This is a genomic window from Aquimarina atlantica (assembly GCF_000626715.1).
Lineage (GTDB): Bacteria > Bacteroidota > Bacteroidia > Flavobacteriales > Flavobacteriaceae > Aquimarina > Aquimarina atlantica.
Map to the genome: position 1 here is coordinate 288,358 of NZ_AQRA01000002.1, position 56,997 is coordinate 345,354.

64 protein-coding genes and 1 tRNA gene (2 of these 65 cut by a window edge) are annotated in these 56,997 nt (G+C 33.4%); 36 read left to right on the forward strand and 29 right to left on the reverse strand.

Annotated features, from left to right (window positions below):
* The 3 genes from ATO12_RS05715 to ATO12_RS05725 form a co-directional block, all read left to right on the forward strand.
* Positions 1-2,133: the 3' portion of a TonB-dependent receptor gene (locus ATO12_RS05715; RefSeq protein WP_034239978.1), read on the forward strand. 1,122 nt of this gene lie to the left of the window's left edge; only the last 2,133 of its 3,255 coding nucleotides appear in the window; its start codon lies beyond the left edge, outside the window; the stop codon is at positions 2,131-2,133.
* Positions 2,134-2,402: 269 nt separating this feature from the next.
* Complete coding sequence (locus ATO12_RS05720) at positions 2,403-3,455, forward strand: cytochrome-c peroxidase (protein WP_051575638.1); 1,053 nt, start codon at positions 2,403-2,405, stop codon at positions 3,453-3,455.
* Between the two features lie 158 nt (positions 3,456-3,613).
* On the forward strand, positions 3,614-4,054 hold the full coding sequence (locus ATO12_RS05725; RefSeq protein ID WP_034239981.1) for a hypothetical protein: 441 nt from the start codon (positions 3,614-3,616) through the stop codon (positions 4,052-4,054).
* A gap of 107 nt (positions 4,055-4,161) precedes the next feature.
* Here the strand turns inward: ATO12_RS05725 and ATO12_RS05730 are convergent, their stop codons facing one another.
* Positions 4,162-4,584 (reverse strand): secondary thiamine-phosphate synthase enzyme YjbQ, encoded by a 423-nt coding sequence (locus ATO12_RS05730; RefSeq protein WP_034239984.1) that lies wholly within the window; start codon positions 4,582-4,584, stop codon positions 4,162-4,164.
* A 178-nt stretch (positions 4,585-4,762) separates the two neighbouring features.
* On the opposite strand from ATO12_RS05730, the gene ATO12_RS05735 reads away from it, so the two are divergent.
* Positions 4,763-5,575: a Cof-type HAD-IIB family hydrolase gene (locus ATO12_RS05735; protein ID WP_034239986.1), complete on the forward strand. Its 813-nt coding sequence runs from the start codon at positions 4,763-4,765 to the stop codon at positions 5,573-5,575.
* Between the two features lie 6 nt (positions 5,576-5,581).
* Here the strand turns inward: ATO12_RS05735 and ATO12_RS05740 are convergent, their stop codons facing one another.
* Together ATO12_RS05740 and lepA are read right to left on the reverse strand one after the other, a co-directional pair.
* Positions 5,582-6,655, reverse strand: a complete 1,074-nt coding sequence (locus ATO12_RS05740) for a hypothetical protein (protein WP_034239987.1) — start codon at positions 6,653-6,655, stop codon at positions 5,582-5,584.
* Between the two features lie 106 nt (positions 6,656-6,761).
* A complete protein-coding gene (gene lepA / locus ATO12_RS05745; RefSeq protein ID WP_034239989.1) occupies positions 6,762-8,558 on the reverse strand; it encodes a translation elongation factor 4 in 1,797 nt (598 codons plus the stop codon).
* 262 nt (positions 8,559-8,820) lie between these two features.
* Here lepA and dusB point away from each other — a divergent pair, with 262 nt between their 5' ends.
* Complete coding sequence (gene dusB / locus ATO12_RS05750) at positions 8,821-9,813, forward strand: tRNA dihydrouridine synthase DusB (protein ID WP_034240456.1); 993 nt, start codon at positions 8,821-8,823, stop codon at positions 9,811-9,813.
* Between the two features lie 100 nt (positions 9,814-9,913).
* Here the strand turns inward: dusB and ATO12_RS05755 are convergent, their stop codons facing one another.
* Both ATO12_RS05755 and rbfA read right to left on the reverse strand, forming a co-directional pair.
* Positions 9,914-11,116, reverse strand: a complete 1,203-nt coding sequence (locus ATO12_RS05755) for an ABC transporter permease (protein ID WP_034239992.1) — start codon at positions 11,114-11,116, stop codon at positions 9,914-9,916.
* Between the two features lie 120 nt (positions 11,117-11,236).
* Positions 11,237-11,629 carry a 30S ribosome-binding factor RbfA gene (gene rbfA, locus ATO12_RS05760; protein WP_034239993.1) on the reverse strand — a complete coding sequence of 131 codons (393 nt, stop codon included), beginning with the start codon at positions 11,627-11,629 and terminating at the stop codon, positions 11,237-11,239.
* Positions 11,630-11,683: 54 nt separating this feature from the next.
* Here rbfA and mce point away from each other — a divergent pair, with 54 nt between their 5' ends.
* From mce to ATO12_RS05775, 4 genes are all read left to right on the forward strand, one after another.
* Positions 11,684-12,115 carry a methylmalonyl-CoA epimerase gene (gene mce, locus ATO12_RS05765; protein WP_034239996.1) on the forward strand — a complete coding sequence of 144 codons (432 nt, stop codon included), beginning with the start codon at positions 11,684-11,686 and terminating at the stop codon, positions 12,113-12,115.
* 143 nt (positions 12,116-12,258) lie between these two features.
* Positions 12,259-12,332 (forward strand) — tRNA-Ile (locus tag ATO12_RS05770).
* 557 nt (positions 12,333-12,889) lie between these two features.
* Complete coding sequence (locus ATO12_RS26585) at positions 12,890-13,021, forward strand: hypothetical protein (RefSeq protein WP_262482570.1); 132 nt, start codon at positions 12,890-12,892, stop codon at positions 13,019-13,021.
* A gap of 65 nt (positions 13,022-13,086) precedes the next feature.
* Positions 13,087-14,298 carry a lanthionine synthetase C family protein gene (locus tag ATO12_RS05775; protein ID WP_034239998.1) on the forward strand — a complete coding sequence of 404 codons (1,212 nt, stop codon included), beginning with the start codon at positions 13,087-13,089 and terminating at the stop codon, positions 14,296-14,298.
* A gap of 26 nt (positions 14,299-14,324) precedes the next feature.
* Here the strand turns inward: ATO12_RS05775 and ATO12_RS05780 are convergent, their stop codons facing one another.
* Entirely contained in the window at positions 14,325-15,218 is an 894-nt protein-coding gene (locus tag ATO12_RS05780; RefSeq protein WP_081801978.1) for a DMT family transporter, read from the reverse strand.
* A 66-nt stretch (positions 15,219-15,284) separates the two neighbouring features.
* The gene (locus ATO12_RS05785; RefSeq protein ID WP_034240001.1) at positions 15,285-15,605 is read right to left on the reverse strand and encodes a hypothetical protein; all 321 of its coding nucleotides are present in this window, start codon (positions 15,603-15,605) and stop codon (positions 15,285-15,287) included.
* A gap of 92 nt (positions 15,606-15,697) precedes the next feature.
* Between ATO12_RS05785 and ATO12_RS05790 the strand changes: the two genes are divergently transcribed.
* From ATO12_RS05790 to ATO12_RS05820, 8 genes are all read left to right on the forward strand, one after another.
* Positions 15,698-16,288: a CGNR zinc finger domain-containing protein gene (locus ATO12_RS05790; protein WP_034240003.1), complete on the forward strand. Its 591-nt coding sequence runs from the start codon at positions 15,698-15,700 to the stop codon at positions 16,286-16,288.
* Between the two features lie 12 nt (positions 16,289-16,300).
* Complete coding sequence (locus tag ATO12_RS05795; RefSeq protein WP_034240005.1) at positions 16,301-16,690, forward strand: RidA family protein; 390 nt, start codon at positions 16,301-16,303, stop codon at positions 16,688-16,690.
* 50 nt (positions 16,691-16,740) lie between these two features.
* Complete coding sequence (locus tag ATO12_RS25960; RefSeq protein ID WP_165583340.1) at positions 16,741-16,884, forward strand: hypothetical protein; 144 nt, start codon at positions 16,741-16,743, stop codon at positions 16,882-16,884.
* A gap of 161 nt (positions 16,885-17,045) precedes the next feature.
* Entirely contained in the window at positions 17,046-17,807 is a 762-nt protein-coding gene (locus ATO12_RS24640) for a 2-keto-4-pentenoate hydratase (protein ID WP_131248780.1), read from the forward strand.
* Between the two features lie 82 nt (positions 17,808-17,889).
* Complete coding sequence (locus tag ATO12_RS05805) at positions 17,890-18,792, forward strand: PhzF family isomerase (RefSeq protein ID WP_034240008.1); 903 nt, start codon at positions 17,890-17,892, stop codon at positions 18,790-18,792.
* Positions 18,789-19,631: a PhzF family phenazine biosynthesis protein gene (locus ATO12_RS05810; RefSeq protein ID WP_034240009.1), complete on the forward strand. Its 843-nt coding sequence runs from the start codon at positions 18,789-18,791 to the stop codon at positions 19,629-19,631. The genes ATO12_RS05805 and ATO12_RS05810 overlap by 4 nt, the downstream gene beginning before the upstream one ends.
* 34 nt (positions 19,632-19,665) lie before the next feature.
* Entirely contained in the window at positions 19,666-20,043 is a 378-nt protein-coding gene (locus ATO12_RS05815; RefSeq protein WP_034240011.1) for a RidA family protein, read from the forward strand.
* Positions 20,044-20,056: 13 nt separating this feature from the next.
* A complete protein-coding gene (locus ATO12_RS05820) occupies positions 20,057-21,157 on the forward strand; it encodes an aminopeptidase (RefSeq protein ID WP_034240013.1) in 1,101 nt (366 codons plus the stop codon).
* A gap of 169 nt (positions 21,158-21,326) precedes the next feature.
* Here the strand turns inward: ATO12_RS05820 and ATO12_RS05825 are convergent, their stop codons facing one another.
* Positions 21,327-21,665 (reverse strand): hypothetical protein, encoded by a 339-nt coding sequence (locus ATO12_RS05825; protein WP_034240015.1) that lies wholly within the window; start codon positions 21,663-21,665, stop codon positions 21,327-21,329.
* A gap of 481 nt (positions 21,666-22,146) precedes the next feature.
* Between ATO12_RS05825 and ATO12_RS25965 the strand changes: the two genes are divergently transcribed.
* The gene (locus ATO12_RS25965; RefSeq protein ID WP_159099330.1) at positions 22,147-22,302 is read left to right on the forward strand and encodes a hypothetical protein; all 156 of its coding nucleotides are present in this window, start codon (positions 22,147-22,149) and stop codon (positions 22,300-22,302) included.
* Between the two features lie 64 nt (positions 22,303-22,366).
* Here ATO12_RS25965 and ATO12_RS05830 read toward each other — a convergent pair whose 3' ends face one another.
* Positions 22,367-22,954: a riboflavin synthase gene (locus tag ATO12_RS05830; RefSeq protein WP_034240018.1), complete on the reverse strand. Its 588-nt coding sequence runs from the start codon at positions 22,952-22,954 to the stop codon at positions 22,367-22,369.
* An 80-nt stretch (positions 22,955-23,034) separates the two neighbouring features.
* Here ATO12_RS05830 and pdxA point away from each other — a divergent pair, with 80 nt between their 5' ends.
* The 6 genes from pdxA to accC all read left to right on the forward strand — a co-directional run bounded on the left by pdxA (position 23,035) and on the right by accC (position 28,142).
* A complete protein-coding gene (pdxA, locus tag ATO12_RS05835; protein ID WP_034240021.1) occupies positions 23,035-24,093 on the forward strand; it encodes a 4-hydroxythreonine-4-phosphate dehydrogenase PdxA in 1,059 nt (352 codons plus the stop codon).
* A gap of 175 nt (positions 24,094-24,268) precedes the next feature.
* Complete coding sequence (locus ATO12_RS05840; RefSeq protein WP_034240023.1) at positions 24,269-24,811, forward strand: YceD family protein; 543 nt, start codon at positions 24,269-24,271, stop codon at positions 24,809-24,811.
* A gap of 7 nt (positions 24,812-24,818) precedes the next feature.
* Positions 24,819-25,016: a 50S ribosomal protein L32 gene (rpmF, locus tag ATO12_RS05845; RefSeq protein ID WP_024768393.1), complete on the forward strand. Its 198-nt coding sequence runs from the start codon at positions 24,819-24,821 to the stop codon at positions 25,014-25,016.
* Between the two features lie 173 nt (positions 25,017-25,189).
* Positions 25,190-26,185, forward strand: a complete 996-nt coding sequence (locus ATO12_RS05850) for a beta-ketoacyl-ACP synthase III (protein WP_034240026.1) — start codon at positions 25,190-25,192, stop codon at positions 26,183-26,185.
* 27 nt (positions 26,186-26,212) lie between these two features.
* Positions 26,213-26,704, forward strand: a complete 492-nt coding sequence (accB, locus tag ATO12_RS05855; RefSeq protein ID WP_034240029.1) for an acetyl-CoA carboxylase biotin carboxyl carrier protein — start codon at positions 26,213-26,215, stop codon at positions 26,702-26,704.
* Between the two features lie 88 nt (positions 26,705-26,792).
* On the forward strand, positions 26,793-28,142 hold the full coding sequence (gene accC, locus ATO12_RS05860) for an acetyl-CoA carboxylase biotin carboxylase subunit (protein ID WP_034240032.1): 1,350 nt from the start codon (positions 26,793-26,795) through the stop codon (positions 28,140-28,142).
* 134 nt (positions 28,143-28,276) lie between these two features.
* On the opposite strand, the gene ATO12_RS05865 is transcribed toward accC, so the two are convergent.
* Positions 28,277-29,848: a pectate lyase family protein gene (locus ATO12_RS05865; RefSeq protein WP_034240034.1), complete on the reverse strand. Its 1,572-nt coding sequence runs from the start codon at positions 29,846-29,848 to the stop codon at positions 28,277-28,279.
* A gap of 171 nt (positions 29,849-30,019) precedes the next feature.
* Between ATO12_RS05865 and ATO12_RS05870 the strand changes: the two genes are divergently transcribed.
* The 3 genes from ATO12_RS05870 to ATO12_RS05880 are packed head-to-tail and all read left to right on the forward strand — an operon-like array spanning position 30,020 to position 32,288.
* Complete coding sequence (locus ATO12_RS05870; protein ID WP_034240037.1) at positions 30,020-31,132, forward strand: NAD(P)/FAD-dependent oxidoreductase; 1,113 nt, start codon at positions 30,020-30,022, stop codon at positions 31,130-31,132.
* 18 nt (positions 31,133-31,150) lie between these two features.
* Positions 31,151-31,828 (forward strand): monofunctional biosynthetic peptidoglycan transglycosylase, encoded by a 678-nt coding sequence (gene mtgA, locus ATO12_RS05875; RefSeq protein ID WP_034240041.1) that lies wholly within the window; start codon positions 31,151-31,153, stop codon positions 31,826-31,828.
* 4 nt (positions 31,829-31,832) lie between these two features.
* Positions 31,833-32,288 carry a 3-oxoacyl-ACP synthase gene (locus tag ATO12_RS05880; RefSeq protein WP_034240460.1) on the forward strand — a complete coding sequence of 152 codons (456 nt, stop codon included), beginning with the start codon at positions 31,833-31,835 and terminating at the stop codon, positions 32,286-32,288.
* 39 nt (positions 32,289-32,327) lie between these two features.
* On the opposite strand, the gene gwsS is transcribed toward ATO12_RS05880, so the two are convergent.
* The 4 genes from gwsS to ATO12_RS25970 all read right to left on the reverse strand — a co-directional run bounded on the left by gwsS (position 32,328) and on the right by ATO12_RS25970 (position 35,432).
* Positions 32,328-33,404, reverse strand: coding sequence for a grasp-with-spasm system SPASM domain peptide maturase (gene gwsS / locus ATO12_RS05885; protein WP_034240044.1), 1,077 nt, complete (start codon positions 33,402-33,404; stop codon positions 32,328-32,330).
* A 194-nt stretch (positions 33,405-33,598) separates the two neighbouring features.
* Positions 33,599-34,579, reverse strand: coding sequence for a grasp-with-spasm system ATP-grasp peptide maturase (gene gwsG / locus ATO12_RS24645; RefSeq protein ID WP_051575640.1), 981 nt, complete (start codon positions 34,577-34,579; stop codon positions 33,599-33,601).
* Positions 34,580-34,629: 50 nt separating this feature from the next.
* Positions 34,630-35,196: a hypothetical protein gene (locus ATO12_RS05900; RefSeq protein WP_034240049.1), complete on the reverse strand. Its 567-nt coding sequence runs from the start codon at positions 35,194-35,196 to the stop codon at positions 34,630-34,632.
* Positions 35,197-35,273: 77 nt separating this feature from the next.
* Positions 35,274-35,432, reverse strand: a complete 159-nt coding sequence (locus tag ATO12_RS25970) for a hypothetical protein (RefSeq protein ID WP_165583341.1) — start codon at positions 35,430-35,432, stop codon at positions 35,274-35,276.
* Positions 35,433-36,003: 571 nt separating this feature from the next.
* Between ATO12_RS25970 and ATO12_RS05905 the strand changes: the two genes are divergently transcribed.
* Positions 36,004-36,948, forward strand: a complete 945-nt coding sequence (locus ATO12_RS05905; RefSeq protein WP_034240051.1) for an alpha/beta fold hydrolase — start codon at positions 36,004-36,006, stop codon at positions 36,946-36,948.
* Between the two features lie 63 nt (positions 36,949-37,011).
* Here ATO12_RS05905 and ATO12_RS05910 read toward each other — a convergent pair whose 3' ends face one another.
* A complete protein-coding gene (locus ATO12_RS05910; RefSeq protein ID WP_034240053.1) occupies positions 37,012-37,365 on the reverse strand; it encodes a hypothetical protein in 354 nt (117 codons plus the stop codon).
* Positions 37,366-37,426: 61 nt separating this feature from the next.
* Positions 37,427-39,112, reverse strand: a complete 1,686-nt coding sequence (recJ, locus tag ATO12_RS05915; RefSeq protein WP_034240056.1) for a single-stranded-DNA-specific exonuclease RecJ — start codon at positions 39,110-39,112, stop codon at positions 37,427-37,429.
* Positions 39,113-39,239: 127 nt separating this feature from the next.
* On the opposite strand from recJ, the gene ATO12_RS05920 reads away from it, so the two are divergent.
* Positions 39,240-39,830, forward strand: a complete 591-nt coding sequence (locus ATO12_RS05920) for a carboxymuconolactone decarboxylase family protein (RefSeq protein WP_034240059.1) — start codon at positions 39,240-39,242, stop codon at positions 39,828-39,830.
* Positions 39,831-40,131: 301 nt separating this feature from the next.
* Here ATO12_RS05920 and ATO12_RS05925 read toward each other — a convergent pair whose 3' ends face one another.
* From ATO12_RS05925 to ATO12_RS05965, 9 genes are all read right to left on the reverse strand, one after another.
* Positions 40,132-40,785: a response regulator transcription factor gene (locus ATO12_RS05925; protein ID WP_034240061.1), complete on the reverse strand. Its 654-nt coding sequence runs from the start codon at positions 40,783-40,785 to the stop codon at positions 40,132-40,134.
* 64 nt (positions 40,786-40,849) lie between these two features.
* Positions 40,850-41,632, reverse strand: a complete 783-nt coding sequence (locus tag ATO12_RS05930) for a sensor histidine kinase (RefSeq protein ID WP_034240063.1) — start codon at positions 41,630-41,632, stop codon at positions 40,850-40,852.
* 106 nt (positions 41,633-41,738) lie between these two features.
* Positions 41,739-42,452 carry a hypothetical protein gene (locus ATO12_RS05935; protein ID WP_034240065.1) on the reverse strand — a complete coding sequence of 238 codons (714 nt, stop codon included), beginning with the start codon at positions 42,450-42,452 and terminating at the stop codon, positions 41,739-41,741.
* Between the two features lie 70 nt (positions 42,453-42,522).
* Positions 42,523-43,203 carry a hypothetical protein gene (locus ATO12_RS05940; RefSeq protein ID WP_034240068.1) on the reverse strand — a complete coding sequence of 227 codons (681 nt, stop codon included), beginning with the start codon at positions 43,201-43,203 and terminating at the stop codon, positions 42,523-42,525.
* Positions 43,204-43,221: 18 nt separating this feature from the next.
* Positions 43,222-43,977 carry a hypothetical protein gene (locus ATO12_RS05945; protein ID WP_034240071.1) on the reverse strand — a complete coding sequence of 252 codons (756 nt, stop codon included), beginning with the start codon at positions 43,975-43,977 and terminating at the stop codon, positions 43,222-43,224.
* Between the two features lie 233 nt (positions 43,978-44,210).
* Complete coding sequence (locus ATO12_RS05950; protein WP_034240073.1) at positions 44,211-44,909, reverse strand: M50 family metallopeptidase; 699 nt, start codon at positions 44,907-44,909, stop codon at positions 44,211-44,213.
* 104 nt (positions 44,910-45,013) lie between these two features.
* The gene (gene rsmI / locus ATO12_RS05955) at positions 45,014-45,685 is read right to left on the reverse strand and encodes a 16S rRNA (cytidine(1402)-2'-O)-methyltransferase (RefSeq protein WP_034240075.1); all 672 of its coding nucleotides are present in this window, start codon (positions 45,683-45,685) and stop codon (positions 45,014-45,016) included.
* On the reverse strand, positions 45,685-46,029 hold the full coding sequence (locus ATO12_RS05960) for a DoxX family protein (protein ID WP_316932916.1): 345 nt from the start codon (positions 46,027-46,029) through the stop codon (positions 45,685-45,687). Before ATO12_RS05960 ends, rsmI begins: the two co-directional genes overlap by 1 nt.
* 9 nt (positions 46,030-46,038) lie before the next feature.
* The gene (locus tag ATO12_RS05965; protein WP_034240080.1) at positions 46,039-46,866 is read right to left on the reverse strand and encodes a hypothetical protein; all 828 of its coding nucleotides are present in this window, start codon (positions 46,864-46,866) and stop codon (positions 46,039-46,041) included.
* A gap of 105 nt (positions 46,867-46,971) precedes the next feature.
* On the opposite strand from ATO12_RS05965, the gene ATO12_RS05970 reads away from it, so the two are divergent.
* The 7 genes from ATO12_RS05970 to ATO12_RS06000 all read left to right on the forward strand — a co-directional run bounded on the left by ATO12_RS05970 (position 46,972) and on the right by ATO12_RS06000 (position 54,419).
* Entirely contained in the window at positions 46,972-47,619 is a 648-nt protein-coding gene (locus ATO12_RS05970; RefSeq protein ID WP_034240082.1) for a thymidine kinase, read from the forward strand.
* Entirely contained in the window at positions 47,612-48,724 is a 1,113-nt protein-coding gene (gene alr / locus ATO12_RS05975; protein WP_034240085.1) for an alanine racemase, read from the forward strand. Before ATO12_RS05970 ends, alr begins: the two co-directional genes overlap by 8 nt.
* A gap of 101 nt (positions 48,725-48,825) precedes the next feature.
* On the forward strand, positions 48,826-49,242 hold the full coding sequence (gene mscL, locus ATO12_RS05980) for a large conductance mechanosensitive channel protein MscL (RefSeq protein WP_034240087.1): 417 nt from the start codon (positions 48,826-48,828) through the stop codon (positions 49,240-49,242).
* A 234-nt stretch (positions 49,243-49,476) separates the two neighbouring features.
* Positions 49,477-50,469 carry an aspartate-semialdehyde dehydrogenase gene (locus ATO12_RS05985; RefSeq protein WP_034240090.1) on the forward strand — a complete coding sequence of 331 codons (993 nt, stop codon included), beginning with the start codon at positions 49,477-49,479 and terminating at the stop codon, positions 50,467-50,469.
* Positions 50,470-50,622: 153 nt separating this feature from the next.
* Positions 50,623-50,991: a DoxX family membrane protein gene (locus tag ATO12_RS05990; protein ID WP_034240092.1), complete on the forward strand. Its 369-nt coding sequence runs from the start codon at positions 50,623-50,625 to the stop codon at positions 50,989-50,991.
* 195 nt (positions 50,992-51,186) lie between these two features.
* A complete protein-coding gene (locus ATO12_RS05995; protein WP_034240465.1) occupies positions 51,187-53,355 on the forward strand; it encodes a prolyl oligopeptidase family serine peptidase in 2,169 nt (722 codons plus the stop codon).
* 92 nt (positions 53,356-53,447) lie between these two features.
* Entirely contained in the window at positions 53,448-54,419 is a 972-nt protein-coding gene (locus tag ATO12_RS06000) for an ABC transporter ATP-binding protein (protein ID WP_034240095.1), read from the forward strand.
* Here the strand turns inward: ATO12_RS06000 and ATO12_RS06005 are convergent.
* The 4 genes from ATO12_RS06005 to ATO12_RS06015 form a co-directional block, all read right to left on the reverse strand.
* Complete coding sequence (locus ATO12_RS06005) at positions 54,416-55,174, reverse strand: UDP-2,3-diacylglucosamine diphosphatase (protein ID WP_034240097.1); 759 nt, start codon at positions 55,172-55,174, stop codon at positions 54,416-54,418. The two genes, ATO12_RS06000 and ATO12_RS06005, sit on opposite strands and share 4 nt — an antisense overlap.
* Positions 55,175-55,225: 51 nt before the next feature.
* A complete protein-coding gene (locus tag ATO12_RS06010; RefSeq protein ID WP_034240099.1) occupies positions 55,226-55,678 on the reverse strand; it encodes a 6-pyruvoyl trahydropterin synthase family protein in 453 nt (150 codons plus the stop codon).
* A 357-nt stretch (positions 55,679-56,035) separates the two neighbouring features.
* The gene (locus ATO12_RS25975; RefSeq protein WP_165583342.1) at positions 56,036-56,212 is read right to left on the reverse strand and encodes a hypothetical protein; all 177 of its coding nucleotides are present in this window, start codon (positions 56,210-56,212) and stop codon (positions 56,036-56,038) included.
* 78 nt (positions 56,213-56,290) lie between these two features.
* Positions 56,291-56,997, reverse strand: the 3' portion of a protein-coding gene (locus ATO12_RS06015; protein WP_034240100.1) for an enoyl-CoA hydratase/isomerase family protein. It continues 58 nt past the right edge of the window; the window shows 707 of its 765 coding nt (coding positions 59-765); the start codon falls outside the window, past its right edge; the stop codon is at positions 56,291-56,293.

The following is a 56,997-nucleotide window of genomic DNA, read 5'->3' on the forward strand; positions in this document are numbered from 1 at the left end:
ATTAATGATAACCATCAATTAAGTGTAAAGCACAATTTTGTAAAGGCTGATAATTTAGAAGCAAGAAATAGTGGTAACAGAAATATTGGTTTTATTAATGGTTCTGAGCTTTTTAAAAGTACTAAAAATGAAACTACTTTAGAATTTAGTTCGTCTATAGGAAACTGGGCTTCTAATAACTTACTTGTTGGTTATAAATCTGTAAGAGATGATCGTGACCCTTCTGGTAATCCGTTTCCAACTGTTGATATTCGCGATGGTGGAGGAACAATCTCTTTTGGAGCAGAACCTTTTTCTACTGCAAACCTATTAGATCAGGATATTGTTAATATAGCCGATAATTTCGAGATTTATAGTGGTAGACACACCGTAACCATAGGTACCCAACATGAGTTCTCAAAAATTAAAAATTTATTTTTCGCTTTTAACTATGGAGATTACACTTTTAATAGCTTAAGTGATTTCTATAATGGTATTATTGATGAATATCAAAAAGGGTACTCTCTAGTAGGTGGTACTGCTGTAGGTGATGAGTCTTCTGGAGCATCAGAATTTAAATTATACCAACCAAGTTTTTATGTTCAGGATGAAGTAAGTGTAACCGATAATTTTAAACTAACAGCTGGATTAAGAGTTGATGTTCCTATTTTTGATGCGGGTGCTGAAAATGCTGATTTTAATGATAGAACTATCCCTCTTCTTGAAGCTGCAGGAAAAGATCTTCAAGGAGCAAGAGTAGGTAAAAAAATAAGACCTTCCGCACATTTATCTCCTCGTGTTGGATTTAACTGGGATGTAAAAAATGACAAGACTACTCAAATACGTGGTGGTTTTGGTATTTTTACTTCAAGAATCCCATTAGTATGGCCAGGTGGTTCATACAACAATAATGGTATTACTGGTGGATTTACCGGTGGATTTAATCTAGATCCTTCTACAATAACTTTTAACCCAAATGTTAATCAACAGCCGGTAGCCGTAGCACCAGGAACCGGAGAAACAGCAGGAAATGTCGACATTTTCACTCCTGATCTAAAATTACCTCAGGTAATGAAATACAATATAGCAATTGATCAAAAATTACCACTTTGGGGATTAATTGCTAGTGCAGACTTTTTATACACAGATGTTATTACTAATATTTACTATCAAAACTTAAATATTCGCGGACCAGAAGGAACTTTAAATGGTGCTGATAACAGACCATATTACAGTGATAGTTTTGGAGATCGAATCGATAACACTTATGGAAGAATAATTCTTGGAACTAATACTGGTGAAGGATTCTCTTATAATACATCTTTTACCCTAAGAAAACCTTTTGATAACGGATTTCAGGGAAGTGTATCCTATTCTTATGGTGAATCAGAATCTATTTTTGATGGTACTTCTTCGCAAAACAGTTCACAGTGGAGAAATATTCAAACGGTAAATGGTAAGAACTCTAACATCCCAAGATCAAGATCTGATTTTTCTCAAGGGTCTCGTTTTTCTGCTAACGTTAGTTATGAAAAAGAGTATCTAGGGTTTATGAAATCAACAATTGCATTGTTTTATGAAGGTACACAAGGTGCTCCTCACTCTTTTGTTTATAGAGAAGGTAGAGATCTGTTAAATGATGATTCTAGGGATAACGCTCTTATCTACATCCCTTCAAACGCAAGTGAAATTAATCTTGTTCCTTTTAGAGATGATGACGGAAACATAATCCCGGGATCTGCAACTCCTGCAGAACAGTGGGCTGCATTAGATGCTTTTATAGAAGGAAATGATTATTTAAGAAAAAGAAGGGGTGGATATGCAGAACGTAATGGAGACAGAGGTCCTTGGAGTCATGCTATTGATTTAAAATTCTTACAGGATTTTTATATCAACACTGGCGACAAGAAAAATACGCTTCAGCTTTCACTTGATATTTTCAACTTTACTAATCTTTTAAATAAAGATTGGGGAAAACGTAAATTTATCCCTGGAAATGTTGCGTTAATTGAAACCGTAAGAGGTGGAACAGCAGATCCTGAGTTTACCTTTGACGCTAGTTCTTTTGAAGACGGAATTGAACAAATAGATGATAACGGTCTTCAATCATCTAGATGGCAAATGCAAGTAGGATTACGTTATATATTCAATTAAGAGAATTTATAAAAACAAATATCAAAAACCTCATTCGATTTTCGAATGAGGTTTTTTTATGCTCTTAACTTCTGATCTTTAGTATTTTCCATATCTAAACAAATAATAAACCATCACAAAAACCGTTGTAAAATTCTGATATTAAAATACTTACAATGGTTTTATTTTTTTTTCAAAAAAAACACTGTTTTTTTGTAAGTATCCCTATATGATAACGACAGTACAAAATCCAACTTGAACATATATATATTAACACAAAAAACAATACTATGAAAAACTTACTTCAATGGGGGGTAATCCTTGCAGTATGTATAGGATGTAAAAACGATTCTAAACAAAAAAGCAAAGATTACATTCCTGTCTCCTCAATCGGAAATAAAGCAGTTACGGTATCAGAAGCTGATAAGAAAGCTCGAGAAATTTTTGGTGTATTACCCAAAATAGCAGAAAACCCAGATAATCCCATAACTCATGAGAAAGTAACCCTGGGTAAAACACTTTATTATGACAAACGACTTTCTAAAGACAATACACAAAGTTGCAATACCTGTCATAATCTAAAGACATATGGAGTTGACAATCAGCCTTTTTCGATAGGTAACGATGGTAAACCAGGAGGGCGCAACTCTCCTACAACTCTAAATGCAGCACTACATATGGCCCAATTTTGGGATGGGCGAGAACCCGATGTTGAAGCACAAGCCGGAGGCCCTATACTAAATCCAATAGAAATGGCAATGCCTAGCGAAACAGCAGTAGTGGATCGAATATCAAAAATCGAAGAATATGTTGAGCTTTTTGCCAAAGCTTTTCCAGAAGAGAAAGCCCCAATAACCTACAGAAACATAGAAAAAGCCATTGGTGCTTTTGAGCGAAAACTAATTACTCCTTCTAAGTTTAACAAATACATGGCCGGTGATGGTTCTGCGTTAAACAAATATGAAAAGAAAGGTATGGAAACTTTTATAAGTGTTGGTTGTATTACTTGCCATACAGGAGCATTACTGGGAGGTAATATGTATCAAAAATTCGGACTTACTGTAAATTATTGGGAGTATACAGACAGTGAAAAAATAGATAACGGTAGGTTTGACCTCACTAAAAATGAAGCCGATAAATATATGTTTAAAGTGCCTTCGTTGCTTAACATAGAAAAAACAGCTCCTTACTTTCATGATGGCAGTGTTAAAGATCTTAAAAAAGCGATTGCAATTATGGGAGAAACTCAATTAAATCAAAAATTAAATCCGCAGCAGATTAACGAGATTCATCTATTTTTAGAAACCTTAACAGGAGAGGTCCCAGAGGAAGCTTTAGAATAAACTGGATATATCATGTATACCTAAACTTATTATGAGTAACAATAAGTGTAAATAGACAAAGCGTTTTGTAGAATAAGTCTAAATAAAGACTCCTATCTTATCAGGATGAGGCTTTTTTATGCATTATATGTACCTTTGAATAAACTAAACACATCATTATGTACGAAGCTATTCAAATCGTCCATTCGTATTGGGCTTATCTTGTTGTTCTTATCGTTACACTAGCCACTATTAATGCCCTTGCTGGTTTTTTTACCAAAAGAGAATATGCTCCAAAAGACTTTAGAGTTTCTCTATTTGCACTTATTGTTACTCATATCCAGCTTTTAATAGGTATTATTATTTTCTTTGTATCTCCTATGGTCGTTTGGTTCTCTGGAACTCACAAAATGGGAGAAATTATGAAAGATGCTACATTACGATTATATAATGTAGAGCATCCTACGGTGATGATCTTAACCATTGTTTTTATCACAATGGGATACTCTAAACATAAAAAGAAACTTACCTCTACACCTAAATTTAAAACACTAGCTATTTTCTATACCGTTGCCTGGGTTCTTATGCTATCAAGAATACCTTGGGCACAATGGTTTTAGAATCGTAGAGTTATTTCAAATTATAACGCCAAATTAGGCTCATATAAACCAATAATGCACTAGAATGGTGCATTATTGGTTTATATAATCTTGATAAGTCCTAATCTTTATACCCCATTAGCGGTTAGAACCAATGTTCTTACTCCACCGTAATCTCTATGTTCACAGAGATAAATACCTTGCCATGTTCCTAGATTTAATTCTCCGTTAGTAATAGGAACCAAAACAGAAGTTCCCATCAATGAAGCTTTAATATGAGCAGGCATATCATCAGGTCCCTCATAGGTATGTATATAATAAGAAGCATTTTCTGGAACCATAATATTCATATGACTTTCAAAATCCTGTCGTACTGTAGGATCTGCATTCTCATTTATAGTAAGACTAGCAGATGTATGCTTAATAAATACCTGTAACTGACCTATCTGTATTTGTTTTATCTCACTTATTTCAGCAAGAATTTTAGACGTAATCAAGTGAAAACCTCTAGGGTATGATGGTAATTGTATTTCTTTTTGGAAAAATTTCATGGTATTGCCCCGACATAACTCAGGATTCCTTTAATTAATATTTAATCTGTCTTAACAGGTATTTATCAAACCTATCAAAGCTCTTTATTTACTAGCAATTTAATACAAATTTTACAGTTATAATACTCTGTATTTACCCTAACTCTAATACCTTTACCATTTAAAATTATAAATTACTATGGATCTATCACGAATCAAATTGGTTGCTACAGATATGGATGGCACACTTCTTAACACTAATGGTGAAGTAAGTCGTCGTTTTTTTGAGCTTTTTGAAGAGCTAAATAGCCTGGGCGTAACCTTTGTTGCTGCTAGTGGAAGACAATACTATAGTATTATTGACAAACTAAAACCAATTAAAGATGATATCTATGTCATTGCCGAAAACGGAGCTTTGACTATGCAACAGGACAAAGAACTTCAGACTACAGAGATCGATCGCGAAACGTATCTCGAATTGCTTGATATCGCTAAAAAATTACAGGGTTCGCAGGTAATAGTTTGTGGAAGAAAACGAGGGTATATTGAAGATTACGGGCAAGATTTTATCGATATGTTTAATGAGTATTATTATCGATATGAAATTGTAGAAGATCTTGCAGAAGTAATCGATGATCAATACCTAAAAATTGCGATTTGTAATCAAAAAGGAGCAGAAGAATATCTCTATCCTGCTTTAAAACATCTAGAAAACAAATTGAAAGTAAAAGTATCTGGAGAAATCTGGCTAGACCTTTCTCATAACCTTGCCAACAAAGGTCATGCACTACAACAATTGCAAAAAAACAATAATATATTACCAGAAGAGACCATGGTTTTTGGAGATTACAACAATGATCTCGAAATGATGACCAAAGCAACGTATAGCTTTGCTATGGAAAATGCCCATCCAAACGTAAAAGCAATTGCTAATTACTCAACAAAAAGCAATAATGAGAATGGTGTAGAATACATGCTACACAAGATGATAGAAGCTAAAAAAGCCCGTTAAAATTAACTATTTTATATCTTCCTGAGAGATTTCAATCTCAAAAGTAGCTCTTTCTCCTGTCGCTTGCCAAAAGTTAAAGAAAAAACTACCCCAATCCGGAGTTCCTTTTTTAGCAAAATTATCTAGATCTTTATTAATAGATGCAATCTTTTCGTCATCTAATTTTGAAGTAGAGATAACTACCGTAACTCCTTTAAAGTTTTTTTGAGAATTCTCTTCAGAAGGTACACGAGCTCCATTTTTTGTAATCAGATCTGCTGCTGTAAAAGTTGTAATTTTATCTGCCATAAATTTACCTCCCGCTGCAACTGCTTGTGGGTTTTCTGCTACCTGAACCGATTTAAGTTCATTTTCTTTTATTAACCCCATAAGGTATAATTCTAAATTCCCATAAGCAAGCGTGTTTCCTCCATTGGCAAAAGTGCCAAATCCTTCTTCACCATCTATCTTTCCTTGATAATTACCGCCTCCTAAATCAATAAGCTCATCAAAACCACCAAGTTGTCCTCCTACACTAGAATACCCCCAATGACCACCAACTGTGGTTGGGATAAAATTATAATTTGCCCAATAATGCATGATTTCATGTAAAAAGGGGCCGTTTTTAATATATTCTACTCTAGGCATATGAATAACACTCTTTAATACACCTTTAGAACCATACGATGCAGTATTATCGTAAATAGATGATCCCACACCTTGAACATCGTTTTTAACTTTCTGATTTACTCCATAATACAAACCATTAGGTTGTTCGGTTTCAACAGAGAGTATAAAAATAAAATCAAAATTATCATTTAAATACTCATACACCTTTTTAGACACCATAGCAAAATCACCATTTCCGGCAATAAATTTATTATAATCTGCTTCTGATAAAACATAGTTTATAAGTTTGCTGTCTTTTCCTAAAATAAAATTTTCTGCAAAAACAGTTTGTTCTCCCGAAGGGTCTGGGTCAACTCCAGTATCAGTAGAGTTTATAGTATCATCATCTTTACTACAAGACAGAAAACAAAAAATAAAGAAAATTATAAAAGATAAGACCTTTAGGCTCTGCTTTAATTGGGGGTTTAGCATAGGTAAATTCTTAGGTTATAAAAAAACAACGCTATAATAGGCACTTTATTTGAATTGCACAACAAATAAACTAAGCCTATTTATAAGGAACTAATAATCAAAATCTCTAGTCATTCAATTTTAATACTGCCATAAATGCTTCCTGAGGAATTTCTACATTTCCTACCTGGCGCATTCGTTTTTTTCCTTTTTTCTGCTTTTCTAGTAATTTACGTTTACGAGAAATATCACCACCATAACATTTGGCTGTAACATCTTTACGAAGAGCCTTTACGGTTTCACGAGCAATAAATTTTGCTCCAATTGCTGCCTGTATTGGGATATCAAATTGCTGGCGCGGGATAAGTTCTTTTAATTTTTCACATATTTTCTTACCTACATCATAAGCATTATCCTTATGCAATAAGGCAGATAGAGCATCTACAATATTTCCGTTAAGCAATATATCGACCTTTACCAGTTTAGAGGCTCGCATACCGATAGGTGTATAATCAAAAGAAGCATATCCTTTTGATACCGTTTTTAATCGGTCATAAAAATCAAAAACTATTTCTGCCAGAGGCATATCAAAAGTAAGCTCAACCCGTTCTGTTGTTAAATAGGTCTGGTTTGTTATTTCTCCTCGTTTTTCGATACACAAAGACATAACCGAACCTACAAAATCAGATTTGGTAATAATAGAAGCTTTTATATAGGGTTCTTCTACACGATTCATAGAAGAAGGGTCTGGTAAATCAGAAGGATTATTAACAATAATTATATCATCAGGATTTTTATTGGTAAATGCATGGTACGACACATTGGGCACTGTAGTGATCACGGTCATATTAAATTCACGCTCCAGTCGTTCCTGAATAATCTCCATATGTAACATCCCCAGGAATCCACATCTAAAACCAAAACCTAAGGCCGCCGAACTCTCGGGAACAAATACTAATGATGCATCGTTTAACTGCAATTTTTCCATAGAATTACGAAGCTCTTCATAGTCCTCTGTATCTACAGGATAAATCCCTGCAAATACCATTGGTTTTACATCTTCAAAACCTTCAATAGCATTTTGCGTTGGTGTTTTCGCATCAGTAATTGTATCTCCTACTTTTACTTCGCGTGCATCTTTAATACCAGTAATAAGATATCCTACATCTCCCGTTTTGATCACTTGTTTAGGTACTTGATTTAGTTTCAGGGTACCTATTTCATCAGCAAAATAATTTTTACCTGTAGCTACAAACTTGATCTGTTGTCCTTTTTTAATCTCACCATTCACAACTCTAAAATAAGTTTCAACTCCTCTAAATGGGTTATATACAGAGTCAAAAATAAGAGCTTGCAGAGGTTCATCAGAAATTCCTTCGGGAGCAGGAACACGTTCTATAATAGCTTCAAGAATCTCTTCGATCCCAATTCCGGTTTTTGCACTGGCAGGAATTACTTCTTCTGCATCACATCCCAAAAGATCTACAATATCATCTGTTACTTCCTCTGGATTAGCACTTGGCAGGTCTACTTTATTAAGTACCGGAATAATTTCCAGGTCATTTTCTAAAGCCAAATATAAATTAGAAATCGTTTGTGCCTGTATACTTTGTGCAGCATCTACAACCAGCAAAGCTCCTTCGCATGCCGCTATCGAACGAGATACTTCATACGAAAAATCCACATGACCAGGGGTATCGATAAGATTCAGTATATACTCTTCTCCCTTATAGGTATACTCCATCTGGATCGCATGACTCTTGATAGTAATCCCGCGTTCACGTTCCAGATCCATATTGTCGAGCAATTGTGCTTGTGCTTCGCGAGCAGTTACCGAACCTGTAAAATCCAATAATCGATCGGCCAATGTACTCTTACCATGATCAATATGAGCAATAATGCAAAAATTTCTAATATTTTTCATTCTTCTTTTTCAAATAAGTTTTGGGCGTGACCCGGCATTACATTATGGGTCGGGCTATCCGTGCTACACGGTAGCTTACTCCTATCCCTCACGCAATTTTCATCCTCTTAATGACTTGCAAATATAATCGATTTTAGAAGGTTTATACTATCTCTCTCAGTATTTTTAGATCTCACCCATTTCAAAAAAACAAGACTTCACAGGTCATAGAGATCTGTAAGGTCTTAAAGAATTTGTATTTTTGCCAAAAAAAAGATTTGCTGTGGCCAAGATAGGAGACATAGATGTAGGAGAATTCCCTTTGTTATTAGCCCCAATGGAAGATGTAAGCGATCCTCCTTTTCGTGCATTGTGCAAAGAGCAAGGTGCCGATGTAGTATATACAGAATTTATTTCTAGCGAAGGGCTAATTCGTGATGCTGCCAAAAGTGTTATGAAGCTTGATATTTATGAAAAAGAACGTCCGGTTGGTATTCAGATTTTTGGCGCCAACCTGGATTCTATGCTTAAATCTGTTGAGATTGTAGAAGCATCTGGCCCCGATATTATTGATATTAATTTTGGATGCCCTGTAAAAAAAGTAGTAAGTAAAGGTGCCGGAGCAGGGATTCTTAAAGATATCGATCTTATGGTTTCTCTTACCGAAGCCATGGTTAAACACACCAAATTACCTGTTACTGTAAAAACACGATTAGGTTGGGATCATAATTCTATTAGAATTGTAGAAGTTGCAGAACGGTTACAGGATGTAGGAGCCAAGGCCATCTCTATTCATGGTCGTACCCGGGCACAGATGTATAAAGGTAATGCAGACTGGAAGCCTATTGCCGAAGTAAAAAATAACCAGAGAATGCATATTCCCGTATTTGGCAATGGTGATGTAGATACTCCCGAGCGCGCTATGGAAATGAGAGATCAATATGGTCTTGATGGAGCCATGATTGGTCGTGCCAGTATTGGTTATCCTTGGTTTTTTAAGGAAGTAAAACATTTCTTTAAAACTGGTGAACATTTACCGCCACCAACTATAGAAGAGCGAGTAAATGCAGCGCGTAGACACTTACAAATGGCAATCGACTGGAAAGGTGAAAAACTAGGTGTTTTTGAAACCCGTAGACACTATACCAATTATTTTAAAGGAATACCACATTTTAAAGAATACCGTACCAAAATGGTAACCAGTGATCTCTCCCAGGATGTATTTGCTGCTTTTGACGAAGTACAGTCAACATTTTCAGGATTCGAGTTCGTATAATTTTTTGTTATTCAGAATCTAATTCATAAGATATTTTAGTTTGCTCATTTGTAATATAGTTTTTTAGAATAGTACTATATTACTTCAAACTATACAAGCATCAATTCACTAACTTCTGATTAATTCTACTAGAGGCCAATAAAGAAGCGATAAAACCGATAATAGTAATCGTAAAAAACACTACAACAAAGCTAATCACAGTAATACGAGTAGGATACGGTAACGAAGGTGTAATCATTAACAATCCAAACTGCTGCTGTAACACGATGATTATAAATCCTAATAATAAACCTAATACTGTGCCCAAAACGGTCATAAGCGAACCTTGAAACAGAAATATTTTTCTAATACTCGGTAGAGAAGCCCCTACATTATAAAGTGTTTTTACATTACTCTTCTTATCAATAATCATCATAATAATTGCTCCGGCAACATTAAACAAAGCAATAATAGCAATTAACGTAATCACCAGATAGGAGACTAAGTTCTCGGTATTTAACATTTTATACAATGTATCATTAAGCTGCATCCTGTTTTTTACAATCACACTATGATCAAAAATCTGTTGCAATCCTTCTATCACCACTTCTTCATTAGCATCTGGTAATAACTTAAGTTCTATATGAGTTACTTTGTCTTCTGGCAACTCTAACAATTTGCGCACTAATCCTGTAGTTGCAAAAATGTATTTTTTATCCAGTTCTTCATTTACACTATACACCCCAATATTTACAGCTTTCTCTGATCTAAATGCTTTTGAAGGATCACTAGGAATACCTTTACCCGGCTTTGGCACATAAATACTAAGCAGGTTTGTATAGGTTTGCTCTACCCCCATATTAAGTTCTCTGCTAATCCCATTACCCGCAACAATCTGGAAATCATTATTGGTTAGCCAATCTCCAAACACCAGTATACTATCGGTATGAATAACATTGTGATAATTAGCATCTACTCCTTTGATATAGGACATCTTTTGTTTACCTGCAAACTCCAGGAAAACACGCTCCTCTACTATTTCAGAAAAATGAGCAACTCCATCAAGTTTAGCTAGCTTTTCTTTTTGAGTATCGGTAAATGTAAATGTCTTTCCGCTTGACGGAAAAACCTTGAGATCGGGATCAAAATACGAAGAAAATTGAAGGCTAAAATCCTTAAGCCCTGCAAATCCTGATAACACAAGAAATAATGCCATCGCTCCTATAACTACTCCAGTTGCAGCAATAATTGTAATAATATTAATTGCGTTGCTGCTACCAGGAGAAAACAAGTATCGCTTTGCGATGTAGTATGAAAAATTCAAATCCTTATGATGAGCATTAGATGTGTATGAAATTTTAATTCTGCAATAAAGATAAGAGAAAAGAAAATTCTATTTCTTTTACTTTCTATGATTTTTCTATTTTGTGAGGAGTATTAAAAATTACTTCTTTTTACGTTTTTCGAGAAGTTCTGGATTATGAATAGGATCTTCTTTTCCTTTTACAGCTTCTTCTATATTAGAAATATACTCAAGAGAATCATCAATAAAATAAGATAATTCTGGCATACGACGTAATTGATTTTTGGTGCGCTGCGCTACCTGGTGTTTTATTTGTGATTTTACCTGGTTTACTTCTTTTAGTACTCTTTCTCCTTCTTGATGTGGGAAGACACTCATATATACTTTTGCAATAGAGAGATCTGTCGTTACGCTTACTTTGGTCACGGAAACCAAAATCCCCTGTACTCCTGCTTCACGTAATGCAAGTTGTATTACATCGGCTACATCGCGTTGTAATACTCCTCCAATTTTTTTCTGTCTGTTTGTTTCCATAGTGCAAAAGTACAATTTATATGTATTTTTGCGACATAGTGATAAAAGTATATTATGAACCATATCAATAAAATAGAACACCTGGGTATTGCAGTCAAAGATATCGAGCAAGCAAATACATTATACGAGAAACTTTTGGGAGTTGCTCCTTATAAGCAAGAAGCCGTAGAAAGCGAAGCTGTAATCACTTCTTTTTTTAAAGTAGGAGATAGTAAAATAGAATTACTGGCCAGTACCCGAGAGGATGGACCTATCGGAAAATTTATTTCTAAAAAAGGAGAAGGTATTCATCACATCGCTTTTGATGTCGATGATATCGAATTAGAACTCGATCGATTAGAAAAAGAGGGGTTTCAATTAATCAATAAGGTACCTAAACCTGGCGCTGATAATAAATTGGTTGCTTTTTTACATCCTAAAAGTACAAATGGGGTTTTGATAGAGTTATGCCAGGAAAAATCTGTTGATCAGGATATTACAAAATAAAAAATATCATTTTTATATTTCTTTTTCTATTTTTTAAAGAAGAATCAAAGCCTTTATCTGGTTTAAGAATAAAAGACAATTAAAATAATAGAAAAAAATGTTGGCGTGTTTATATCAAATCCTTAAATTTGCCCTCCGTTTTAGGTCCCATAGCTCAGCTGGTTAGAGCACCTGACTCATAATCAGGGGGTCCTTGGTTCGAGCCCAAGTGGGACCACATAGTTAAAAAGCTGTTTCTTGTATTAGAAACAGCTTTTTGTTTTTACCTCCTATCTTAAAAGTCAATACCCAAATAACAGGTGTTTTTAAAACCAAAACAGTGGTTAAGATTTATAAATATACCTGTGAAAATTTATAAATCATTAGCTATTCCTCTTGTCATAACAAAGCCTTCGCTTTTATCTTTACTCAAATCAAAAAATAGCTATACAATCTCTTAAACCTTGATTCTATCTACATTTTTTAAGCTATTTCTGGGTAAAGGAGGTTGTCATGTCATAACATATCTCATAATCATGAAAAAAATCAATTTTAAACTTAGGGACGATTTTATACAGAGAAAAACAAAAATGTATTAAAACAAATACCTCACTCTGATTCATGAATTTTTATTACAGAATTAACGCAAAACCAAATGAGTTTTGTAGCACAATATTCCCTCGCGAAGGATAGACATATTAGGTGAGTGTCTTTAATGGTTCGCCTTATACATATAAAATCATTCTAATTATGAAAGACAAAAAAGTTAGTTTAGGCAAATTAAATTTAAACAAAATGACCATCAGCTCTTTAGAATCTGTAAAAGGAGGAAAGATGCTAGAAGAAGCAGGAACAAGTATCAACACAAGGTTTACTGGGATTAAAACTTGTTGCAGTGGACAGTGGTATTCTATTGGCTGTAGATAAAATATAGTGAATCATTGAAGCAGCAAGATTTTTCTTGCTGCTTTTTGAACCAAATAAAAATGTTCATGACAAAAGACAACGTATCCATTTTAAACAAGATAAAAAGCACGATTGACAAAAATGAACGTAGACAAGATAATTTGGGTATAATTTCGGGAATTTCTGGAATCATGATTTTTCGTTTTTTATTATCTCGATTATTAGAGAGTGAAGAAGAGTTTGAAAAAGCAAAATCTTTAATTTCAGAAGGGCTAAAAAAAATTAATAACGGATATAACGATCCTAGTTATGGCAACGGTATCACAGGTTTCTTTTGGGCACTACAATTTTTAGAAGAAAATAATATTATCGAAATTGAAACCGATGATTTTTTTTCTCAAGCAGAAGATTTTATCTACGAAGTTATGGTTACAAATATCGAAAAGAAAAACTATGATTTTCTGCATGGAGCTATTGGTTATGGAGTGTTTTTTATTAAAAGATATAAGACTACCAAAGATGCTGTTTTAAAAAGAAAATATAGAAGCATAATTAATGAATTGATTAGTTTTTTAGACAATTCGAAGATTGAAAACCAAAAAGGTTTCATGTGGGAATCCTCACAAGAATCTGACATAGAAAATGAGACAAACATTGATTTGGGGCTTGCACATGGGGTTCCCAGCATTCTATATTTTTTATGCCTGGTATATGAAGAAGGTGTTGCTAATGAAAAAACTTCTCGCTTAATAAAAGGTACGTATAGCTATATCTTATCTACTAAAAATGTTTCAAAAAACATCATTTCCTTATTTCCCACTTATCAATATGCTTCTCAAACAAAAGAAGAGCACTTAAGTCGTTTAGGGTGGTGTTATGGTGATATCGGAATAGGTTTATCATTATTAAAAACAGCCGAGGTTACCAAAAATACAGAACTTGAAAAAGAAGCAATTAGCATATTAATTCATTCCTCAAAAAGAAGAGATCTAAAAGAGAATTCGGTTTTAGATGCAGGTCTTTGCCATGGAGCTTATGGGTTGTTTCATATTTATGGGAAATTATTTCATAAAACCAGCCAAAAAGCTTTTAAAGAATCTTCTGAATATTGGAAAAAAATCGGGGACAATATGGCTAAATTTGACGAAAATCAAGATATCTACTATCCTATTCATTTGGGTGAAAGAAATTGGTCAAAGCCTTTTAGTTTGCTAGAAGGTATGGTTGGGATCGGTCTAAGTATAATTTCGCATTCAACAAATTATGAAATCGAATGGGATGAATGCCTATTTATTTAACCAATTACTACACTCCAGAATATTTTTCATCTTTTCTTTTTAGTAAATCCAAATAGTAATAGACCAATAATTACTACACCTCCTCCTATGAGCTGCTCGGCATATAACGTTTCTCCAAAAGGAAATGCAAGTAGTACTGTAAAAAATGGAATAAGATTCATAAACAATGTCGAGGTTGTTGCACCTAATTTAACCACACAGAAATAAAATGCAGTATATGCGATTCCGGTTCCTAATATCCCCATAAATAAAATACTACTCCAAAAAGATACATCTGTAGGAACTTCGATTGCTATAAATTCTGGTAGTGAAAAAATCGCAAACAAAACAAAGGCCATCAGCGAAGTGATCGCGGTCATCACGACAGCATCTACATGAGGGAGATATTTACTTACAATAACCTGGGAAAGCGAAAACACAATAGCCATACCCAGGATATAAACATCTCCGATTTCGAACTGCAATTCTGCCAGCTTCCCAAAATCCCCTCTTACCAAAATAATAGCTACTCCAAAAAAACTAATCGCAATAGCAATCCATTGTATTAGTTTTACTTTTTTTCTTTGCAATAAAAAAGTAAAAACAGCAGTAATCGCAGGGCTAGTTGCAATAATAAGAGATCCATTTACCGCACTGGTAGTTTTTAGGCCAAGGTTAAAAAAGTATATGGTTAAAAAGATTCCGAAAAAGGAAGTAAGAAACATATACCACCATTCTTTTGCAGAAAACCTGATCTTAAATAATGAGTTACCAAACCTAAGGTATACAAGAAGAAACAACGAGACAACTCCGAAGAAAAATCGTAAAGCAGCCACACTTACGGGCGAATAAAACTCTAAAGCTATTTTTACCACATGAAAATTAGCGGCCCAAAAAAGCATAGTTAGTATCAAAAACAGAAACGTAATTATTTTAGTCATTATAGATATATGTTATTTATGGTTTGGTTCTTTAAGAAATTTTTAAACTGAAATGCATCCTTTATTTTAAAAGATAAACGTTTCAAAATGCTGTACTTCTTCTTCAAACTCAAGAAGAAAATCCTTGTCTCTATCATAATACTTTGCTTTGGTATAATCTTCTCCAGCAAAAGTTTTAATGCTCTCATAATCTCTCCATTGGGTCACCGTCCATAAATGGCAGATATCATCTTCAAATCTTCTTAAAACTTCTACACTTAGTATTCCGTCAACAGATTTATAATCTGCAATACCACTTTCTATTAAGTATTGCAAGTATTCCTCGGCATCTTTGGCATTAATTTTTCCATGCCATTTTCTCGTAATTACACTTGATTTATAATTCATACCACTAAAATTAATTATACTGGTGCAAATATAAAACAATATTTTTACTACCAAAACTTGTTTTACTGGTTATAATTATTTTACTTTGCACTATGAATAACGTAGAACATATACAAAATATCCTTTTAGACGGAGGACATCTATCCCTCGATTTCATCAATACGATTAAAGATAGACTGGTTGCAGATCCTATAGATTACCTTACCGGAAAAGAGGAATGGATTGCCTGGTTAAAACGTGTTGATATTTTAGAGGATAAAACATCAAATTTTGAAGAAGCCAGCTTCAATCTAAAGGAAATTATAAGAAAAAGAGAATTTTTACACCGTGTATTTCAAGGGCTAGTTTTTCATAGAGAAATCAAAGAAAAAGATCTTAAATGTTTTGATACACTCTTACAAAAAATAAGAAGGTCTACAAAAATTTTTGTCGTAGATAATAAACCCCAAGAACATTTAGAGATAGATCCAAATGATCTGAATAGCTATATTTTAAAAATTGGAAAAGCGGCTCATGAACTATTGATGTCTGAAGAAATAGACCGAGTAAAAGAGTGCGGTAATTGCGGATGGATTTACTTTGATTCTAGTAAAAACAAATGTAGAAAATGGTGTAATATGGATACATGCGGTAATGAGGTAAAAGCCAGAAAATATTATGAAAGCAAAAAAAATAAAGTATAAAACTATATAAAAATGAAAAACAGAAAAAACATTTCGTCTGGTAGCCCCTGGGAAGATATTGTAGGATACTCCAGAGCTGTAAAAGTAGGAAATATCATTGAGGTTTCTGGCACCACCGCTACTGGCAAAGATGGTAATATTATTGGCGTAGACGACCCTTATCTTCAGACCAAGACAATTATAGAAACTGCTAAAAACGTTTTAGAAGAGATGGGATATAGCTTAGACCATGTAATACGAACAAGAATTTATACTACCGATATCTCCCAATGGGAAGCTATAGGAAAAGCTCATGGAGAATATTTTGGGACTATAAAACCCACTACTGCAATGGTAGAAATAGCCAAACTAATTAATCCTGATATGCTGGTAGAAATAGAATTTACCGCTATAGCAGATTAACTATAAAAAATAAATTAAAAATTATTATTAATCCCTAAATACTCATAATTATGAATTGTAATGTAGAATGTTTGCCAAATGATTGTTCAGAAGTAAGAGAAAAGGGTACTATCAAAATTTCTATCCGATCTATTACAGATTGGTTAAAAACTTTTAGTGTTCCGGGAGCCGAAGATGCCTCGAGATTTAAATAGTATCTATTTCAACAATCTGTATGACATTAAATAGATCGCATAAATCATCTTAATTTATAAAAAAGAGATCAAATAGAAGATCAAAAACGAATAATTAAAGAATCTGCCGAGTTATTGTGTTTTAAGAGATGCTGATAAAAATTTAATTGAAACAAGAATTTATGAAAAATAAAGTCTACAGGTCAGAAATGATGGCAGCATACAAAAAAGAAGGTTCGCTACCATATCTGGCAGATTATGATATAGTATTAACTTCAGATGAAGCTTATCAGATTCAGAAATATTTGGTGCAGGAAGTATCACAAAATGATACCATAGTGGCTTACGAAGCTGGAATGACTTCTGAAGGTTCTCAGAAAAAATTTGGTGCAACCCAACCACTTGCGGCTGTACGATTTGCTTCTGGACTTCATTACGATACTACAGAAATTAAACTTTCCGAATTTCAAAACCCAATTCTGGAAACAGAAATCGGTTACCGAATGAAATCAGTAATCACAAAAAAAGTAACCTTAGGTAGCATAAAAGAATTGGTGAAAGAAATTATACCTATGATCGAAATCCCGGATATTAAACATCCTGATATGTCCAGATTAACTCAAAAAGATATGATCGCTACTAATGGTGCAGGTGCTGTAATTATTCAAGGTAAACCAATGAATCCCAATATAGATATCAATGAAAAAATTATAACCCTGGCATTGGATGAAGAAGAAATTAGCAGAGGAAAAGGAAGTGACGCTATGGGAGATCAATGGACATCATTAGTATGGCTAATCAACAAGACCTTGGATCAAGAATACTCAATTACTCCAGAACACATCCTTATGACGGGTACAGTTGGACAAATAGTACCACTAACCAAAGGTGCTTATACTGCTTTATACGAATCTCTGGGAACAATTGAATTTACAGTAGTGTAGACAACGTAGAGTAGATAAAGAATTTCTATACTACTCAAAAAGACATTGATCGTTTTATGGCGATTTAAAAAAAAACAGTAGCATGAAAAAATTCACCGTATATCAAATAGATGCTTTCACCAAAGAAAAATTTAAAGGAAATCCTGCAGGAGTTGTAATTAATGCAACAGGATTAGATGATACACAAATGTTGGCAATCGCACGAGAATTAAACAACTCTGAAACAGCATTTATCTTTCCTCCAGATAACAAAGATAACGATGGTGTTATACGATATTTTACACCTACGGTAGAGGTTCCTATTTGTGGTCATGCAACTATTGCCGCTATGTATGCCAAAGCCATATCCGAAAATCTTGATTCTTGTGTATTAAGGATGAAAACCAAAGTAGGGGTTTTACCATTTACTATCTATAAAAAAGATGATGATTATAAAATAGAAATGACACAAGGTGCTATCAGTTTTGAGCCACCTTTTAATAAAAAAATTCAACAGCAAATTATAGCTGCACTTGGGCTAAAAAGTACCGATATAGATGAAAAATGCCCTATTCAAATTGCTTCTACAGGACATTCTAAAGTAATGATAGGCATCAAAAGTAATAAAACACTTAATGCTCTTAAACCCAATAACAATAAGCTTAGTGGACTCAGTAAAATAATTGGATGTAATGGGTATTATGTTTTTACGTTTGATGCTACCGATAAGGATTGTTTGATTGATGGACGCATGTTTGCTCCGGCCATAGGCATAAACGAAGACCCGGTCACTGGTAATGCTAATGGTCCTTTAGGCGCTTATTTGATTCATCATGAATTGGTTACACATAATGGTAAAGAATTTACGTTTAAAATCAAACAAGGTGAAAAAATGGGCCGTACTGGTTATATGAATGTTCATGTGACCTGTGTATATAATCAACCAAAACAAGTACAAATTACAGGTAATGCAGTAGTTGTGTTTAAAACCTCAATAACCATATGAAAACAACAAAAATTCAAAAAATAGCGGCTTTCTCTTATAACAATAAAGGAGGAAATCCTGCCGGTGTTGTAATAACAGACAAAATGCCGAAAGAAGAAGAAATGTTTAGCATTGCTAAAGAAGTGGGATTCTCTGAAACTGCTTTTTTACATCCTAAAGATGACGGATGGCGTATTCGGTATTTTTCTCCTGAAATAGAAGTTGATTTTTGTGGTCATGCTACCATTGCTACAGGAGCTGGTTTGGGACAAAGCCATGGAGAAGGAACCTACAAACTGTTTTTAAACAATGGAGAAATCAGTATTGCAGTTAAAAAAACCGCAGAAAATGATTTTAAAGTAACATTACAATCACCAGAAACTTGGTCAAAACCAGCACCACAATCGGTTATAGATGATGTTCTTGGTTTATTTAACCTTCCTGCTACGGCACTTCATGCAGATTTCCCGATTCGATATGCTTTTGCAGGAGCTAAACATCTTATTCTTGTTGTAAACGATAGAAAAACGATAGCCGATATGAAGTATGAATTCGAAAAAACCAAAACTCTTATGCTCAAAGAAGGTCTGGTCACCATAAGTTTACTGTGGTTAGATACCAATAATAATGTGTTTCATTCCAGAAATGCATTTGCTTCTGGAGGAGTATATGAGGATCCTGCTACAGGAGCTGCCGCTGCTGCCCTAGCAGGTTATCTGCGTGATATACATTGGAAAGGAAATAGTAAATTCGAAATCATCCAGGGAGAAGATATGGGATCTCCATCACGACTAATAGTAGAATACACTCCTACAATCGGATCTAGCATAAAAATATCAGGAAGCACACGGGATATTTAGACAACATTTTGAACAACCAACTCAAATAAAAAACATGAAAACAAATGAAGCATTACACATACCCAAAAGTAACGGACACTATGCTATGTGGGTAGAACATAAAGGTACTCTTTATTTAAGCGGACAATTACCGATACATCCAATTACCAAAGAAGTGCCTGTAGGCATTGAAGCGCAAATAAAATTACTACTACAGAATATAGAATCCACACTAAAAGAAGCCGGAAGCAGTAAGAATCATATCATTAGAAATGAAGTTTTTATTAATGATGTTGCACATTGGGCAACAGTAGATAAGGTATATGCCGATTTTTTTGGAGATCATAAACCTGCCCGGGCAGTAGTTGGCAATGCCGAATTACATCTCGGTTGCCTCATTGAAATCGTAACAACAGCAGCAATAATCGAATAATCAATACTAAAAAATGAATTCATCTATATTAAAAAAATACGCAGATCTATTGGTACACTACTCCCTTGATATACAACCAGGAGATAAATTATTTATTCAAACCACAACACTTGCAGAACCATTAGTACGAGAAGTTTTTAGAACTGCTATCAAGGCCGGAGCACATGTAGAATATCAATTAGAGTTTAGCGAAGCTCATAAAATTAAAATTGATAATTCTGAAGAAAAGCAATTAAATCAGCCTCCTGTATTGTATGCACATGCAATGGAGCATTTTGATGCTTATCTTAAAATTATGGCTCCTTATAATCTTGTTGAAAATCAAAATATAGATGCTCAAAAACAGCGAAAACACAAAGAAACTTTAAAACCAATAACAGAACATTATTATAAAAGAACGGCCAATGGTAGCCTAAAACGAACTTTGTGTTTATACCCAACACAAGCAGGCGCACAAATGGCAGGCATGTCACTAGAAGAGTATTCTCATTTTGTCTTTAACGCTTGCCACCTATTTGATAAAGACCCTAAAATATCCTGGCTGAACATACGAAAAGAACAACAAAACATTGTTGATTATTTAAACAAGGTAGACAAAGTACAATATATCACCAAAGGAACCGACATACAGTTTAGTGTTAAAGAACGAAAATGGATAAACTCTGATGGACGCACAAACATGCCCAGCGGAGAAGTATTTACCGGACCAATCGAGGATAGCGTAAACGGAACAGTATATTTTAGTTTGCCTTCTGTCTTTGAAGGTCATATCGTAAAAGGAATCACACTAACAGTTAAAGATGGTAAAATTATAGATTGGAAAGCAGAAGAAGGGCAAGAATTATTAGATGATATATTTAAAGTTCCGGGAGCTAATTATTTTGGAGAAGTCGCTATCGGCACCAATTATAATATACAGCAAGCCACAAAAAATATTTTATTTGATGAAAAAATAGGAGGTACTATACATATGGCAGTAGGGCAATCGTACTTTCAAACAGGTGCCAAAAACAAATCTATTATTCATTGGGATATGATTACTGATATGACACAAGGAGGCAAGATAATAGCAGATGGAAAATTAATCTATGAAAATGGACAGTTTCTTATATAATGAACAAACAATTGGCAAGATTAATCATTAGTGATTTGTATTGATATTATATTTAATAAATTCTCTGCGAGGAGTGCACCGCTTACAATCAAATCATTAACTATCATTAGTGATATTAAATAATATATAAAAAGATGTATTTTATTTGTATCATTTTGAATAAATAAAGCTATACCAACTTAATGTCTTCTTTAAATAACATATGAATATATTCGGCATGCACTTCTGCATGGTGTTCATTTTCTAAGCAATGAAATAGTAGGTGAATCAATCCGTAATCACCCAAACTATCTCTATACTCGTACCCTGCCTTATTTTTTACCCATAAAATAAAACAACATAAATGACCTATCTCTCCTAGTTTTTGAGCATCTTTTAAGCATTCTCTAAACTCTTCTAATGTCATATAAGCATATTCATCATACTTTTTTTTACAGAAGTCATAATCAAAAGTATGCTTATACGATTGTAATTTTCGGTTTTGTATTTCGTAGTTAATACCACTCATAACATAAGAGTAATTTACACTGGGTTAAGTATTCATATCCTCATAAGCATACAATTTGAAGTTATCTCTGTTTTTTTTGCAAAACGTATGCCAGGACTTTAAAAAATTAACCTAAAAAACTTAAGTAAACCTTAAAGTTTTAATTAAGGATTTATATTTCTATTATTAGGAATAATTCCAATACAAAAATACAAAATTTGGAATTATTCCAATAAATATATTTCACTTTTATGCCTTTATTTTTCAACTTATTGTAAGAAAAAGCAAAAACACAACAGCAACCGAAAAATATTTAAATTACTGATAAACAAGTTTTTAACACTATAAACTTATGGCTTTTGTTAATAAAACTTGATAAGTTTATTTTAAAAAACCAAACATGTCTGTTAAATTTACTTTTGAATTTGATACGATATGGTATGTTTTTTGGGGAAAGAACTACTGTAACGAAAAATTGGGAAAATAAATCAAATCTAGAATTATGCAGTATAAAGTAATTGATGCAAAAAGCCAGTATTTTGGCAAAGTATTGGATTTCGAATCCTGCTCTACTTTAAGTGATCTTGGAGGAGTACTCTTAAAGATCGAAAGAAACAGGGTTTCACTTTTTAAATTTAACGAAGTAGAATTGGTATAATTACCATTCTACTTCTTTCTACTTTTATTTATTATTCATTACACTTATATACTTATACAGTAAACTATCTTAGTTCTGTAATTCGTTTTACGTATTTACCAATAACATCAAACTCAAGATTAACAACACTTCCTTCTTTAAAAGTATTAAAGTTTGTATGCTCATAGGTATACGGAATAATAGCAACACTAAATTCGTTCTTTTTAGAATTAACGACAGTTAAACTAACACCATTAACCGTTACCGATCCTTTTTCTATAGTGATATTATTTAATGAAGGATCATAATCGAAAGTAAAATACCAACTTCCGTCAGCTTCTGTGATTGCTTTGCAAATCGCAGTTTGATCTACATGTCCTTGCACAATATGCCCATCTAACCTATCTCCTAATTTCATTCCTCTTTCCAGATTTACGATAGTACCTACGGCAAGCGTATTAAGATTAGTTTTATCTAACGTTTCTTTGATCGCAGTTACTGTATACATATCTTCATTAATAGATACCACAGTTAAACAAACCCCATTATGCGCTATACTTTGATCAATCTTTAATTCTGAAGTGAAATTCGCTCGTATGGTAATATCCAGATTTTCTTTATTAGTTTGTAAAGAAGTAATAATTCCTAATTCTTCGATGATTCCTGTAAACATAAATGCGAATTATTTAATTAAATTTGTGACCTTGAAGTCTGATTTTAGATTTCAAAAATACTGATAAAGTAGTTTATATAATGAAGAAAGAAGAAAAAATAAGATTAGGGATTTCTATTGGCGATCTTAACGGAATAGGAAGTGAAGTTATCCTTAAAACTTTTGAAGATTCGCGAATGTTAGATTTTTGTACTCCGGTAATTTTTGCCTCGGTAAAAATTCTTTCTTTCTTAAAAAAACAATATAAAAGTAACATAAACCTTCATGGTATAGATAAGACATCTCAGATTCTGGATGGTAAAATAAATGTTCTTAATGTTTGGAAAGAAGCCGTTAGTATTAATTTTGGAAAAGAAGATGAAAAAGTAGGAAGCTATGCGATCAAATCGCTTAAATCTGCAACCGAAGCTTTAAAAAACAATCGAATTGATGTGCTGGTAACCGCACCTATTAATAAACATAGTATTCAATCTGAAGAATTTAAATTCCCAGGACATACTGATTATCTGGATCAGGAACTAGAAGGAAATAGTCTTATGTTTATGATTACCGATGATTTAAAAGTCGGATTACTTACCGATCATGTTGCCGTTAAGGATATAGCAGATACCATTACACCAGAATTAATAGAACAAAAAGTAGATACTATTCATCACGCTCTTAAACAGGATTTTGGCATCTCAAAACCAAAAATCGCAGTGCTGGGAATCAACCCACATAGTGGAGACAACGGTGTAATTGGCAAAGAAGATGAAGATGTATTAAAGCCAACAATCCAAAAAATTAATGAATCTGGTAAATTAGTATATGGCCCCTATGCAGCAGATAGTTTTTTTGGCTCTAACAATTACAAAGCCTTTGATGCAGTTGTAGCTTCATATCATGATCAGGGATTAATTCCTTTTAAAACACTCTCTTTTGGCAAAGGAGTAAATTATACCGCAGGATTACACAAAGTTCGTACTTCTCCAGATCATGGTACTGCTTTTGAAATTGCAGGAAAAAACCTAGCCGATAATAGTTCATTTAAAGAAGCTGTTTTTGCGGCATTAAAAATTTTTAAAAATAGAAATGAATATCATGAATTAACTAAAAACCCTCTTAAAAAACAACCTCGTAAACCACAAAATAAGTCATGAGAGGTTAGCAATTAGGTATAAAAATGATCTTCAAACCTATTACCTTGATCCTTAAACCTAATTAATCACTAACAATCTGATATAATTTTGTTTACAAAAATACTTTCATAACGAATTTTTATTATCTTTGCACCCGCCTTTATCAAATTGATAGGCACTTGAAACTGATGATGAAATGATACAACTTAAAGAGTATACTATTCCTTTCGTTGGACTGAAGCAAGGATTACACCAGTTTGAGTATCAAATTGACAATACGTTCTTTGAACATTTTGAGTATGATGAGTTTAATTCATCTGCAGTAAAAGTTGATATGGAGTTTAATAAAAAAACAACTTTATTAGAACTTCAATTTAAAGCAACAGGAACTGTAAATGTAAATTGTGATCTCACCAATGAACCTTTTGACCTACCTATTAAAAACGAATTTTTTTTAGTAGTGAAGTTTGGAGATGAATATAATGATGAAAATGAAGAGCTTCTTATTATTCCTCATGGAGAATATGAAGTTAATGTTCAGCAATATATTTATGAGCTTATTGTTTTGGCTATACCATCTAAAAGAGTTCATCCTGGTGTTGAGAACGGAACATTACAATCAGATATACTTAAAAAACTAGAAGAATTAAGTCCGAAAGAAAAAACAAATGTGAATAACAATGAGGAAACAGATCCTCGCTGGGATAAATTAAAAAACTTATTAAACGATAAACAATAGCTAAGCAATGGCACATCCTAAGAGAAAAATATCGAAAACAAGAAGAGATAAAAGAAGAACACACTATAAAGCTTCTGTACCACAAATAGCTACTGATCCAACTACTGGAGAGGCGCATTTATATCACAGAGCACACTGGCACGAAGGTAAATTATACTATCGTGGTCAGATTGTTATCGACAATACTGAAGAAGAAGTAGCGTAAGGATACTGTTAAAATCTTAAAGAGAACTCTCACAAATGTGAGAGTTTTTTTGTTTTTAGTTGAATATGTGTCAAAATCCAGTTATTTTGCGCCATATTTGTGTATAATTTAGTAATTTCGACAACTTTTTGAACGCATTTTTATGCTATAGTTTGTGAAACTAAAACTAAGATATGAGTAAAATCACAGCCGCTATCACCGCTGTAGGTGCATACGTGCCAGACTATGTGTTAACTAATGATATATTAGCCACAATGGTCGAAACTAACGACGAATGGATAACCAGTCGTACAGGTATCAAAGAACGCAGGATACTAAAAGATAAAGATAAAGGAACATCTTTCTTAGGTATAAAAGCGGCAGAAGATCTAATCGCCAAAAAAAATCTCGACCCTAAAGAGATTGATATGGTAATTTTTGCAACTGCAACTCCAGATCTTCCAGTTGCTGCAACTGCAGCATACACAGCTTCGAAGATTGGGGCCGTTAATGCTTTTTCCTATGACTTACAGGCAGCTTGTTCCAGTTTTTTATATGGAATGTCTACTGCCGCCAGTCATATAGAATCAGGAAGATATAAAAAAGTGTTAGTAATAGGAGCAGATAAAATGTCTTCTATTATTGATTATACCGATCGTACCACTTGCATTATTTTTGGTGATGGTGGTGGTGCAGCTCTTTTTGAACCCAATTATGAAGGTCTAGGACTTCAAGACGAATACCTGCGTACCGATGGTATCGGAAGAGAGTTCCTAAAAATTGAAGCCGGAGGATCTATTCTACCTCCATCAGAAGAAACTGTAGCCAAAAGGCAACACTTTGTTCAACAAGACGGAAAAACTGTATTTAAATATGCAGTTTCTAATATGGCAGATGCCAGTTCTAAGATTATGGAACGTAATAGTTTAACAGGACAGGATGTAAACTGGCTTATTGCACATCAAGCCAATAAGCGTATTATTGACGCTACAGCCAAAAGAATGGAGCTGGATGAAAGCAAAGTTCTTATGAATATCCAACGATATGGTAATACAACCTCAGCCACCTTACCATTATTGTTACACGATTACGAGAAACAACTCAAAAAAGGAGACAACATCGTATTTGCCTCATTCGGTGGAGGCTTTACCTGGGGGTCTATTTATCTTAAATGGGCCTATAATTCCTAAACAACTAAAACACACAATACCCACATTATGGATTTAAAAGAAATTCAGAATTTAATTAAATTCGTAGCCAAATCAGGCGCTAGCGAAGTAAAGTTAGAAATGGATGACATTAAAATCACCATTAAAACTGCATCAGAAGATGGTAAAGAAACGACAATTGTACAACAACTGCCGGTAACTCCTCAAGTGGTAGCTCCTGTACCATCACAATCTGCACCTGCAGCAGTAACACCTGCAGCAGTAACAGAAGAAAAAAATGCTTCTGACGATGATTCAAAATACATAACCATCAAATCACCTATAATTGGTACTTTTTACAGAAAACCATCACCAGACAAACCTACATTTGTAGAAGTTGGTGACTCTGTAAAAGAAGGAGATGTACTTTGTATTATTGAAGCAATGAAACTCTTTAATGAGATCGAAAGTGAAGTTTCTGGTAAAATTGTAAAAGTATTAGTTGATGACTCTTCTCCAGTAGAATTTGATCAGCCACTATTCTTAGTAGACCCATCATAATTAACCTCATAATTTCAAACTTTTAAGTTTCAAATCACATATTGAGAATTGAAATTTATTGTTTGAATATTGTAATTTCTAAGAAGTTATGTTTAAAAAAATTCTAATTGCAAATAGAGGTGAGATTGCATTGCGTGTAATCAGAACCTGCAAAGAAATGGGGATAAAATCTGTTGCGGTATACTCTACGGCAGATGCAGAAAGTTTACATGTACGTTTTGCAGATGAGGCCGTTTGTATCGGACCTGCACCCAGTAACGAATCCTATCTTAAAATGTCTAATATTATTGCAGCAGCAGAAATCACAAATGCAGATGCAATACATCCAGGCTATGGTTTCCTTTCAGAAAACGCTAAGTTCTCTAAAATTTGTGAAGAGCACGAAATAAAATTTATTGGTGCCAGTGCAGAAATGATTGATAAGATGGGGGATAAAGCTTCTGCAAAAGCAACTATGAAAGCAGCAGGAGTACCTACAATTCCTGGTAGTGAAGGTATTTTGGATTCTTTTGAAGAAACCGAAAAGCTTGCCGATGAAATGGGATACCCTGTAATGCTAAAAGCTACTGCCGGTGGTGGTGGAAAAGGTATGCGTGCCGTATGGGCAAAAGACGACCTGAGAAAATCATGGGATAGTGCTCGCCAGGAAGCTGCAGCTGCATTTGGCAATGATGGCATGTATATGGAAAAACTCATCGAAGAACCACGTCATATAGAAATTCAGGTTGTAGGAGATAGTAACGGAAGAGCTTGTCATTTATCTGAAAGAGATTGCTCTGTACAACGTAGACATCAAAAGCTTACAGAAGAAACTCCCTCGCCATTCATGACAGATGAATTGCGTAATAAAATGGGAGAAGCTGCGGTAAAAGCTGCAGAATTCATCAAATATGAAGGCGCAGGAACTGTAGAATTTCTGGTTGACAAGCACCGTAATTTCTACTTTATGGAAATGAATACCCGTATCCAGGTAGAACACCCTATCACAGAACAAGTAGTTGACTATGACTTAATTAGAGAACAAATTCTTGTTGCTGCGGGAGTGCCAATTTCGGGTAAAAATTATTTCCCACAATTACATTCTATAGAATGTAGAATCAATGCCGAAGATCCGTATAAAGATTTTAGACCTTCTCCTGGTAAAATTACCAATTTGCATATCCCGGGAGGTCATGGTGTACGAGTAGATACTCATGTATATAGTGGATACATTATTCCGCCTAACTATGATTCTATGATTGCCAAATTAATAACCACTGCACAAACACGTGAAGAGGCGATTAATAAAATGAAAAGAGCATTAGATGAATTTGTAGTAGAAGGTATAAAAACTACCGTTCCCTTTCATAGACAGCTTATGGATAATCCAGATTATATCTCTGGAAATTATACCACTAAGTTTATGGAAGATTTTGAAATGGAAGACCCAACTGAATAACAACCAATTAAGCCTCAGTAATGAGGCTTTTTTTATGCGCTTTACTTATTAATTTTAGAGATAGTCTGTGGATGTATGAGATCAAATACTCCTTTAGAGCATTATCATTTTACACATTCTTATTATAAGTTTTTTTAATTATTTTCTATCAAACCAAATCCTTTCCAACCACTATTAGTATATACCCAGCCAACATAACCTCCAGGAACTGCATTGGTATTATAAACAATATCACCTTGATTCCAACTACCAGTGATTGGTATTGAAGATGAATAATTTATTTTATTACTTTGTGAAGCCCCTAACCCTCTTAAAGATATACCATTCGAAGACCTTAAACTTAGGCCTCCATAATTACCATTTGTAGATGAAGGATTAAAAACAAAACTATTTGAAGGAATAGAATTTATAATTGGAAAATTTTCGTTGGATGTACACATGTTTACATTAACCCCTTCTGCGTAACCTGCACTATATATCGGAGTTTTTCCAAACTCATAAAAATAAGAACCTGAAATATTCATTCCCTTTACCCCTCCTAAAACTATAGCCCAATATGGAGAAACGTTCCATTTTGAATTAAAATAATTATCGATAACATTTACCCCTCGAACATTAGCAAGATTATTTATAGCAATAGCTTCATAATCTAGCCACTCCCAATAACAACCTATAAAGGAAATATTAGTAAGAGGAGCATTTCCTCTATTATCTATTAATGCGCCATGCCCAAATTCAAAATTACAGCTAATAAAATTGATACTTGATGAGTCTCCAACTATTTTAAATAAAAAACTGCTTTCATTTTGAGGTTTATTACTTAAAAAACATCTTTCTATCAATAAGTTGTTACATTGTCTATTGAAAATATATCTTGGTGAAGAAATGTCTAAATGTCTTTGAGTACTTCTACAATTTTTAATAGTCGCTCTCCAGAACGATTGTGCATTAATATCATTTACTAAATTCCTAAAATGAATATTTTCAATCAATGCATCTTCATTATATTTTAATTTTATGCCAGAAATGTTACTTCTTTGAATACGAGTTGTATCATTTACTTTTATATCTGTATCACTTAATAAAGTTAAATTACTTAGTATCATATTTGTAATTTTTGCCTTATATCTAGTATTCCCCTGATTATCGGTTTTCTCAGGCATTTCTAAATCAAAAATATAACCACCACCATCAATTGCTCCATAAATATTCGATCCCTTATATCCTTCTCCTTTTATTTTAAGCCTATGGATATGTGATTTTTTCTCATCGATTTCAATTTTTAAAGAATTAACAATGCGATAATCTCCTTTAGGAATAATCAGCGTATTTCCTATTCGTTGAGTTTCGTAAATTGCATTTTGTATGGCAGCTGTATCATCTGTATTATAGCTATACGTTCCACGTGCTCCAAACCACTTGACATTTATATCACCTTTATATACTCTAATCCATTTTTTGTTAGGATTTGCGTTTACATTAAAAACTGTACCTCCATTCTCCTTTAAATCAGAAATTTCATTTTTGAAAAGTCCACCACCACCATCATCAGGAGTATAATAACCTTTAACATAAACATAATCATCATTACCAGGATGGTTTTGGAGTTCAGATATATTAGGGAAGATTGCTGTTGCTAAAACTGATTGAGCTCTCGAATTAATAATGAATGATAATACTAAAGCTATAAAAATGTAATTTCTCATTTTTTTATATCGTTTCAGGTTTATGTCTTGATAATTGAAAATGTTACTTCTTTTTTTTAAAAAAGCTGTCTTAAAAATGTATTTCCTACTATAGTAACTACGCAAGAAATCGTAAAATCTCTTTAGGAACGACTATATTTGTTTTTCTAACAAAATAATATCTCTTGTACTTTGAATTTTAGCTATTGGGAACATAAAACTTGGTTATCTAATATCGATTTTACGGTTATCGGAAGCGGAATTGTAGGGCTTACCTGCGCATTAAGGCTACAAAACAATTTTCCGAAAGCCAAAATTCTTATCCTAGAACGTGGCATATTACCAAACGGGGCCAGTACCAAAAACGCTGGTTTTGCTTGTTTTGGAAGCCTATCAGAAATTCTGGATGACTTAAATTCGCATAGCGAAGAAGAAGTACTACAGTTGGTCAAAAAAAGACATAGTGGACTTCAATTGTTAAGAAAACACTTAGGAGATCAGAGCATCGGTTATTTTCAAAATGGCGGTTATGAACTTTTTACCAAAAATGACCAAGCTCTTTATGAAGACTGTTTATCAAAAAGAGAGCAAATAAACACGTTGTTAAAGCCAATTTTTGAGGATGATGTTTTTAGCACAAACTCTAATATTTTCAATTTTGGAAATATCCAACCTCAATACATAGTTAACCAATTTGAAGGGCAAATCGATACCGGAAAAATGATGGAAGCATTACTAAAAAAGGTTCGAAATTCTGGCATTAAGATTCTAAATAATTGCACAGTCGAAGCTTTTGATGATGACCATACTTCTGTTAAAATAAAAACCGATCAGTTTACGTTCTCTACACACAAAGTATTGATCGCTACAAATGGTTTTGCCGCTCAATTAGGAATTCAGGAAGTAAAACCCGCTCGTGCTCAGGTTTTGATTACCCAACCCATAGATAATTTACATATTAAAGGAACATTTCATCTAGATAAAGGATATTACTATTTTAGAAATATTGATAATAGAATCCTATTTGGCGGAGGTCGAAATTTAGACTTTAAAGCTGAAGAAACTACAGATTTGGCGCAAACTGAATTGGTACAACAAAAATTAGAAGAAATTTTGCGAGATGTCATTTTACCAGATACTAATTTTGAAATCAATTACCGATGGAGCGGAATTATGGGTGTAGGAAACCAAAAACAATCTATTGTCAAACAATTATCTCAAAACGTATTTTGTGGTGTACGACAGGGCGGAATGGGCGTTGCGATAGGAAGTCTGGTGGGTGCAGAATTAGCTGATCTTTTATAAGTCGATTCCTATTGAATTATGAAAAAATACTTCCGTTTTATACTTAAAAGCTGCATCGCATTTATCCTACTAAGTGTACTGTGGGTATTACTATATACGTGGGTTAATGTTCCTGTCACCCCCTTAATGGGAATTCGAAAATTACAATCTAAAAATGAGTATACAATTCGACACCAATGGGTACCATTATCCAAGATTTCTAATTCTTTACAACTAGCGGTTATTTGTAGTGAAGACCAACGGTTTATCGATCATCATGGTTTTGACAAAGAAGCTATCGAAAAAGCAATGGCCGACTATACATCTGGTAAACGATTGCGAGGCGCAAGTACGATTTCTCAACAAACCGCCAAAAATGTGTTTTTATGGCCGCATCGTAGCTGGGTTCGAAAAGGATTCGAAGCCTATTTTACATTTTTGATAGAGACTTTCTGGAGTAAAGAACGTATTCTCGAAATTTATTTAAATAGTATAGAAATGGGAGATGGTATTTATGGAGCCGAAGCTGCCGCCCAGTTTTGGTTTAATACCTCTGCCAATGCACTTAATACAGATCAGGCTGCGGCTATCGCAGCAATACTCCCTAATCCTATACGGTTTTTGGCAAATCCGCCTTCGGCATACACCAAAAAAAGAAAAAAATGGATTATCACGCAAATGCGTAATTATGGTACTTTAGTATTTGATAAGAAATGATGATATGAATCCACAAAAAATTAAAGAAAAAATCCTAAATCAATGCCAAAACTATGTGGATCAAAGATTGCAAAGAATTCAAAATACTATTGCTAACATTCAGGAATCTCTAACTTCTGAAACCAAAAGCTCTGCTGGAGATAAACATGAAACCGGACGAGCTATGTTACAGTTAGAGCGTGAAAAAGCAGGAAAACAATTAGCCGAAGTACAGAAATTACAAGAAATTCTAGCGAAGATTAATAGTTCTCCTTCAGAACATATTCACCTTGGTAGCCTGGTAATTACCTCACAGGGTGATTACTTTATTAGTATCTCTGTTGGTAAACTCTCTATAGAAAATAGGTCTTACTTTGCCATAGCTGCTAACTCTCCTATTGGTAAACTACTATTAGGAAAAACCACTGGCGACCGTTTTAGCTTTAATGGAAATGAAATTGTAATCAAACAAGTTTTTTAACTAATACAATTTGAACATAATCTTATTTTGTATGACTATTTAGTTTTTTAAAAATTCTTGAAAACTGTAATATTTAATTGCTTTTTGTTTTAATGGGTTTCGACTCCAATCTTCCCATTTATTTATATATGGATCATAACCACATTTTAAAGGTTTAGAATATAGATCTTCTGGATTATCTACATATGCTCTGCAATCAGTACAAACTCTACGATACTCACAATCTTTACATGTGTCTATCAAATCCTTATGTATATTCCAGTTTTTTTGAAAATTTAATGATTCTGCAACTGTTTCTATGTCGTCCGTTTTTATATTTCCAAAAACATTTGACATAGAAGGGCAATTTTTTATATTTCCATTACTATCAATACTTAATTTTTTATTCAGACACGAATTAAATTTAAGGGATTCTGTAAAAACAGGAATTTTAATTGAAAATAATTTAGGGTCAATAATGCCACAATGACTTTGACCATCTATAACACGAGAAATCATCTGGATTTTAGGGTTATTAGTCTTTATTGTGGTATTTTTTTCTTTGACAGAATGTACTATAAAAAGAACAATCCTAGGGTATTTAATTGACAATATCTCGATCTCTTTAATATCTAATTTACTAGTGAAGGGTAAAAAAACAGTTATGCTTCTAATCACAGATTTAGCACAATGCTCTGCAAAAAATGCCAGTTTATCCAAATCTATTGTTTTATAAAATCGAATTTCTACAAATTTGCATAGTAAATTGGTTAGAGCAGTAGTTATCTTTTGTAAATCATCATTATCTAACTGCTCTATTTCTATAATGGCATTATTGATATGCTCTGGTGATTTCCATTGTAAATTCAAATCAGGAAACCTATCTGGTTCATCTGTCCAAAAACCAAGCTCATTTTTTTCAAGATATTCTAAATATTCCTGTACAGTCTCCTGGTCTTCCTGCGAGAATTTTTTAATGTCTTCTAAGGTGTCGTCATTCTCGGTCTTCTCAAGAAATTCTGCCAGGGGTAGTGGAATAGAATATACCTTACCACGATGAAGATCACAAATCGTTGCCAAAGAAGCCCCTTTAACAATGATACAATTTGCAAATAATTTAAAACTCTTTTTGTTCATCAAATGTTAATAGTTTTGAAATTGGTTTTAAGGATAAATTGCATTCCACCGTTTCAGAGTGGTATACTGGGAATTGATCATTATATGAAACTGTCACTTCACTAGAGTTTTTAGAGACCTGCAACTCTTTTATTTTGTGATTTCTAAGAAAAAAAGGAAGATTATCTAATTGCTTTTTAAAAAATATATCTCTTTTATCTATCATGTTGTATTAATGTGTTTGCTATTTTATCCTCTAGGTAATAATTACAGGGTTTTGAAACAAAACCAAATTGTCCTGTAGGGTTTACCTCTAAGAATACATATTTCTTATCAGGGGTTTTTATTAAATCGATAGAGCCCGTATTAAGATTTAGTTCTTTCATCAATATTTTTAATTTAGTCTCAATTTCTTTAGGTAATACATAAGGTACATTTCTATTGGGTCTTTCGTCATTATAGTTTCTAAAATCCACTTTGGTTTGTGGGTCTAACTGAGAAAAAATAGCCATTGTATAAAATTCTTCTTCTATATAAAAAGCCCGTAACTCTATATCTTTCTCTACATACCCTTGAAAAAGTGAAGGGAAAAAAGTTGAAGGAAGTGATTCAATTACTTCTTCAGTTATTTTATCTGTCTTAAAAAATGCAACATACGATTCATCATTAAAATAAACCGTCTCATATAATGGTTTTGTAATAACGTGTTGCTGCTTTTTAAAAAAATACAGTAATTCTTTTTTAGAATTTGTTATTAAGGAGTCAGGGATATCCAATCCAAGTTCTTTTGCCAATCGAAGCATTGAAAACTTATCGCTCTTAACCGATAAGGGGCTAGGTAATTGATATGTGTCCCGAAAGTTGTTAAAAATTTGAGTATTTATTCTCCCTATCTCTTGACCAATTCTCCATCTCAATTCTGCTATGTTATCATTGGTGCTTTCTAAATCTTTAAATGTTTCCTCTAGGTGATACCGATGCCTTAGAAATCCACGAAACCAAACACTTTTATACTCATTAAACGGAATACTTAATTTATCTTGCGAATTATCGAGTGCTATTGACCAGTGTTTACCATTTTCATAATAATCCTCTCCTGATAAAAAATCAAATTGGGCATTATTATAAAGTAACCAATCTATGACTTCTTCATAACTTTCGTTATTTTCTTTGTAATTTTTACAGATTAATATCATAATAGTTGTAACACTATAAAATTTCAGGTTTTTAAAACTCTTTCCTTTTATTAAAGTTGTAACTTTTCTAGCAACTGTTCTATATTTTCTTCATAGCTAATAGCATGCGGGTAACTTTCCCCGTATTTCATAATATGCATCCTATTAAGTAAAAAAGAAAACTCTTCACTATTTATAAAACCATCGTTATAAGCTTTATATAAGTAGGGAAACAATTCTAATTGCTTATTAAAAGATTGATGTAAGCAAACTGTTCTAATTGCAGGAATTACTTTAGGATTTTTTGACTTAAATACCGGATACCCATACTCTTTTAAATACTTCAATATGCTAAGGTAATTTAGAGAATCAACTTCTTTTATTCTTCTTCTATAATCCTGATATTCTGATGAATCGACATTGTAATTATTCCTTTTTAAAATTTCATTTTCTCTATCAGAATTTCTTACATTTTGATCTTGTTGAAACAAATTTACAAGAAACTTCTCTTTCTTTTCTTGTGTATTTAAAGAGGTGATTAAAGAATCTAGATTAATAGAATGAGACTTTATTTGATTATTATTTTGTTTGCTACACGATATTATTAAAACAAAACCTATAATGTATATATATTTCAAAATAAATGTATTTTAGTTTTACTTTAAAAAATCTTAGAGCTAATGTTTGTTAGCTCTAAGATTCTCATTTTTATACCTTAACAGCAAAATTCATCATCCCAATCACCAAACCAAATTGGACCAGTACCACTATTCCCTCTATCCATTAAAGTCGATGTTCCGCAATCACCTCCTTTAATTGTTAAAGCATTTTTGTCTTCAATAACATGTACATCTAAATCTTTTAATTTTTTCATTTTTATATGATTTTTAAAATTATTCACCTACTCTATAAAGGCTTTTCGGTTTCCGCCATAAAATATAAGTCAATAGTATTGCATCGCTTAAAAAAAGCTTAACTAAAAAATATGTTTATGTAAGAAAATTCAATAGAATAGGGTAGGAAAAATTCTATCGTCTTAAAATCAACACCAATATATAAAAAATTTTATATCACCTCATCATAACTTTTAAGATAATTTAATTCTTTTTGCAATAGGTATATAAAAAGAATATACATATCTATTGTGCATTTCGAACTAAAATAGTTTTCAAAATGTCTGGTCAAGTGATTTTTTGACAAAAAAATTGTACTTCGACAAAGCCTGTCCTGAGTTTATCGAAGGGCTCTGTAGGGCTATCGAGAACCTTTTAAAAGTTAAAATTCTTATTCTTGATACAAATTTTACTCATTCCAATCGTAAAATTTACTCGAATTGACAGAATTTTATCAAAACACACAACGGGTATACATTTAAATTTTCAAACGCATATGGCATACAAAAATGATTTTAAGTAAATTGCCAGTTCATAAATCATCTTTTTACCATGAAGAATTTTTTTGTGCTTACCTTAATGGGGGTATTGCTCTTTTCTTGTAAACCCTACGAGAATACTAAAATCAGAAAAAACCAAATCACTTATGAAGATTTTAGATCTGATCAAAGATTATATCCTACAGATGATGGTTTACTAAAATATATAGATAAAGGAAAAGGACCTGCAATTGTATTATTACATGGTGTACCTACTTCGGGATGGTTATATCGTAAAATGATCGATCCTTTGGTTGCAAATGGATTTAGAGTCATTGTACCCGATATGTTGGGGTATGGTTCTAGTGATTCTCCCGAAGGTTTTGAAATCTACAATGCCGAAAATCATGCCAAACGCTTGCTAGAACTTATGCAAGCATTAGGGATCGATACCTGGTCTCATGTAATGCATGATGCTGGTGGACTATGGACCTGGGAACTTATGAAACAAGCACCTGATAAAATTGAAAAACTAATTGTATTAAATACCATTATTTATGATGATGGATTTTACCCTCCTGTACGTATGAAACCGGGAGGTCTTGCCAAGACAGCAATGTGGGGTTACAGAAATGGTGTTACCACCAATACTTTGCTTAAAAGTTTATTTAACCAGGGATTGAAAGAAAACGTCTTAAATTCTCTTGATGTAGAAGGATATAAAACTCCTTTATTAGAAGGTAAAACACATGCCATGTATTATTTCTATAGTCAGACTTGTAATGAATTACCAGACTACTCAGAAGTTTTTGAAAATGTTAATATGCCTGTTACGGTTATATGGGGTATACATGATACTATGTTACAATGGCCTCCGCAACAAGTGCGTGCGGCTAATGCGCTAAAGGTTAAAAATGAAGATATTCATTTTATAGATGAGAAACATTTTTTGCAGGAAACGAAAGCAAAAGAAATCACATATAAAATTGTTGAGTTTTTGTATAAAAAAGAAGAATAAGGATTTCCTAAAAAGTTAATAGTGAAATCAGTTCATTACAATAAATTCAAAACATAAATGGAATTAATTAAGAGATAGGTTCCTTACCCAATCTTTTAACTCTACTCTAAAAATAGTACCCTTGATTAGTTCCTGAATTTGATGCACTTCTTCTCTACTAACTGCCAAATCAATCTTATCAGAAGGTGTTCTTAATAAAAGAGACCTGCATTGTTGTGAATTTTTGCATTGCCTACAACATTGAGATTCTATGGTGGTAGTACAGGAATTTGAAAAATCCTTCAATTCATTTAACGTAAGTAAAAATCCAATATCTCTAAATACCAACTGAACTCTAGGCATTGAAATATGCTTTTCTTGTTTCCAAAAGAAAGAAATACCTAATTCGTTACTGTATATTTTATCTATAGCGTTCATCCTGAATACATATTTGAATCAAAAATAATAACTATTTATAATAAATCTAAATAAAAATAAGTTAATTTATATCTTTCAACTTTAATTGAAGTGATACTTCTCCATTCCATTCGTTTTCATCGATAGTATACGCAGCTTTAAAATACTGCCCTTCGGTTATCGAATTGTATTTAGGGCCAAGATTAAAACCAATAGCACCTATAGCAGTTTCATTTTTTTGTACTCTACATTTTAAATGTTTCTCATCGGCTCCTACGCATTTTCCGTATCCGGTATCATTTAATCCTTCTGTCATAAAAACCGGTGCCATATTTCCCGGGCCATATGGAGCGAATTGTTTTAAAATACGATAAAATTTAGGAGTGATTTGATTTAACTCAATAGAGGCATCAATAGATATTTCGGGAATGAGCATTTTTTTATCGATAGTAGCAGATACTACTTCTTCAAACTTTTGCTTAAACGGCAGGTATTGCTTTTCTTCTAATGTTAACCCTGCAGCATATTTATGGCCTCCAAACTGTTCTATATATTCTGAGCAGGCTTCTAATGCATTATACACATCAAACCCTTTTACAGATCGTGCAGAAGCTGCTAATTTCGATCCACTTTTTGTAAAAACCAAAGTAGGGCGGTAATACGTTTCTGTTAATCGTGATGCGACAATGCCTATTACTCCTTTATGCCAATTTTCTTCATACACCACAGTAGTATATCTATCCTCTTCTTTATTCTGAAGTATCTGTCCCAATGCTTCCTGGGTTATGTTTTTATCAGCCTCTTTTCTATTGCTATTATAAAGTTCTATTTCTGCCGCATATTGCAGTGCAATATCAAGATTTTCTTCTGTTAACAAATTAACAGCATGTAATCCATGTTTCATTCTTCCGGCTGCATTAATCCTTGGTGCAATGATAAACACAAGGTCTGTTATCGTTAAAGTTTTCTTTTTTACTTCAGACAACATTGCTCTAAATCCAATTCTGGGACTCGTATTAATAACCTGTAAACCATAGTATGCCAATACACGGTTTTCTCCTGTTATTGGCACAATATCTGCGCCAATTGCAGTTGCCACCAAGTCCAGATATGGTAATACATCTTCTATAGTTTGATTTTGATAAATGGCCAGCCCCTGGATCAATTTAAACCCTACTCCACAACCACATAATTCTTTATACGGATATTCGCAATCTTTACGTTTTGGATCCAAAACCGCAACTGCATTAGGAATTTTATCTCCTGGTCTATGGTGATCACAAATAATAAAATCGATCCCTTTTTCCTTGGCATACGCTATTTTCTCTATAGCTTTAATTCCACAATCTAAAGCAACAATAAGAGAAATATCGTTGTCATGGGCATAATCAATTCCTGTATACGATATCCCATATCCTTCATTATATCGATCAGGAATATAGGTAGCAATTTGATGAGATAACGTTTTTAAATAAGAGGATAATAATGCTACAGATGTGGTGCCATCTACATCATAATCCCCGTATACCATTATGTTTTCGCCACCAGTAATTGCCTTTAGGATTCTGGCAGTTGCCTTATCCATATCTTTCATCAAAAAAGGATCATGTATATCCTCTAAAGAAGGTCTAAAAAACTTTTTGGCCAGATCAAAAGTCGTTATTCCTCTTTGTACTAATAACGAAGCAATTATTGTATCTACATTAAGAATTTTTGCCAAATTTTCTACTGTTGAAATATCAGGCTTTGGTTGTAGTGTCCATCTCATTCGTGTGGTAAATTCCTATATTAAAAAATCCAAAGTACAAAAAACATCCTGACCTCTCTTGATTTGACATTAGTTTTGTATTTTGCTTTGCTAAAAATTATACGTTTAAACTAAAAAAATATATACTATGGCATTAGTCACTCCATTATCGGCTGATCATGATCCGGAAACCAGAGAATTAGCAGAATTTTTTAATGAAACTTTAGGATTTTGTCCTAATTCTGTGCTTACTATGCAAAGAAGACCTGCTATTTCTAAGGCATTTATTAATCTTAATAAAGCCGTAATGGCAAATGAAGGTAGAGTAACCTCTGCATTAAAACGTATGATTGCCTGGGTGAGTAGTAATGCTACAGGGTGTAGATATTGCCAGGCACATGCTATTCGTGCTGCTGAACGATATGGTGCAGAACAAGAGCAATTAGATAATATATGGGAGTATAAAACACACCCCGCTTTTAGTGATGCAGAACGTGCAGCACTTGATTTTTCTCTTGCTGCATCGGTGATCCCTAATGCTGTAGACGATACTATCAAAGAAGAATTGTATAAATACTGGAATGAAGGAGAAATTGTAGAAATGTTAGGAGTGATTTCTTTATTTGGGTATCTAAATCGCTGGAATGATTCTATGGGTACAATGGTAGAGGAAGGAGCTATAGAATCTGGTGAGAAATACCTTGGAAAACATGGTTGGGAGAAAGGAAAACATGTTTAATTTGACACAAGAAAATTTACGTCAGTCAGAGTAATTTTCGATAGAAAATTGTACTTCGACCAAGCTCAGCAGAACTATCGAAGACAAGTAAATTTTCAAGCAAAAGCCTAATTTCGATACGATTTTTCTCCGTTCCACTATGAAAAATCACTCAATTTGATGGCTTTTTTTAACTAAATCCTTACGTTCTACGTTGTTTAATATTTCCTGAAACTAAAGATTATAACAGAATATTTCGTATTATGAACCTGTCAGGATTTTTAAAATCCTGACAGGTTTATTTTTACTTTCCTAAAATGATCTAAACCGAAATGATTTTCTCTTTAACTGCTTTAATAACTAAACCAGCTGTGTTTTTTACACCCAATTTACCCATTAAATTTTTGCGATGTCCTTCAATTGTTCTTACACTTAGAAAAAGTTGTTCTGCAATTTCTGCTGTGGTATACTCTTGAGTAATCCCTTCTAATACTTCTAGTTCTCTAGAGGTAAGGTGATAATCTTTTCTTATCGCAGGAGGTTTAGAAGTTTTATGTTTCAACCCTTTTAATAACGCTTCTGATACAAAGGAATTAAAATAAAATCCATTTTCGTATGTAGATCGTATTGCTATTTCTAACTCATGCTGGGTAGTATCTTTTAACAGATATCCATTAGCTCCCGCTTCCATCAAATAAGAGATCATTCTTTCTTCTGTATGCATGGTTAGAATAATAATTTTTAGATCGGGATACAATTCTTGTAATTTTAGAGTTGTATCTACACCGTTCATATCTCCCATCTCTAAATCCAAAAGAATTACGTCTGGAACCACATTATTTAACTGTGCCAACAGGTCTTTACCACTCACCGCTTCTAATACCAAAGAAATATTGGCCATTCTTTTTAACAGTGACTTTATACCTTCACGAAATAAGTTATGATCATCAATCAGTCCTAGTTTTATAGTCTCCATGATTAATTGTGATTAAAATTGTTAATGCTTCTTTTTTCTTAGGGGTTTTTTATTGTTTTTATAGTCAAACTGGTACTATAATTTTTACTTTCATACCAGAGCTCTTTTTAAAAAAATGTATCTTTCCAGAAAGTACCGATAATCTACTTTCTATGTTTTTGAGCCCTAGCCCTTTTTTATGCAAAAGGTTTTTTTGTTTCAAACCCTTCCCATCATCCTCATAAAGTATAATTAACGAATTTTCCTCATTTTTTAACTCAACATATATTGCAGAAGCTTCTGCATGTTTAAGTGTATTCGTAATTAATTCCTGAATAATTCTATACAGGTTAAGTTCTTTTGATTTGGTAATCGTTTTTATCGTATTATTCTTAAAACGCACTTTAATCTTTCCTGAGTCATTTATGGTTTGCACCAAACTTTGTGTTGCCTCTACCAGTCCTAACTTTTCCAGAACCACTGGTCTTAGGTCTTGAGAAATGCTACGTACACTTTGTATCATATCATCGAAAAAAGAGCTCATTTTTTCGGCAATCCCTTTAAGCTCTTCCGGAGGCAATTCTGGTGTAATTTGCCCAAAATACAATTTGGTTGTAGTTAGCATGGCTCCCACATCATCATGCAATTCTTTGGCAATCCTACTCCGTTCTTCTTCCTGACTAATAATCGAGGTTTTTAGTAATTCTTTCTGATAATCTGATTCTATTTTTTGATGTTTCTCTTGTTGTGCCAACAATCTGCGCTGATAAAGAATAAAAAATATAATTACCGATAACGATAGCAAAAAAATTACCACCATACCAATGATTATAACCTTTAACGCAACAGCTTCTTCGGGTTCACCCATAAAATAAATAGTATAAAAACAGTAAAGAGCTATACTTTTTGTTTTTTATTTGCGATGTAGCTATATAATATAGCTCTTTACTTTTTAATTAATTATCTTTTCCAGATTAGTCTAATGGCGGGGGACAAGTTGGCGGACAAGGTTTTGAATACTCATAAATAAATATCCCTGTTTTTAACAAATTCTGTCCATCCAATTCTGGTAAAAAAACAGTAGTAAACTTGCCCTTGGGGTTAACTCCCCATACTAAATTTACACTTTTTGAATCATTTTGCAACATATGTTTTGCTACAGCTGCCGGCATACTAAAATAACGAATACGTTCGTCGTTATAAGCAATAGCACCCTTAAGTGCACTACCTTTCCATTTTTGTTGCCATCCTGAAATGAAATCTACAGCTTCATCCGGTTGCAATATATGCGAGGCTACAGATTTAGAAAGCGCTGTAGTCTCAAAACGTTTAGATTTTTCGGCAACTAGTTTATTCACAACTTTTTGTAATGAAACTGGTGTAGCTAATACTCCTTTGGTAATATCTCCGTTTGGATTTGCTCCAGCTACACGTATTTGTAATTGTTTATTTTCTACTTCCAAAATAAAACGAACTGTAGATACTTCTGGTAACTTCAATGCTTGTTCTAATGCTTTCTTGGAGATATTAAACCCATTTTCAGGAGTACCAAAAACTTCTTTAGGGCTTGCAGTTTTCCAATTAAGAGTCAAATCTTGCTCTTCTATATTATTTTGAGACTCCTCTTCTTGCTGACAAGCAACAGTTAGCCCCAATAGAACTAAAAATAATAAACGAATTGTTTTCATGATTTTAGGTTTTAAAAGTTTACATAAATATAGCCTAAAAAAACAGTAAAACCAGCACTTCGGGCCAAAATCATTCGATTAAAAAATCATTATTTTCATTAGTCTCTTTTTTGGGTTTTACCGATATAGCCACTATATAAAAAATAGTTAATACGATATTTATAATAGCATGTAATCCCCATAGAATCAAACTAGCTTCAGTAACTTCTTTAAATAAGGTATTATTCATAAAAAACAAGATTAAACTACTAGAAAAATAAATCAAGAACCCTGAATTGATCCAAAACATAGGATTCGTTTCCAGGGTACTATATTTTACTTCTTTAAGCAATGCATAAAAATAACTTAGAGACAAAAAGATAATTATCAATCCCATAAGTGTTGTTGCATTAGAGTTAAAAGTTAATAAATCTTGAAAGAAAACAATATTTATAATAGCAAATACAACAAAACCAATACTTAAACTAGTAAAGAACTTTTTTGAAAATGTTTGTGATAACGCTCCCCTATAAATATTAACAATCAATAAAAACTGAATTACCGTAAAAAAATGATATACTGGTAAATTGTTTATTTTTTTATACCATAAAGACCACGATATTATTTCTACTAAGACTGTAAGTATAACTATAAATGATAATTTCTTCTGTATCAGGCTTAGAGCATTGAATCTAAAAAATAATATCACCAAAGGAGCTAATAAAATAAGAGAAGCTACCAATGTTAAATTATCAAATAATTCCTTGCTCATTAATCTTGTTTTTAATGTTTATTTATCCGACAACACACAAGTTGGTGGGCAAGGTCTAAGGTATTCAATAAACACTTCATTATCGCCATATTCGATAAGACCGGCTCGTTGCAATATATTTTCTACTGGTTGTTCTTTAGGTGTAATCCCAATAACAGGAGTAAACGATATCATATCCTTATACTGAAACTTATTCATATCTAATCCAGGGTAAAGTTTTATTTTTTCGATACCATTGGGTAGATAAGGATTGATCAAATCTGCTGTTACTTTATAAAAAAGCACTCTTTCCATTGGTTTTTTATTTGCCTTTACTGTAAACAAATCATCAACCAGGCTCATTTCTACCTGCTCCCAATTATCATGAATCATTTGCTTAAAAGTTAAAGGTACAATTTCTGATCCCAGTTCACTTTCTTTATTTTGCGGTTCTTTGATTTTTGGTTTTTGAAAAGCTTCCAGACCAAAGTACTGTATATTTCCTTCTATATCAACAATCTTAAAAATGGGAAAAAATGTAAACTTTTCTTTATATCCTCGTTTCAAAGCCATGTACATAGTAAAAGTTTTAATCTCTTGTATGTCATTAAAACGTTTAACATCATCTTTGCTCATACTAAAATAATATACGCGTTCGTATTGCCCTATAGTGGGATCTAGTTTATGAAAATGATGTGTTAATTGTAGTACATCTGCATTTCTCCAGAGCGTGGTAGATTCGTTAAAAATTTCTTCTGTAATTAGGGTGTTTTCTTGTGTGATTACGTTTTCCATGTGATACTATATTTATAAGTTAATAATTAGTATTAAAGTTAATCAAAAAAAACCTGCATGCTTTGTTATAGAAGGATTTTACAGGTAATTACCATATAAAAACACGTATTTACCACGTATTTCAATTTCTGGTTTTTTTTCGATTTTTTATATGCCTTTTTTAAGAAAACATCCAGATACTATTAGCTTGTAAAACGTAAGTGATTTACACAAAAATAAGGTTTGCTACAACATTATTTTCTTAAATAATATCGATAACTTTTATACAGCAGGTACATAGAAATTAGTAGAATACATATGGCCCACATCCAATAGGTGCCAGGCAGATATGCTGCAATCATTTGTGTATCAGAATATTGGATCTTTCCATCTCGTTCGAATTGTTTTGTAAACAAATACCCTATTTGTAGATATGAACTTAATACACATTGAGTTCCTAAAAACAAGAGTGTAAAAGCCTCGAGGTTCCTTACTCTAAGAATTGCAATAAAAAAGAGAAGTGCAGCAAAAACGCTTAGGATAACTAAGGCTAGTAGTTCATGAATCCATAAGCATAATGATAATACCATTATTATAATTAGCGACCACAATGCAATTTTAGAGCTTATTTTATTTCTGGCCGAAGCTATAAGTATAGCTCCCGAAATTGCCGGACCCAACAAACCTCCTGCTGCAGTAATACTTCTGGCGATACTAAAAGGTAAGTAACTGGTCGAAACATTAGAGTATGCTACACCTCCTCCGTTTTCATATATTTCGAGGTAGATAAACTTACCTCCCACCAATATTGCTGTTAAGCCATGGCCCATTTCATGAAACCAGGTACCTAATAGTAATAACGGGTATTGTATAAATCCAAAATAGGGTAATTGCCATAATAAAAAAACAAGCAGGCTAATTCCCAGTATAGAGAGCAAGGGGTAGTTTTTCATGCAATCAAAATTTTACACTTAAACCCATATTATGCATTAGAAAATCTATTACATAATCTGGGTCAAAAGATATAACGATTTTTATGACTAAAAATTGAAATACTCTATTTCTTACCTTTTACAATAATTACAATTTCGCCTTTTGGAGGCTTATTTTCAAAATGCTTTATAACCTCTATTGTGGTGCCTCGTATAGTCTCTTCGTGTAGTTTACTTAATTCTCGTGATACCGAAACTTGTCGATCTTCACCAAAATAAGTTGCAAAATCTTTTAGAGTTTTAATCAGTTTATGTGGCGATTCATAGAACACCATTGTTCTGGATTCTTCAGATAAAAATTTTAATCTGGTTTGCCTTCCCTTTTTTACGGGTAGAAACCCTTCAAAGATAAATTTATCATTAGGCAAACCGCTATTAACCAAAGCGGGTACAAAAGCTGTTGCACCAGGAAGACATTCTACCGCTATTCCTTGCTCTACACATGCCCTGGTGAGTAAAAATCCTGGATCGCTTATTGCAGGAGTACCTGCATCACTTATTAAGGCAATAGTTTCTCCTGCATTTAATTTCTGAATAATACGATCCACCATTTTATGCTCATTATGCATGTGATGACTTTGCATAGGAGTAGTGATCTCAAAATGTTTTAATAGTTTTCCGCTGGTTCGGGTATCTTCGGCCAATATCAAATCTACTGCCTCAAGAACTTTTATAGCTCTAAAAGTCATATCATCAAGATTCCCAATCGGTGTAGGTACGAGGTATAATTTTGACATTAAGGTCTTATTTTTTTACCAATTGCGTAGGAAACGATAAGAATTAAAATTGCATATACCGATAATCCTATGGGATGTTCTGCATGATAATGTGCTAAAGTAGCTAATACCAAATCAAAGAAGAAGCCGGCATATGCCCATTCTTTGAGCCATTTTATTTTATTTGTTAGAATAGCTGTCACTCCTAGTACTTTTGCTACTGCCAAAGGGATTACGATGTATGTTGGATAATTAAAACTTTCGAAAAAACCTTTTACCATTTCAGTTTTAAAAAAATACATCTGGGCAGAGTACAGCATTATAGCACATAAAGCAATCGTGGCAATCCAATATATAATTTTCATAATCTTTATTTAGTGATCAAATTTACTAAGAACAATATCCATAAAACGTTCTTCATACTCTTCTTTACCTTCCCAATTTTGATAATCGGGCTTTATCATAGTTGTGATAAATTCTTCTGCTTCACTTTTACCTCTTAATGTATTTAGTTGAGATAATACGCGATTATAATCAGGAGCACTTCCTCCAAAAAGATATTTTATAAATGCTAAGCGATCATTAAGACCAATATGAATTTCTTTTCTTAGTTGATCATTAATAGATTTAGGTCGATCCTTAACATCTGATATATCTTCTAAAGTAGGAGTAACCTCCTCTTTATCATTTTTTTCATATGTAGATTGAGGTGGAATCGAATCTGAAAAAGAAACTGATTCTTCTGCTACTTTAGTACTTGCAGGCACAAAAAGGTCTTCGGCAACCCTTGCATTAATTTCTTCAATAATAATCTCAGGTTTATTTTCTATAGTATCAATATCATCCTCTTTTTGTTCCTGATCACTCTCTGGTGAAGAAAATTGCTTCGGAATAGATTCTTGTTTTTTATCAGAAATTGGTTCGGGATCAATAATCGCTTTGATTTTTTGCCTTACTTTTTTTAATTCATCTGATTCATTTGATGTATCAGAGATATCTGGTTCATTAGTATCAAGAGCTTCTTTAATCTGACCAATAGTAGGCTGTGGCCCAGCAAAATGAGATTCAGAAAAATTAAGAATAGTTAACTTTTCATATAACTCACGGGCTTCTTCCTGTAACTGAGATAAGGTAGTCTTATCCTTAAGTTGTAATATTCTATGGGCAATACTTATAAGTTCCGCTTCCAATTTCTTCTTCATAACTTTCTTATTCGTTTACAATACTGCTTTTTGTTTTTTAATAAATTTACCTCATCTTTAGAGTAAGGAGAAGGGATTTCTTTAATTGATGCTGAAAAATACAAAATGTTTCTCGAAAATACGGTAAATCATAAAGAGCAATTTGGGTGGATAGAAGTAATCTGTGGTTCTATGTTTTCGGGTAAAACCGAAGAATTGATTCGTAGATTAAAGCGTGCACAATTTGCCAAACAAAATGTTGAAATTTTTAAACCTGCAATTGATGTTAGGTATAATGATGAAATGGTAGTCTCTCATGACGCTAATGAGATTCGTTCTACTCCTGTTCCTGCAGCAGCTAATATTAGAATTCTTGCCGATACCTGCGATGTTATTGGCATTGATGAAGCACAATTCTTTGATGATGAAATTGTAGCAGTCTGCAATGATTTGGCAAATAAAGGAGTTCGCGTTATCGTTGCAGGATTAGATATGGATTTTAAAGGAAATCCTTTTGGCCCCATGCCCGCATTGATGGCTACAGCAGAATATGTAACCAAAGTACACGCCGTTTGTACCAGGACAGGGAATCTTGCTCAATTTAGTTATAGAAAATCTACCAAAGATGATTTGGTTTTATTAGGAGAAACAGATGAGTATGAGCCTTTAAGTCGAGCCGCATATTATAAAGCCATGCTGAAAGAAAAAGTAAATCAAATGGAGGTTAAAGATCCTAAAGAAGTATCAAAAAAAACTGAAAAATCTGATGAGTAGTGTAAAAGAAACCGTTTTGCAGATCAACCTGGCTCATCTTACTCATAATTTTAATTATTTAAAAAGCAAGGTTAACCCCAATGTCAAAATCTTAGCAGTAGTAAAGGCTTCAGGATATGGTAGTGATGCTTCTGTAATTGCAAAACACTTAGAAAAAATAGGAGCCGATTATTTTGCAGTTGCTTATGTATCAGAAGGGATTACACTTCGGGAATCAGGAATAAAAACGCCTATTTTGGTATTACATCCGCAGCCTGTAAATTTTCAAAAATTAATCGAATACCAATTAGAGCCTAGCTTATATAGTTTAAGAGTTCTCAAAACATTTATAGCAACAGCTACTGCTTTGGATCAAAAAGAGTATCCAGTTCATATTAAATTTAATACAGGCTTAAACCGAATCGGCTTCTGGGAAAATGACATTGATCATATTATAGAAAACCTCAACACAACTGAAGCGATTAAAGTAGTTGCTCTTCTTTCTCATCTGGCAGCCAGTGAAGATGCTTCAGAAAGAGATTTTACCATGCAGCAGATTAATTCGTTTAAAAAAATTGCTAATCGTATGATTGATAAGTTAGGTTACACGCCTATACTTCATCAATCTAATACTTCTGGAATTCTTAATTATCCCGAAGCACATTTTGGTATGGTACGGGCCGGGATAGGCTTATATGGATACGGAAACGATACAAAATATGATGCTGCACTAAAGCCTGTAGCAGGATTAAAGTCAGTAATCTCTCAAATTCATAAATTAGAACCCGGAGCATCATTAGGGTACAACCGGGCATTTATTGCTTCAGAATTTACAAAAACCGCTACCATACCTATCGGGCATGCCGATGGGATTAGCCGACAGTATGGAAATAAAAAAGGATTTGTAACCATCCATAATAAAAAAGCATATGTTATTGGTAATGTATGTATGGATATGATCATGGTAGATGTTACCCATATTGATTGTAAAGAAGGTGATGAAGTCGTTATTTTTGATGCAGATTCGAGTGCAGCCATAGTAGCCGAAAATTCTGGAACAATCTCTTACGAACTACTTACTGCAATTTCTCCCAGAGTAAAACGTATTGTTATCGATGATAATTGATTTTTAACGAAAAACTAATTGTATTAGATCGAACCATTCTTATAATTATTTTAATTTTTCGTTAAATTAGTACATTACTAACTATCTAAATAAAATTAATTATGGGTTTTTTTAAAGATTTTAAATCTTTCTTACTAAAAGGGGACATTGTTGCATTAGCTACTGCTGTTGTAATAGGAGGTGCATTTAATAAAATTGTCGGTTCTGCTGTAGCAGATATTATAATGCCTATTGTTGGTGTCATAACTGGGGGAACAGACTTTACTCAAAAGTTTATTGCTCTTGATGGTGGGGAATATGCTACTCTTGCTGCTGCCCAGGAGGCGGGAGCTGCTGTTATGACCTATGGTAACCTGATACAAGCAATAATTAATTTTATCATTGTTGGTTTATTTATTTTTATAGTACTTAAAGCCTATGAAAAGTCTAAAAAGAAAGAAGAAGAAGCTCCTGCAGCACCAGCAGGGCCAACTCAAGAAGAGTTGTTAGCAGAAATACGAGATTTATTAAAAAAGTAAAATATTTAATCGTATAACGAATTATCTATAGCTACCGCTATACTACATATTCTAACACTAAACCGCCCAAATTAAGGGCGGTTCTTTTTACATTTTGTTATATAATAAACAAATAGTATAAATTTTTATATTTTCAATATAAATGCTTGTCGTCTAGGAAATATTCCTCAAATTTGTATGAAATTAAAAGGTGTATGACTTTCGCCTTGCGAAAATGAAAACAAAAATAAACTGATGAAAGTAGCTGTAGTAGGTGCTACCGGTCTGGTAGGAACCGTAATGTTAAAAGTATTAGAAGAAAGAAATTTTCCGGTAACAGAATTAATTCCTGTAGCGTCAGAACGATCTATTGGGAAACAAATTTCATATAAAGGCAAGGAGTTTTCTGTAGTAGGACTTGCTACTGCCATAGAAATGAAACCAGATGTTGCCTTATTCTCTGCCGGAGGAAGCACTTCTCAAGAGTGGGCTCCGAAATTTGCAGAAGCAGGAATAACGGTTATCGATAACTCATCTGCATGGAGAATGGATCCTACAAAAAAACTAGTTGTTCCAGAAATCAATGCTAAATCATTGACCAAAGAAGATAAAATTATTGCCAATCCTAATTGTTCTACTATACAATTGGTTATGGCTTTGGGTCCATTACACGATAAATATAAAATAAACCGTGCTGTGATTTCTACATACCAATCTATAACAGGTACCGGAGTAAAAGCAGTACAACAATTAGAAAATGAATACGCCGGTGAAAAAGGAGAAATGGCATATCCTTATCCTATTCACCGTAACGCTATCCCACACTGTGATGTGTTTCAGGAAAACGGATACACCAAAGAAGAAATGAAATTGGTAAACGAAACTCAGAAAATTCTTGATGACCGCACTATCGCAGTAACAGCAACAGCAATTCGTATTCCTGTAGTTGGTGGGCATAGTGAAAGTGTAAATATCGAATTCGATAATGATTTCAATGAAAATGAAATACGACAACTTCTAAACGAAACATCTGGAGTTACTGTACAGGACAATCCTGATACAAATACCTATCCTATGCCGATCTACGCCGAAGGTAAAAACGATGTTTTTGTTGGTAGAATAAGAAGAGATCATTCTAGAGAGAATGCTCTTAATATGTGGATAGTATCTGACAACCTGCGTAAAGGAGCTGCTACCAATGCAGTACAAATCGGAGAATACCTGGTAGAAAATGAACTTATAGGTTAATCTATCACAACAATACTATAAAAAAGGTCCTTGTTTTCATTTCGAAAGCAAGGATTTTTTTATTTAAAGCAGGATTATTTGTTCTTATAATTTCTGTAAGGTTTTTAACATTTCTCCCTCTAATACAGCAGTTTAATCCCTTAAAATATAAAAATGAACACCTTGATTTTAGCCTTAAGAATACTACTGGGAGTGATGTTAGTCGTTTTTGGAAGTAATAAATTTTTTGAATTCATGCCAGCTTTTGAATTTGCCAATCCCGATGCTGGTATTTTTTTTGGTGCATTAGCCAATAGTTATGTATTAAAAGTAGTAGGGATTATCGAAGTAATTGTTGGTCTTTTGCTTCTTACAAATAAAGCCATTCCCTTTGCCCTGGTAGTATTAGCTCCTATTTCTGTAAATATTATTCTGTTTCATGCCACATTAGACCCTGCCAATATTGGTCCCGGAGCATTAGTCTTCCTTATAAATGCTTTCTTAATATTTAAATATTGGGACAAGTACAAAACACTTTTCTAAAACCAAAATTTTTCGTTTCTTACAGAAAATTCTGACTGCTCCTACATATTAATCCTACATAGTGCTATACCCCAAAGCAATATGGTAGAAACCTTACTTTCTTTACAGGTTAATTGCGGAGCAGTCTTTTTTATATTTTCTTTAGCATTTATACCCACATCTTTTGATAGATTTGTGAATCTAACGCATTACATCATGAAAAAAACAATCCTTGTATTATCCATCATTACAGTAATGATGGCTTGCAAAAACGAAACTAAAGAAGAAACCTCCAAAACTACCATTGCATTGAACTACCCTGAAACTAAAACAGTAGATACAGTTGATACATATTTTGGTACTCAAGTAGAAGATCCATATCGATGGCTAGAAGATGATCGTAGCAAAGAAACCGAAGACTGGGTCGCTACACAAAACAAAACTACTTTTGGGTATTTAGAAAATATTCCTTTTAGAAAAGATCTAAAAAAACGATTATCCGACCTTTGGAATTATGAGAAAGTTGGCGCTCCTTTTAAAGAAGGAGATTATAGCTATTTTTATAAGAATGACGGACTTCAAAATCAATACGTTATCTATCGTTTTAAAAATGAAGGTGATGAGCCCGAAGTTTTTCTAGATCCTAACACCTTTAGTAAAGATGGAACAACATCGCTGGGTGGAGTATCTTTTTCTAAAAACGGAAAACTCGTCGCTTATTCTATTTCTGAAGGAGGTAGTGACTGGCGTAAAGTAATTGTTAAAAATGCTGAAACCAAAGAGATCATAGAAGATACCATTGTTGATGTTAAGTTTTCTGGGATATCCTGGAAAGGTAACGAAGGGTTTTACTACTCTAGTTATGATAAACCAGAAGGAAGTGAGCTTTCTGCCAAAACAGATCAGCATAAAGTATATTATCATAAATTAGGTACTCCTCAAAAAGACGATGCCTTAATTTTTGGAGGAACTCCAGAAGAAAAACACCGATATATTGGTGCAAGTGTTACCGAGGACGATCAATATCTTATTATTTCTGCAAGTGTTTCTACCTCTGGAAACAAGTTATTTATCAAAGATCTTACAAACCCGAATAGTAAGCTCGTTACAATTATGGGAACCACAGATAGTGATACTTATATTATAGAAAATGTAGGTTCTAAGCTTTATCTTGTTACCAATCTAAATGCTCCTAATCAAAAGATTGTAACGGTAGATGCTTCTAATCCGACCCCAGAAAACTGGAAAGATTTTATTCCTGAAACCGAAAATGTATTAAGCCCTAATACAGGAGGAGGATACTTCTTTGCAGAATATATGGTTGATGCTGTGTCTAAAGTATTGCAATATGATTATGATGGTAAATTAATTCGTGAAGTAGAATTACCTGGAGTAGGAAGTGCAAATGGATTTGGTGCCAAAAAAGAAGAAAAAGAATTGTATTACACCTTTACCAACTATAAAACACCAAGTAGTATTTATAAATACAACATTGCTGAAGGTACTTCAGAATTATATCGTAAGCCAAAAATCGATTTTAATCCAGATAATTACGAAAGCAAACAAGTTTTTTATACCTCTAAGGATGGTACAAAAATACCGATGATTATTACCTACAAAAAAGGAATCGAACTAAATGGTAAAAATCCAACCATATTGTATGGATACGGAGGATTTAATATTAGCCTTACCCCTGCGTTTAGTATTGCCAATGCGGTATGGATGGAGCAAGGTGGTGTATATGCAGTACCTAATCTAAGAGGTGGTGGTGAGTATGGTAAAAAGTGGCACGTTGCGGGAACAAAAATGCAAAAGCAAAATGTATTTGATGATTTTATTGCTGCTGCAGAATATCTTATAGAAAATAAATACACATCTAGTGATTATTTGGCTATCCGAGGCGGATCTAATGGAGGATTACTTGTTGGTGCTACGATGACACAGCGACCAGATCTTATGAAAGTGGCATTACCAGCTGTTGGTGTTTTAGACATGCTACGCTATCATACCTTTACTGCAGGAGCAGGATGGGCTTATGACTACGGTACATCAGAAGAAAGTAAAGAGATGTTTGATTACATAAAAGGATATTCTCCTGTACATAATGTAAAAGCAGGCGTACAGTACCCAGCTACCCTGGTTACCACAGGAGATCATGATGATCGTGTTGTACCGGCGCACTCTTTTAAGTTTGCAGCACAACTACAAGCAAAACAATCTGGTGATAATCCTACATTGATTAGAATAGAAACCAAAGCAGGACATGGCGCAGGAACACCAGTAAGTAAAACTATCGAACAATATGCCGATATTTTTGGTTTTACACTCTATAATATGGGATATGAAGTATTACCAGAAAAAGTTACCGACGAAGTAAAAGGATAGTATTTAGAACTAAGAACTCATCTTAAAAAATAAAAAATCCGTTTTCTGAAAAGAAGCGGATTTTTTTTGTTAAAGTTCAATATATTTGAGTAATGTTAAAAGTAGACAATATATCCTTCGCATATGATAAACTTCCCGTTTTAAAAAACGTTAGTTTTACTATTGAAAAAGGGCGGCATATTGCCTTAATTGGTGCTAGTGGTTGTGGAAAAAGTACCTTACTTAAAATCATTTACGGCCTTTTACATGTCCAGGAAGGAGAACTATCCTGGGATGGTACTAAAATATTAGGACCGCATTTTAACCTTGTTCCTGGCGAGGAAAACATGAAATACCTCTCACAAGGTTTTGAGCTGCAATCCTATCGAAGTGTTGCAGAAAATATCGGGCAATACTTATCTAATTTTCAGCCAGAATTAAAACAAGGTAGAGTACATGAATTACTCGATATTGTAGAAATGAGCGATTTTGCCAATACCAAAGTCGAAAATCTGAGTGGCGGTCAAAAACAAAGAGTAGCATTGGCAAAAGCATTGGCCAAAAGGCCAGAATTGTTATTACTTGATGAGCCTTTTGGGAATATCGACAACTTCAGACGCAGCTCTTTAAGAAGAAATCTATTTAGATACCTAAAACGTAATAAAATTACAAGTATCACCGCTACACATGATAAAACAGATATTCTCTCTTTTGCAGATCAGACTATTGTTATTCGACAGGGCGAAATTTTAACTCAAGAAGATACCATCACTTTATATCAAAATCCTACCGACTATTATATTGCTTCTCTTTTTGGCGAAGTGAACGAAATACAACTTTCTTCATTTACAACATCTGATAGCCAGGATACGATTCTGGTTTATCCTCATGAGATCGAAGTTAACCCTAATTCTATGACAAAAGCCCGAGTAAAAAATGCATATTTCAATGGGGGGTATTATTTAATTGAAGCTGTACTCGACAATACCATTCTCTTTTTTAATCATCATAGTAAATTAATTGCTCCCAAAATGGTCGGGATTACAATTCCTGAAGAAATCATAGAGAAAAGAAAACAAATCTAGCTATCGTAGTTTACTAGCTTAAGTTCATTTCCGTCAAAAACACCATAGGTATAATGAGTAATCCAATCTCCCAGATTTATGTATTGGGATTGTTCGTTTAATTGTATTTCCATAGGAAGATGTCTATGTCCAAACACAAAATAATCCCTGTGCTTACTTTCTAATTTTCTTTTGCAATATTGCACCAACCACTCATTATCTTCTCCTAAAAAAGTCACATCTTCATCTCCCGAAATCAATTTATTTTTTACAGAAAGATATTGTGCCAGTTTTACTCCAAGATCTGGATGTAACCATCTAAAAAACCATTTTGCTACAGGATTAGTAAACACTTTTTTCATTCGTTTATATCCTTTATCTCCTGGTCCTAAACCATCACCATGGCCGATAAAAAAAGTAGTGTCGTTAAACGTAAATTCTTTGGGTTTGTGATACACAGGAATATTTAATTCTTCTTCAAAATATCCATTCATCCATAGGTCATGATTTCCCACAAAATAATATACTGGGATTCCAGAATCTGTGATTTCTGCTAATTTTCCCAATGTTCTGGTAAATCCTTTGGGAACCACTGTTTTATACTCGAACCAAAAGTCAAAAAGATCTCCTAACAAGAAGATAGCACCTGCATCTTTTTTTACTTCATCTAACCATTTTACAAATTTTTGTTCCCTGGGAAAACTCTTTTCTGCTGTTGGAGCCCCCAAGTGATTATCACTGGCAAAGTATATTTTTTTCCCTTCAGGAAGGTTCATAAGTATAATTTAAAAGGTAAAGGTAAGAAAAGGACTCAAGAATTAAATGATCTATTTGTTATCTGATGCATACCACTCTGCGAATGATGTTTCGGTTTCTTGAAGTTTTAAAGAAAATAACGTAATCCCTTCAGGCAAGCGAGAGGTAATCTTTTTAGCAAAATCAATTACCATATTCTCACTGGTAGGTTGATAATCTACCAAAATTACATTATGCCCTCTCTTTTCTAATTCTTTTGCCAGTTCTATATGCGGTGTATTTTTGTTAAATACTGTAGCATGATCAAAAACATCTTCGATATCTTCTTTTACAATTTTTTTAAGATCTCCAAAATCAATTACCATTCCTAGTTTTACATGCGAAGTATCTGTAATTGGTGTCCCAATTACGGTTACACTTAGTTTATAACTATGACCGTGAACATTTCTACATTTACCATCATATCCATATAAAGCATGTCCGGTTTCGAAAGAAAATTGTTTCGTAATACGAATTTTACTCATTGCTTACTTTGTAATTTTTGGCAAAGTTACGGAAGATTATCGTCTCTTTCTCTTATTTATAAAGTAAACCACAACCAGAACAATTCCTAATACCAAAAACAATCCATTGCCTCCTAAAAAGTTTAATATATCCATTATTTAGATTTTTAATTTATAATACAGTTCGATACTAAGAAACAACGTCTTTTTGAATGTTTTCTTATACTAAACTATTCAACTTAAAAAAAAGTAAACTTCTGAAACAAGCTTTGACCTATTAGATTTAAGATTTCACTAAAAAAGCGGGAAAACCCGCTTTACAATTTACATTGCTTAGTAAAATACAATTTTAAAAAAGTAAATTACATTACATAAATATTAACATGCAGATCTACATGCAATATAATCTGCCAGACAGTTAGAACCTCCACTACTTAGACAATTAACATAATCTTGTCTGCAAATAAGAAAACAACTGCTTCCTCCATTAATACTTGATTGTTCTGTTTTGTTTAATGATTTAACATCATTACGGTTTAAAATGTTTTTTAACATGATTATAGGTTTTAAATTTGTAATGATGTAATGTAAAGAAAATAACAAAGGCAAAATTGAGGTTTACCGTAGACTGTGTTATTTTTTAAATTTTTCTAATGCTTTTTTAGTAAATTCAGAAAGCACCAATTCTCCAGAAATGGCTGCCCTTTCTATAAGAAGTTCTTCCCAGTGCTCTGTTCCTTTCCAGTTTACCTTCTTCATTTGTTGTATTGCTTGCGGGTTATAACCAGCCAGTTTTTCGGCAAATAATTGCACTTCTTTATCCAACTCTGTTATCGTTTCAAAAACGCGGGCATACAATCCTTGTTCTTTTGCCCAATATGCATTTTTCCACTGTGATGCATCCCATGCAAGAGCTTCAAAAGCAGCTAATCCTATTTTTCTTGATACTGCTGGTTCTATTACAAATGGGCCTATACCAATAGTTAGTTCACTTAATTTAATCGATGCCGCTTCTGTAGCCAGGCAGTAATCACATGCAGAAGCCAATCCAACTCCTCCTCCTACAGTTTTACCTTGTACTCTTCCTATAATTGGTTTTGTACATTTTCGCATAGCATTTATCACATTCGCAAACCCAGAAAAGAATTGTTTTCCTTCCTCAAGATTTGTTATTGCCATTAGTTCATCAAAAGACGCTCCTGCACAAAATGCTCGATCTCCTTCTGATTTAAGAATGATTACAGACACCGATGTATCTTCTGATAATTCATCAAAAGCTTTAGCTAATCTCGTTAATAATTCTGAAGGGAAAGAATTGCTGGCATGGTGACCAAATTCTA

What these genes read in the sequence shown, in the direction of transcription:
- ATO12_RS05785 (WP_034240001.1), bottom strand. Translation starts at nt 15,605, where the DNA reads ATGAATTATAAATCAAGTGTAATTACGAGAAAATGGCATGGAAAAATT.
- ATO12_RS06010 (WP_034240099.1), bottom strand. Translation starts at nt 55,678, where the DNA reads ATGAGTAAAATTCGTATTACGAAACAATTTTCTTTCGAAACCGGACAT.
- accB (WP_034240029.1), top strand. Translation starts at nt 26,213, where the DNA reads ATGGATTTAAAAGAAATTCAGAATTTAATTAAATTCGTAGCCAAATCA.
- ATO12_RS05950 (WP_034240073.1), bottom strand. Translation starts at nt 44,909, where the DNA reads ATGAAAAACTACCCCTTGCTCTCTATACTGGGAATTAGCCTGCTTGTT.
- ATO12_RS05960 (WP_316932916.1), bottom strand. Translation starts at nt 46,029, where the DNA reads ATGAAAATTATATATTGGATTGCCACGATTGCTTTATGTGCTATAATG.
- ATO12_RS05825 (WP_034240015.1), bottom strand. Translation starts at nt 21,665, where the DNA reads ATGAGTGGTATTAACTACGAAATACAAAACCGAAAATTACAATCGTAT.
- ATO12_RS05790 (WP_034240003.1), top strand. Translation starts at nt 15,698, where the DNA reads ATGAATAACGTAGAACATATACAAAATATCCTTTTAGACGGAGGACAT.
- ATO12_RS05850 (WP_034240026.1), top strand. Translation starts at nt 25,190, where the DNA reads ATGAGTAAAATCACAGCCGCTATCACCGCTGTAGGTGCATACGTGCCA.
- ATO12_RS06005 (WP_034240097.1), bottom strand. Translation starts at nt 55,174, where the DNA reads ATGAACCTTCCTGAAGGGAAAAAAATATACTTTGCCAGTGATAATCAC.
- pdxA (WP_034240021.1), top strand. Translation starts at nt 23,035, where the DNA reads ATGAAGAAAGAAGAAAAAATAAGATTAGGGATTTCTATTGGCGATCTT.
- ATO12_RS05995 (WP_034240465.1), top strand. Translation starts at nt 51,187, where the DNA reads ATGAAAAAAACAATCCTTGTATTATCCATCATTACAGTAATGATGGCT.
- ATO12_RS05810 (WP_034240009.1), top strand. Translation starts at nt 18,789, where the DNA reads ATGAAAACAACAAAAATTCAAAAAATAGCGGCTTTCTCTTATAACAAT.
- ATO12_RS05910 (WP_034240053.1), bottom strand. Translation starts at nt 37,365, where the DNA reads ATGAACGCTATAGATAAAATATACAGTAACGAATTAGGTATTTCTTTC.
- ATO12_RS05805 (WP_034240008.1), top strand. Translation starts at nt 17,890, where the DNA reads ATGAAAAAATTCACCGTATATCAAATAGATGCTTTCACCAAAGAAAAA.
- ATO12_RS05730 (WP_034239984.1), bottom strand. Translation starts at nt 4,584, where the DNA reads ATGAAATTTTTCCAAAAAGAAATACAATTACCATCATACCCTAGAGGT.
- ATO12_RS05735 (WP_034239986.1), top strand. Translation starts at nt 4,763, where the DNA reads ATGGATCTATCACGAATCAAATTGGTTGCTACAGATATGGATGGCACA.
- rsmI (WP_034240075.1), bottom strand. Translation starts at nt 45,685, where the DNA reads ATGTCAAAATTATACCTCGTACCTACACCGATTGGGAATCTTGATGAT.
- ATO12_RS05840 (WP_034240023.1), top strand. Translation starts at nt 24,269, where the DNA reads ATGATACAACTTAAAGAGTATACTATTCCTTTCGTTGGACTGAAGCAA.
- ATO12_RS05940 (WP_034240068.1), bottom strand. Translation starts at nt 43,203, where the DNA reads ATGAGCAAGGAATTATTTGATAATTTAACATTGGTAGCTTCTCTTATT.
- ATO12_RS25965 (WP_159099330.1), top strand. Translation starts at nt 22,147, where the DNA reads ATGCAGTATAAAGTAATTGATGCAAAAAGCCAGTATTTTGGCAAAGTA.
- recJ (WP_034240056.1), bottom strand. Translation starts at nt 39,112, where the DNA reads ATGAGATGGACACTACAACCAAAGCCTGATATTTCAACAGTAGAAAAT.
- ATO12_RS05935 (WP_034240065.1), bottom strand. Translation starts at nt 42,452, where the DNA reads ATGAAAACAATTCGTTTATTATTTTTAGTTCTATTGGGGCTAACTGTT.
- mscL (WP_034240087.1), top strand. Translation starts at nt 48,826, where the DNA reads ATGGGTTTTTTTAAAGATTTTAAATCTTTCTTACTAAAAGGGGACATT.
- lepA (WP_034239989.1), bottom strand. Translation starts at nt 8,558, where the DNA reads ATGAAAAATATTAGAAATTTTTGCATTATTGCTCATATTGATCATGGT.
- rbfA (WP_034239993.1), bottom strand. Translation starts at nt 11,629, where the DNA reads ATGGAAACAAACAGACAGAAAAAAATTGGAGGAGTATTACAACGCGAT.
- gwsS (WP_034240044.1), bottom strand. Translation starts at nt 33,404, where the DNA reads ATGAACAAAAAGAGTTTTAAATTATTTGCAAATTGTATCATTGTTAAA.
- gwsG (WP_051575640.1), bottom strand. Translation starts at nt 34,579, where the DNA reads ATGATATTAATCTGTAAAAATTACAAAGAAAATAACGAAAGTTATGAA.
- ATO12_RS05880 (WP_034240460.1), top strand. Translation starts at nt 31,833, where the DNA reads ATGAATCCACAAAAAATTAAAGAAAAAATCCTAAATCAATGCCAAAAC.
- ATO12_RS05920 (WP_034240059.1), top strand. Translation starts at nt 39,240, where the DNA reads ATGGCATTAGTCACTCCATTATCGGCTGATCATGATCCGGAAACCAGA.
- ATO12_RS05795 (WP_034240005.1), top strand. Translation starts at nt 16,301, where the DNA reads ATGAAAAACAGAAAAAACATTTCGTCTGGTAGCCCCTGGGAAGATATT.
- rpmF (WP_024768393.1), top strand. Translation starts at nt 24,819, where the DNA reads ATGGCACATCCTAAGAGAAAAATATCGAAAACAAGAAGAGATAAAAGA.
- ATO12_RS05830 (WP_034240018.1), bottom strand. Translation starts at nt 22,954, where the DNA reads ATGTTTACAGGAATCATCGAAGAATTAGGAATTATTACTTCTTTACAA.
- ATO12_RS25960 (WP_165583340.1), top strand. Translation starts at nt 16,741, where the DNA reads ATGAATTGTAATGTAGAATGTTTGCCAAATGATTGTTCAGAAGTAAGA.
- ATO12_RS05740 (WP_034239987.1), bottom strand. Translation starts at nt 6,655, where the DNA reads ATGCTAAACCCCCAATTAAAGCAGAGCCTAAAGGTCTTATCTTTTATA.
- ATO12_RS05780 (WP_081801978.1), bottom strand. Translation starts at nt 15,218, where the DNA reads ATGACTAAAATAATTACGTTTCTGTTTTTGATACTAACTATGCTTTTT.
- ATO12_RS05725 (WP_034239981.1), top strand. Translation starts at nt 3,614, where the DNA reads ATGTACGAAGCTATTCAAATCGTCCATTCGTATTGGGCTTATCTTGTT.
- ATO12_RS26585 (WP_262482570.1), top strand. Translation starts at nt 12,890, where the DNA reads ATGACCATCAGCTCTTTAGAATCTGTAAAAGGAGGAAAGATGCTAGAA.
- ATO12_RS06000 (WP_034240095.1), top strand. Translation starts at nt 53,448, where the DNA reads ATGTTAAAAGTAGACAATATATCCTTCGCATATGATAAACTTCCCGTT.
- ATO12_RS05965 (WP_034240080.1), bottom strand. Translation starts at nt 46,866, where the DNA reads ATGAAGAAGAAATTGGAAGCGGAACTTATAAGTATTGCCCATAGAATA.
- alr (WP_034240085.1), top strand. Translation starts at nt 47,612, where the DNA reads ATGAGTAGTGTAAAAGAAACCGTTTTGCAGATCAACCTGGCTCATCTT.
- ATO12_RS05930 (WP_034240063.1), bottom strand. Translation starts at nt 41,632, where the DNA reads ATGGGTGAACCCGAAGAAGCTGTTGCGTTAAAGGTTATAATCATTGGT.
- ATO12_RS05865 (WP_034240034.1), bottom strand. Translation starts at nt 29,848, where the DNA reads ATGAGAAATTACATTTTTATAGCTTTAGTATTATCATTCATTATTAAT.
- ATO12_RS24640 (WP_131248780.1), top strand. Translation starts at nt 17,046, where the DNA reads ATGAAAAATAAAGTCTACAGGTCAGAAATGATGGCAGCATACAAAAAA.
- ATO12_RS05905 (WP_034240051.1), top strand. Translation starts at nt 36,004, where the DNA reads ATGAAGAATTTTTTTGTGCTTACCTTAATGGGGGTATTGCTCTTTTCT.
- ATO12_RS05970 (WP_034240082.1), top strand. Translation starts at nt 46,972, where the DNA reads ATGTTTCTCGAAAATACGGTAAATCATAAAGAGCAATTTGGGTGGATA.
- accC (WP_034240032.1), top strand. Translation starts at nt 26,793, where the DNA reads ATGTTTAAAAAAATTCTAATTGCAAATAGAGGTGAGATTGCATTGCGT.
- ATO12_RS05985 (WP_034240090.1), top strand. Translation starts at nt 49,477, where the DNA reads ATGAAAGTAGCTGTAGTAGGTGCTACCGGTCTGGTAGGAACCGTAATG.
- ATO12_RS25970 (WP_165583341.1), bottom strand. Translation starts at nt 35,432, where the DNA reads ATGAAAAAATTAAAAGATTTAGATGTACATGTTATTGAAGACAAAAAT.
- mtgA (WP_034240041.1), top strand. Translation starts at nt 31,151, where the DNA reads ATGAAAAAATACTTCCGTTTTATACTTAAAAGCTGCATCGCATTTATC.
- ATO12_RS05775 (WP_034239998.1), top strand. Translation starts at nt 13,087, where the DNA reads ATGACAAAAGACAACGTATCCATTTTAAACAAGATAAAAAGCACGATT.
- ATO12_RS05815 (WP_034240011.1), top strand. Translation starts at nt 19,666, where the DNA reads ATGAAAACAAATGAAGCATTACACATACCCAAAAGTAACGGACACTAT.
- ATO12_RS05820 (WP_034240013.1), top strand. Translation starts at nt 20,057, where the DNA reads ATGAATTCATCTATATTAAAAAAATACGCAGATCTATTGGTACACTAC.
- ATO12_RS25975 (WP_165583342.1), bottom strand. Translation starts at nt 56,212, where the DNA reads ATGTTAAAAAACATTTTAAACCGTAATGATGTTAAATCATTAAACAAA.
- ATO12_RS05990 (WP_034240092.1), top strand. Translation starts at nt 50,623, where the DNA reads ATGAACACCTTGATTTTAGCCTTAAGAATACTACTGGGAGTGATGTTA.
- mce (WP_034239996.1), top strand. Translation starts at nt 11,684, where the DNA reads ATGAACCATATCAATAAAATAGAACACCTGGGTATTGCAGTCAAAGAT.
- ATO12_RS05945 (WP_034240071.1), bottom strand. Translation starts at nt 43,977, where the DNA reads ATGGAAAACGTAATCACACAAGAAAACACCCTAATTACAGAAGAAATT.
- ATO12_RS05925 (WP_034240061.1), bottom strand. Translation starts at nt 40,785, where the DNA reads ATGGAGACTATAAAACTAGGACTGATTGATGATCATAACTTATTTCGT.
- ATO12_RS05720 (WP_051575638.1), top strand. Translation starts at nt 2,403, where the DNA reads ATGAAAAACTTACTTCAATGGGGGGTAATCCTTGCAGTATGTATAGGA.